The sequence below is a fragment of the Pseudomonas fragi genome, assembly GCF_002269505.1.
Classification (GTDB): domain Bacteria; phylum Pseudomonadota; class Gammaproteobacteria; order Pseudomonadales; family Pseudomonadaceae; genus Aquipseudomonas; species Aquipseudomonas fragi_D.
Genome location: NZ_NQKQ01000011.1, coordinates 57672 through 114750 on the forward strand (window position 1 = coordinate 57672; position 57079 = coordinate 114750).

Annotated in this window: 55 protein-coding genes (2 of these 55 only partly in view); 20 read left to right on the forward strand and 35 right to left on the reverse strand. The window is 56.4% G+C overall.

The features are described 5' to 3' along the window. Both ptsP and nagE read left to right on the forward strand, forming a co-directional pair. A protein-coding gene (gene ptsP / locus CJU81_RS11915; protein WP_095036774.1) for a phosphoenolpyruvate--protein phosphotransferase crosses the window boundary here: on the forward strand, positions 1–385 show its 3' portion. Its footprint begins 2126 nt before the window's first position; 385 of the gene's 2511 nt are visible here — the last part of the coding sequence; its start codon lies beyond the left edge, outside the window; the stop codon is at positions 383–385. A 28-nt stretch (positions 386–413) separates the two neighbouring features. Beyond that, a complete protein-coding gene (nagE, locus tag CJU81_RS11920) occupies positions 414–2117 on the forward strand; it encodes an N-acetylglucosamine-specific PTS transporter subunit IIBC (protein WP_095036775.1) in 1704 nt (567 codons plus the stop codon). A gap of 38 nt (positions 2118–2155) precedes the next feature. Here nagE and CJU81_RS11925 read toward each other — a convergent pair whose 3' ends face one another. Beyond that, positions 2156–2467 (reverse strand): Nif3-like dinuclear metal center hexameric protein, encoded by a 312-nt coding sequence (locus tag CJU81_RS11925; protein ID WP_095036776.1) that lies wholly within the window; start codon positions 2465–2467, stop codon positions 2156–2158. Between the two features lie 4 nt (positions 2468–2471). After that, a complete protein-coding gene (gene purL, locus CJU81_RS11930) occupies positions 2472–6368 on the reverse strand; it encodes a phosphoribosylformylglycinamidine synthase (protein ID WP_095036777.1) in 3897 nt (1298 codons plus the stop codon). 285 nt (positions 6369–6653) lie between these two features. Here purL and mltF point away from each other — a divergent pair, with 285 nt between their 5' ends. Continuing rightward, the gene (gene mltF, locus CJU81_RS11935; RefSeq protein ID WP_095001239.1) at positions 6654–8111 is read left to right on the forward strand and encodes a membrane-bound lytic murein transglycosylase MltF; all 1458 of its coding nucleotides are present in this window, start codon (positions 6654–6656) and stop codon (positions 8109–8111) included. 136 nt (positions 8112–8247) lie between these two features. Here mltF and pdxJ read toward each other — a convergent pair whose 3' ends face one another. The 8 genes from pdxJ to lptF all read right to left on the reverse strand — a co-directional run bounded on the left by pdxJ (position 8248) and on the right by lptF (position 16723). Further along, positions 8248–8991, reverse strand: coding sequence for a pyridoxine 5'-phosphate synthase (gene pdxJ, locus CJU81_RS11940; RefSeq protein WP_095028912.1), 744 nt, complete (start codon positions 8989–8991; stop codon positions 8248–8250). A 50-nt stretch (positions 8992–9041) separates the two neighbouring features. Further along, the gene (gene recO, locus CJU81_RS11945; protein ID WP_095036778.1) at positions 9042–9731 is read right to left on the reverse strand and encodes a DNA repair protein RecO; all 690 of its coding nucleotides are present in this window, start codon (positions 9729–9731) and stop codon (positions 9042–9044) included. A gap of 195 nt (positions 9732–9926) precedes the next feature. After that, on the reverse strand, positions 9927–10829 hold the full coding sequence (gene era, locus CJU81_RS11950) for a GTPase Era (RefSeq protein WP_019822047.1): 903 nt from the start codon (positions 10827–10829) through the stop codon (positions 9927–9929). Further along, entirely contained in the window at positions 10822–11511 is a 690-nt protein-coding gene (gene rnc / locus CJU81_RS11955) for a ribonuclease III (RefSeq protein ID WP_029611545.1), read from the reverse strand. The genes era and rnc overlap by 8 nt, the downstream gene beginning before the upstream one ends. Positions 11512–11729: 218 nt before the next feature. After that, positions 11730–12584 carry a signal peptidase I gene (gene lepB / locus CJU81_RS11960; protein ID WP_095001234.1) on the reverse strand — a complete coding sequence of 285 codons (855 nt, stop codon included), beginning with the start codon at positions 12582–12584 and terminating at the stop codon, positions 11730–11732. 5 nt (positions 12585–12589) lie between these two features. Continuing rightward, positions 12590–14389, reverse strand: a complete 1800-nt coding sequence (gene lepA, locus CJU81_RS11965) for a translation elongation factor 4 (RefSeq protein ID WP_095028914.1) — start codon at positions 14387–14389, stop codon at positions 12590–12592. Between the two features lie 161 nt (positions 14390–14550). Beyond that, a complete protein-coding gene (gene lptG / locus CJU81_RS11970) occupies positions 14551–15612 on the reverse strand; it encodes an LPS export ABC transporter permease LptG (protein ID WP_095028915.1) in 1062 nt (353 codons plus the stop codon). Further along, complete coding sequence (lptF, locus tag CJU81_RS11975) at positions 15605–16723, reverse strand: LPS export ABC transporter permease LptF (RefSeq protein WP_095036779.1); 1119 nt, start codon at positions 16721–16723, stop codon at positions 15605–15607. The genes lptG and lptF overlap by 8 nt, the downstream gene beginning before the upstream one ends. 309 nt (positions 16724–17032) lie before the next feature. On the opposite strand from lptF, the gene CJU81_RS11980 reads away from it, so the two are divergent. The 5 genes from CJU81_RS11980 (at position 17033) to rlmF (ending at position 23591) form a co-directional block, all read left to right on the forward strand. Beyond that, the gene (locus CJU81_RS11980) at positions 17033–18523 is read left to right on the forward strand and encodes a leucyl aminopeptidase (RefSeq protein WP_095036780.1); all 1491 of its coding nucleotides are present in this window, start codon (positions 17033–17035) and stop codon (positions 18521–18523) included. A gap of 59 nt (positions 18524–18582) precedes the next feature. Next, the gene (locus CJU81_RS11985; protein ID WP_095036781.1) at positions 18583–19035 is read left to right on the forward strand and encodes a DNA polymerase III subunit chi; all 453 of its coding nucleotides are present in this window, start codon (positions 18583–18585) and stop codon (positions 19033–19035) included. Positions 19036–19042: 7 nt separating this feature from the next. Continuing rightward, positions 19043–19426, forward strand: coding sequence for a DNA polymerase III subunit chi (locus CJU81_RS11990; RefSeq protein WP_095036782.1), 384 nt, complete (start codon positions 19043–19045; stop codon positions 19424–19426). A 202-nt stretch (positions 19427–19628) separates the two neighbouring features. Further along, entirely contained in the window at positions 19629–22475 is a 2847-nt protein-coding gene (locus CJU81_RS11995) for a valine--tRNA ligase (RefSeq protein ID WP_016781889.1), read from the forward strand. A 99-nt stretch (positions 22476–22574) separates the two neighbouring features. Beyond that, positions 22575–23591 carry a 23S rRNA (adenine(1618)-N(6))-methyltransferase RlmF gene (gene rlmF / locus CJU81_RS12000; protein ID WP_095036783.1) on the forward strand — a complete coding sequence of 339 codons (1017 nt, stop codon included), beginning with the start codon at positions 22575–22577 and terminating at the stop codon, positions 23589–23591. Positions 23592–23769: 178 nt separating this feature from the next. Here the strand turns inward: rlmF and CJU81_RS12005 are convergent, their stop codons facing one another. Beyond that, entirely contained in the window at positions 23770–24051 is a 282-nt protein-coding gene (locus CJU81_RS12005) for an HU family DNA-binding protein (protein ID WP_003440137.1), read from the reverse strand. Between the two features lie 386 nt (positions 24052–24437). Here CJU81_RS12005 and yejK point away from each other — a divergent pair, with 386 nt between their 5' ends. After that, the gene (gene yejK, locus CJU81_RS12010) at positions 24438–25442 is read left to right on the forward strand and encodes a nucleoid-associated protein YejK (RefSeq protein ID WP_095036784.1); all 1005 of its coding nucleotides are present in this window, start codon (positions 24438–24440) and stop codon (positions 25440–25442) included. After that, positions 25442–25792, forward strand: coding sequence for a glutaredoxin family protein (locus tag CJU81_RS12015; RefSeq protein ID WP_095028922.1), 351 nt, complete (start codon positions 25442–25444; stop codon positions 25790–25792). Before yejK ends, CJU81_RS12015 begins: the two co-directional genes overlap by 1 nt. Before the next feature lie 14 nt (positions 25793–25806). Here CJU81_RS12015 and CJU81_RS12020 read toward each other — a convergent pair whose 3' ends face one another. From CJU81_RS12020 to CJU81_RS12035, 4 genes are all read right to left on the reverse strand, one after another. Further along, complete coding sequence (locus CJU81_RS12020; protein WP_095036858.1) at positions 25807–26121, reverse strand: GIY-YIG nuclease family protein; 315 nt, start codon at positions 26119–26121, stop codon at positions 25807–25809. Then, complete coding sequence (locus tag CJU81_RS12025; RefSeq protein WP_095036785.1) at positions 26118–26588, reverse strand: nuclear transport factor 2 family protein; 471 nt, start codon at positions 26586–26588, stop codon at positions 26118–26120. Before CJU81_RS12025 ends, CJU81_RS12020 begins: the two co-directional genes overlap by 4 nt. Before the next feature lie 66 nt (positions 26589–26654). Beyond that, positions 26655–27974 (reverse strand): MFS transporter, encoded by a 1320-nt coding sequence (locus CJU81_RS12030; protein ID WP_095036786.1) that lies wholly within the window; start codon positions 27972–27974, stop codon positions 26655–26657. Next, positions 27964–28623: a FadR/GntR family transcriptional regulator gene (locus tag CJU81_RS12035; protein ID WP_095036787.1), complete on the reverse strand. Its 660-nt coding sequence runs from the start codon at positions 28621–28623 to the stop codon at positions 27964–27966. The genes CJU81_RS12030 and CJU81_RS12035 overlap by 11 nt, the downstream gene beginning before the upstream one ends. Before the next feature lie 165 nt (positions 28624–28788). Here CJU81_RS12035 and CJU81_RS12040 point away from each other — a divergent pair, with 165 nt between their 5' ends. Continuing rightward, the gene (locus CJU81_RS12040; protein ID WP_095036788.1) at positions 28789–29100 is read left to right on the forward strand and encodes a type II toxin-antitoxin system MqsR family toxin; all 312 of its coding nucleotides are present in this window, start codon (positions 28789–28791) and stop codon (positions 29098–29100) included. Beyond that, positions 29097–29567: a type II toxin-antitoxin system MqsA family antitoxin gene (locus CJU81_RS12045; RefSeq protein ID WP_095036789.1), complete on the forward strand. Its 471-nt coding sequence runs from the start codon at positions 29097–29099 to the stop codon at positions 29565–29567. Before CJU81_RS12040 ends, CJU81_RS12045 begins: the two co-directional genes overlap by 4 nt. Positions 29568–29609: 42 nt before the next feature. Here CJU81_RS12045 and CJU81_RS12050 read toward each other — a convergent pair whose 3' ends face one another. The 4 genes from CJU81_RS12050 to CJU81_RS12065 all read right to left on the reverse strand — a co-directional run bounded on the left by CJU81_RS12050 (position 29610) and on the right by CJU81_RS12065 (position 33774). Next, positions 29610–30374 carry an amino acid ABC transporter ATP-binding protein gene (locus tag CJU81_RS12050; protein ID WP_095036790.1) on the reverse strand — a complete coding sequence of 255 codons (765 nt, stop codon included), beginning with the start codon at positions 30372–30374 and terminating at the stop codon, positions 29610–29612. A 13-nt stretch (positions 30375–30387) separates the two neighbouring features. Then, complete coding sequence (locus tag CJU81_RS12055; RefSeq protein WP_095036791.1) at positions 30388–31485, reverse strand: amino acid ABC transporter permease; 1098 nt, start codon at positions 31483–31485, stop codon at positions 30388–30390. Between the two features lie 10 nt (positions 31486–31495). Then, positions 31496–32677, reverse strand: a complete 1182-nt coding sequence (locus tag CJU81_RS12060; protein WP_095028930.1) for an amino acid ABC transporter permease — start codon at positions 32675–32677, stop codon at positions 31496–31498. A gap of 65 nt (positions 32678–32742) precedes the next feature. Beyond that, positions 32743–33774, reverse strand: coding sequence for an amino acid ABC transporter substrate-binding protein (locus tag CJU81_RS12065; RefSeq protein ID WP_095036792.1), 1032 nt, complete (start codon positions 33772–33774; stop codon positions 32743–32745). 405 nt (positions 33775–34179) lie between these two features. On the opposite strand from CJU81_RS12065, the gene CJU81_RS12075 reads away from it, so the two are divergent. Together CJU81_RS12075 and rhlB are read left to right on the forward strand one after the other, a co-directional pair. Beyond that, positions 34180–34836, forward strand: coding sequence for an alpha/beta hydrolase (locus tag CJU81_RS12075; RefSeq protein ID WP_095036793.1), 657 nt, complete (start codon positions 34180–34182; stop codon positions 34834–34836). Between the two features lie 86 nt (positions 34837–34922). Next, entirely contained in the window at positions 34923–36419 is a 1497-nt protein-coding gene (gene rhlB, locus CJU81_RS12080; protein ID WP_095036794.1) for an ATP-dependent RNA helicase RhlB, read from the forward strand. 54 nt (positions 36420–36473) lie between these two features. Here the strand turns inward: rhlB and CJU81_RS12085 are convergent, their stop codons facing one another. The 12 genes from CJU81_RS12085 to moaC all read right to left on the reverse strand — a co-directional run bounded on the left by CJU81_RS12085 (position 36474) and on the right by moaC (position 47680). Beyond that, positions 36474–36968 (reverse strand): cag pathogenicity island Cag12 family protein, encoded by a 495-nt coding sequence (locus CJU81_RS12085; protein WP_095036795.1) that lies wholly within the window; start codon positions 36966–36968, stop codon positions 36474–36476. A gap of 89 nt (positions 36969–37057) precedes the next feature. Beyond that, positions 37058–38104 (reverse strand): P-type DNA transfer ATPase VirB11, encoded by a 1047-nt coding sequence (gene virB11 / locus CJU81_RS12090; RefSeq protein ID WP_095036796.1) that lies wholly within the window; start codon positions 38102–38104, stop codon positions 37058–37060. Beyond that, entirely contained in the window at positions 38101–39189 is a 1089-nt protein-coding gene (locus tag CJU81_RS12095; protein WP_095036797.1) for a TrbI/VirB10 family protein, read from the reverse strand. Before CJU81_RS12095 ends, virB11 begins: the two co-directional genes overlap by 4 nt. Then, positions 39182–40111 (reverse strand): P-type conjugative transfer protein VirB9, encoded by a 930-nt coding sequence (virB9, locus tag CJU81_RS12100; RefSeq protein ID WP_254924868.1) that lies wholly within the window; start codon positions 40109–40111, stop codon positions 39182–39184. Before virB9 ends, CJU81_RS12095 begins: the two co-directional genes overlap by 8 nt. Then, a complete protein-coding gene (locus CJU81_RS12105) occupies positions 40108–40794 on the reverse strand; it encodes a virB8 family protein (protein ID WP_095036798.1) in 687 nt (228 codons plus the stop codon). The genes virB9 and CJU81_RS12105 overlap by 4 nt, the downstream gene beginning before the upstream one ends. Positions 40795–40920: 126 nt before the next feature. Continuing rightward, positions 40921–41934 (reverse strand): type IV secretion system protein, encoded by a 1014-nt coding sequence (locus tag CJU81_RS12110; protein ID WP_095036799.1) that lies wholly within the window; start codon positions 41932–41934, stop codon positions 40921–40923. Positions 41935–42083: 149 nt separating this feature from the next. Next, positions 42084–42914 carry a type IV secretion system protein gene (locus CJU81_RS12115; protein WP_095036800.1) on the reverse strand — a complete coding sequence of 277 codons (831 nt, stop codon included), beginning with the start codon at positions 42912–42914 and terminating at the stop codon, positions 42084–42086. A 63-nt stretch (positions 42915–42977) separates the two neighbouring features. Further along, positions 42978–45728: a TraG/VirB4 family ATPase gene (locus CJU81_RS12120; RefSeq protein ID WP_095036801.1), complete on the reverse strand. Its 2751-nt coding sequence runs from the start codon at positions 45726–45728 to the stop codon at positions 42978–42980. Positions 45729–45748: 20 nt separating this feature from the next. Further along, positions 45749–46021, reverse strand: a complete 273-nt coding sequence (locus CJU81_RS12125; RefSeq protein ID WP_095036802.1) for a TrbC/VirB2 family protein — start codon at positions 46019–46021, stop codon at positions 45749–45751. 488 nt (positions 46022–46509) lie between these two features. After that, entirely contained in the window at positions 46510–46962 is a 453-nt protein-coding gene (gene moaE / locus CJU81_RS12130) for a molybdopterin synthase catalytic subunit MoaE (RefSeq protein WP_095036803.1), read from the reverse strand. Between the two features lie 2 nt (positions 46963–46964). Further along, positions 46965–47210, reverse strand: a complete 246-nt coding sequence (locus tag CJU81_RS12135; protein WP_095036804.1) for a MoaD/ThiS family protein — start codon at positions 47208–47210, stop codon at positions 46965–46967. After that, a complete protein-coding gene (gene moaC, locus CJU81_RS12140) occupies positions 47207–47680 on the reverse strand; it encodes a cyclic pyranopterin monophosphate synthase MoaC (RefSeq protein ID WP_095036805.1) in 474 nt (157 codons plus the stop codon). The genes CJU81_RS12135 and moaC overlap by 4 nt, the downstream gene beginning before the upstream one ends. A 146-nt stretch (positions 47681–47826) precedes the next feature. Between moaC and CJU81_RS12145 the strand changes: the two genes are divergently transcribed. Then, complete coding sequence (locus tag CJU81_RS12145) at positions 47827–48273, forward strand: DMT family transporter (protein ID WP_095036806.1); 447 nt, start codon at positions 47827–47829, stop codon at positions 48271–48273. Here the strand turns inward: CJU81_RS12145 and CJU81_RS12150 are convergent. The 3 genes from CJU81_RS12150 to CJU81_RS12160 all read right to left on the reverse strand — a co-directional run bounded on the left by CJU81_RS12150 (position 48262) and on the right by CJU81_RS12160 (position 52115). Further along, positions 48262–49173, reverse strand: coding sequence for a LysR substrate-binding domain-containing protein (locus tag CJU81_RS12150; protein WP_095036807.1), 912 nt, complete (start codon positions 49171–49173; stop codon positions 48262–48264). The two genes, CJU81_RS12145 and CJU81_RS12150, sit on opposite strands and share 12 nt — an antisense overlap. Before the next feature lie 168 nt (positions 49174–49341). Continuing rightward, entirely contained in the window at positions 49342–50736 is a 1395-nt protein-coding gene (locus CJU81_RS12155) for a PhoH family protein (protein ID WP_095001208.1), read from the reverse strand. A 269-nt stretch (positions 50737–51005) separates the two neighbouring features. Next, positions 51006–52115 carry a polysaccharide deacetylase family protein gene (locus CJU81_RS12160; RefSeq protein WP_095036808.1) on the reverse strand — a complete coding sequence of 370 codons (1110 nt, stop codon included), beginning with the start codon at positions 52113–52115 and terminating at the stop codon, positions 51006–51008. A 166-nt stretch (positions 52116–52281) separates the two neighbouring features. On the opposite strand from CJU81_RS12160, the gene yaaA reads away from it, so the two are divergent. From yaaA to CJU81_RS12175, 3 genes are read left to right on the forward strand one after another with little or no spacing between them, the layout of a single operon-like run. After that, positions 52282–53061, forward strand: a complete 780-nt coding sequence (yaaA, locus tag CJU81_RS12165) for a peroxide stress protein YaaA (RefSeq protein WP_095036809.1) — start codon at positions 52282–52284, stop codon at positions 53059–53061. Between the two features lie 57 nt (positions 53062–53118). Beyond that, positions 53119–53583 carry a multidrug transporter gene (locus CJU81_RS12170; RefSeq protein WP_095036810.1) on the forward strand — a complete coding sequence of 155 codons (465 nt, stop codon included), beginning with the start codon at positions 53119–53121 and terminating at the stop codon, positions 53581–53583. 10 nt (positions 53584–53593) lie between these two features. Continuing rightward, complete coding sequence (locus CJU81_RS12175; RefSeq protein ID WP_095036811.1) at positions 53594–54421, forward strand: SDR family oxidoreductase; 828 nt, start codon at positions 53594–53596, stop codon at positions 54419–54421. Positions 54422–54510: 89 nt separating this feature from the next. Here the strand turns inward: CJU81_RS12175 and CJU81_RS12180 are convergent, their stop codons facing one another. Then, a complete protein-coding gene (locus tag CJU81_RS12180; protein WP_095036812.1) occupies positions 54511–55416 on the reverse strand; it encodes a LysR family transcriptional regulator in 906 nt (301 codons plus the stop codon). Between the two features lie 109 nt (positions 55417–55525). Here CJU81_RS12180 and CJU81_RS12185 point away from each other — a divergent pair, with 109 nt between their 5' ends. Together CJU81_RS12185 and CJU81_RS12190 are read left to right on the forward strand one after the other, a co-directional pair. Beyond that, a complete protein-coding gene (locus CJU81_RS12185) occupies positions 55526–56749 on the forward strand; it encodes an MFS transporter (RefSeq protein WP_095036813.1) in 1224 nt (407 codons plus the stop codon). Positions 56750–56762: 13 nt separating this feature from the next. Continuing rightward, positions 56763–57079, forward strand: the 5' portion of a protein-coding gene (locus CJU81_RS12190; RefSeq protein ID WP_095036814.1) for a DUF4440 domain-containing protein. The gene runs 79 nt beyond the window's last position; only the first 317 of its 396 coding nucleotides appear in the window; it begins with the start codon at positions 56763–56765; its stop codon lies beyond the right edge, outside the window.

The following is a 57079-nucleotide window of genomic DNA, read 5'->3' on the forward strand; positions in this document are numbered from 1 at the left end:
GGATTTCCTGTCCATCGGCACCAACGATTTGTCGCAATACACCCTGGCGATGGACCGCGACCATGCCGGGCTTGCCGCACGGGTCGATGCCTTGCACCCGGCACTGCTGCGACTGATTGCCCATACCTGTGCCGGGGCGGCCCTGCATCAGTGTTGGGTCGGGGTGTGCGGCGCACTGGCCAGCGACCCCCTGGCCACCCCGGTACTCCTTGGCCTGGGGGTACGCGAGCTGTCGGTAAGCCCGCTGCAAATCGGCGAAATCAAGGACCGGGTACGGCAACTGGATGCAGGGATGTGCCAAACCATCAGCCAGACATTATTGAACCTGAGCAGTGCTGGCGCGGTGCGTGAAGCTTGCCGCCAACACTGGCCACTTTCCGACTGACAACAACAAAAACAACGGAGAACCTCTCATGTATCAACACTTCATTGAAGGTCTGCAACGGCTTGGCCGGGCGCTGATGCTGCCCATTGCGATCCTGCCGATTGCAGGTTTGTTAGTGCGCCTGGGCGACGCCGACTTGCTGAACATCGCCATCATCCACGATGCGGGCAACACGATTTTCGCCAATCTGGCGCTGATCTTCGCCATCGGCATAGCGGTGGGTTTTGCCCGGGACAATAACGGTACCGCGGGCCTGGCCGGGGCCATCGGTTACCTGGTGCTGGTCTCGACCCTCAAAGTGCTCGATGCCAGCATCAATATGGGCATGCTCGCCGGGATCGTCAGCGGCCTGATGGCCGGGGGGCTGTATAACCGCTTCAAGGACATCAAACTGCCGGAGTACCTGGCGTTTTTTGGTGGCAGGCGCTTTGTGCCGATTGTCACCGGGTTTACCGCTGTGGGCCTGGGCGTGGTGTTCGGCTTGATCTGGCCGCCGATCCAGAACGGCATCAACAGCCTGGGGGTATTGCTGCTCGAAAGCGGCAGCATCGGGGCCTTCATTTTTGGTGTATTGAATCGACTGCTGATCATCACCGGGCTGCACCACATCCTCAACAACATGGCGTGGTTCGTGTTCGGAAGCTTTACCAACGAAGCGGGGCAAGTAGTGACCGGCGACCTGACTCGTTACTTTGCAGGCGACCCCAAGGGCGGCCAGTTTATGACCGGCATGTTTCCGGTGATGATGTTTGGCCTGCCTGCTGCGTGCCTGGCGATGTACCGCAATGCCCTGCCGGAGCGGCGCAAACTGATGGGCGGGATATTCCTGTCACTGGCGCTGACGGCCTTTTTGACCGGCGTCACCGAGCCCATCGAATTTGCCTTCATGTTCCTCGCGCCCCTGCTCTACATGTTGCATGCGTTGCTGACCGGGCTGTCGATGGCCATCACCAACCTACTGAATATCCATTTGGGCTTCACCTTTTCTGGCGGTGCCATCGACATGCTGCTGGGCTGGGGCAAGTCCACCAATGGCTGGATGATCTTTCCCATCGGGCTGGCGTACTTCGCTGTTTACTACGTGGTGTTCGATTACTGCATCCGCCGCTTCAAACTTAAAACCCCGGGGCGTGAAGACAACCCGGTGGCAGAAACCGCCGACCTTACCGGGCAGCAGCGCGCCAACGCCTATATCCAGGCCCTGGGTGGCCCGGACAACCTGATCACGGTAGGTGCCTGCACCACCCGCCTGCGTCTGGAACTGGCAGACCGCAGTAAAGCGCAGGATGACGCGCTGAGAGCCCTTGGCGCCATGGGCGTGATGCGTCCCGGCCGTGCAGGCAGCTTGCAAGTAGTCGTAGGTCCGACTGCCGATAGCATGGCCGATGAGATACGTTCGGCCCTATCGCAGCTCAATCACCAGCCAGCCGTAGCCACGGCTCAGGCCGTAGAGGAAGAAAGGGTACACAAGATGGAACCCGGGCTCGCACAGCAATGGCTAACCGTATTGGGGGGGCGCGACAATGTATTGCACGTTGAATGCGTGGCGCTTACCCGCTTGCGGATCAAGCTGGCGAACGAGGATTTACTGTCAGAGGATTTGCTAGATGCATTGGGCAGCCGAGGCATTAGCCAGCACGCCGATGGCGTTTGGCATGTGGTCGTGGGGAAACAGGCGCAGGTATTGAGCGAGATACTGGGGCAGATGATCAGGCCGACAAGCCAGAGTTGACGAAAACCTGCGCCAGCAGTTGCAGGTTTGGTACGGGCTTAAAAATCCGCCAAACGCCACACTTCATAAGCGGGCGTTTCATACGGGTGGCTGTGCTTGAGCGCAGCCACCACAACTTGAATTAGATCATCAGCGACGACCAGCTCAACCTTCCATTCCCCCACATACTCGACCTGACCGGTTTGCCCGATGAACGGCTGGCTGCCGTCCAGCGCACGAAACTGGCCCTGGCCCATGGTTTGCCAGGCGCAGTGGTCATAGCTGCCGATCCGTCCGCCACCGGCGGCGAATACAGCATCCTTGACCACGTCCACATGGCTCGGCGGAACGAAAAAGCTGAGCTTGTACATTTTTTTAATCGACCCAGACCCGTGCGTTGCGGAACATGCGCAACCAAGGTGCATCTTCGTTCCACTCTTCCGGGCGCCATGAGTTCTGCACAGCACGGAATACCCGCTCAGGGTGCGGCATCATGATGGTCACACGGCCGTCACGGCTGGTCAGACCAGTAATCCCTCGCGGCGAGCCGTTAGGGTTGGCCGGGTAGTTTTCAGTAACCTTGCCGTGGTTGTCGACGAAACGCAGCGCCACCGAACCGGACAGGTCCGCTTGCAACATGGCTTCTTCGCTGGCGAACTCGGCATGGCCTTCACCGTGAGCGATGGCGATCGGCATGCGCGAACCGGCCATGCCCTGCAGGAAGATCGAGTTCGACTCCTGAACCTGAACCATCGCCACGCGGGCTTCGAACTGCTCGGAACGGTTACGTACAAAGTGTGGCCAGAGCTCGCTGCCAGGGATCAGTTCGCTCAGGTTGGACATCATCTGGCAACCGTTGCACACACCCAGGGAGAAGCTATCAGTGCGCTCGAAGAAGCTCTGGAACGCATCGCGGGCACGGGCGTTGAACAGAGCCGACTTGGCCCAGCCTTCACCGGCACCCAGCACGTCACCGTAGGAGAAACCACCGCAGGCAACCAGACCCTTGAACTCGTTCAGGTCGACACGGCCGGCCAGAATGTCGCTCATGTGTACGTCGATTGCATTGAAACCGGCACGGTCAAAGGCCGCGGCCATTTCGACCTGACCGTTGACGCCCTGCTCACGCAGGACTGCCACTTGCGGGCGAATGCCTTTCTTGATGTACGGCGCGCTGATATTGGCGTTCACGTCAAAGCTCAACTGAGCGGTCAGGCCCGGGTTGTCTTCTTCGAGCAGTACATCGAACTCTTGCTGTGCACAGTCCACGTTGTCACGCATGCGCTGGATCTGGAAGCTGGTTTCAGCCCACTGGCGCTGCAACTCGCCACGCTGACCGGCAAACACTTTCTCACCGTTGAAGGTGATGGTGACTTCGCTGTTGTTCAGCGGCTGACCGATAACGTCAACGCACTCACCCAGGCCTGCAGCGCTGAACTGTGCAAGCACATCAGCAGTCGCGTCCTGACGCACCTGAATCACGGCACCCAGTTCTTCGTTGAACAAGATGGCTGGGAGCTGGCTCGCGCTATCTGCGAGGCAATCCAGGGTCAGGTTCAGGCCGCAGTGACCGGCAAAAGCCATTTCCATCACGCTGGTGAGCAAACCACCGTCGGAACGGTCGTGGTAAGCCAGCAGGTGGCCATCAGCATTGAGGCCCTGAATCACGGCGAAAAAGGCCTTGAGGTCTTCAGCGTCGTCAACGTCAGGCGCCTGTTTGCCCAGCTTGCCGTAGGTCTGAGCCAGGATCGAGGCGCCCATGCGGTTCTGGCCACGGCCCAGGTCGATCAGGATCAGATCGGTCAGGCCTTTGTCCATGCGCAGTACCGGGGTCAGGGTCTGACGAATGTCGAGCACCGGTGCAAAACCGGTCACTACCAGCGACAGCGGCGAGGTCACGGTTTTGTCCGTGCCCTCTTCGCTCCAGCGGGTTTGCATCGACATCGAGTCCTTGCCCACCGGGATGGTGATGCCCAGCTCAGGGCACAGCTCCATGCCGACAGCTTTTACCGTGTCGTACAGACGGGCATCTTCACCCGGGTGGCCTGCAGCGGACATCCAGTTGGCGGACAGCTTGATGTCGCTGATCTTGCCAATGCGCGAAGCCGCGATGTTGGTCAGGGTCTCACCGATTGCCATGCGGCCCGATGCCGGAGCATCCAGCAGTGCCAGCGGCGTACGCTCGCCCATGGCCATGGCTTCACCGGTGTACACGTCGAAGCTGGTTGCAGTGACAGCAACGTCAGCTACAGGAACCTGCCACGGCCCGACCATCTGGTCGCGGGCAACTAGACCTGTGATGGTGCGGTCGCCGATGGTGATCAGGAAGCTTTTGCTGGCAACGGCCGGGTGATGCAGAACGCGCTCGACGCACTCGCCGATGCTCAGCGCAGCAGGGTCGAAGTCATCGCCCAGCTCTTCTTCGCGAACGGCCGAACGGTGCATGCGCGGGGCCTTGCCCAGCAACACTTCCAGTGGCATGTCCACCGGGTTGTTGCCGAAGTGGCTATCCGTGACCGTAAGCTGCGGCTCGGCAGTGGCTTCACCGACAACGGCAAACGGGCAACGCTCACGTTCGCAGATCGCCTGGAAGCGCTCGAAATCTTCGACGCCCACCGCCAGCACATAACGTTCCTGGGATTCGTTGCTCCAGATTTCGTGCGGGGCCATGCCCGGCTCGTCGTTTGGAATGTTGCGCAGTTCGAAACGGCCACCACGGTCGCCGTCGTTCACCAGTTCAGGGAATGCGTTGGACAGGCCACCTGCACCCACATCGTGGATAAAGCTGATCGGGTTCTTGTCACCCAACTGCCAGCAACGGTCGATCACTTCCTGGCAACGGCGTTCCATTTCCGGGTTTTCGCGCTGTACCGAAGCGAAGTCCAGGTCAGCCGAGCTTGCGCCGGTGGCCATCGAGGATGCTGCACCGCCACCCAGGCCAATCAGCATGGCCGGGCCGCCCAGCACGATAAGCTTGGAGCCCACGGTGATTTCGGCTTTCTGTACGTGTTCGGCGCGGATGTTGCCCATACCGCCGGCCAACATGATCGGCTTGTGGTAACCACGCACTTCTTCGCCACGGGGGGTGGTGATGGACTGCTCGAACGTACGGAAGTAGCCGGTCAGGGCCGGACGACCGAATTCGTTGTTGAATGCAGCACCACCCAACGGGCCTTCGATCATGATGTCCAGCGCGGTCACAATGCGCTCGGGCTTGCCGTATGGCACTTCCCACGGCTGTTCAAAGCCCGGGATCTGCAGGTTGGACACGGTGAAACCGGTCAGGCCGGCCTTTGGCTTGGCGCCACGCCCGGTTGCACCTTCGTCACGGATCTCACCACCGGAACCGGTCGCCGCACCCGGGAACGGGGCAATGGCGGTCGGGTGGTTATGGGTCTCAACCTTCATCAGGATGTGCACTGGCTCCTGCACCGCACCGTACTGGCGGGTTTCAGGGTCCGGGAAGAAGCGCCCGGCAACACTGCCGACGATAACCGACGCGTTGTCCTTATAAGCAGACAGAACGCCTTCGCTGTGCATCACGTAGGTGTTCTTGATCATGCCAAACAGGCTTTTGTCCTGGCTTTGGCCGTCAATGTCCCAGCTGGCGTTGAAGATCTTGTGGCGGCAATGCTCGGAGTTGGCCTGGGCAAACATCATCAGTTCGATGTCGTGCGGGTTGCGACCCAGACCGTTGAAAGCATTGACCAGATAATCGATTTCGTCTTCGGCCAGGGCCAGGCCCAGCTCGACGTTGGCTTTTTCCAGCGCGGCGCGACCGCCACCCAGCACGTCAATCGCTGTCAGCGGCTTGGGTTCGGCGTGGCTGAACAAGCCGGCAGCCTGTTCAAGAGTGCCCAGCACGATTTGCGTCATGCGGTCATGCAATGCAGCAGCGATCAGTTCGGCATCGGCATCGCTGAACTGGCCAGCCACGTAGAACGCAATGCCGCGTTCCAGGCGCTGGATTTTAGCCAGGCCACAGTTACGGGCAATGTCGCTTGCCTTGCTTGACCAGGGAGAAATGGTGCCAAACCGCGGCAACACCAGGAACAGTCGGCCACTCGGCTCTTGGACCGGCACACTTGGGCCGTACTTCAGGAGACGAGCCAGTACCTGCTGTTCATCGCTGGTCAACTCACCGGTGGTATCGGCAAAGTGGGCGAATTCAGCATACAAACCCGTGACAGACGGAACCTTGAGGCTCAGTTGTGCAAGGAGTTTGCTGTGGCGAAAGGCAGAAAGGGCAGGAGCGCCGCGCAGGATCAACATCTTCGGGACAGCCTCGGGAGGGGTATGCTTTGAGGCCCGGCATTCTAGCCTAAACCGTTCGCCACGGCACCCGAAACGGCACACTGGAAGCACACCAAACGTCGCGAATCGACCAAAGCCTTATTCTTTATGGCTATCAGCGGCTTGACGGATGCTCGATTATGATCTTTAAACAGGGCTCTACCCCCTGTTCCACAAGGGTTTTAGCGATTTTAGCGGTCAATATCAGAATGACTGGAAATTGTCGAGATATGGCACCCGCGCTGCTTTGCGTATACTGCGCGGATGTTTTCTCTAACTGATATCCGCCCGCGCTGCGCCAAATGGCTGCTCGCAACCGGACTCTTCCTGATGCTCAGTGCCTGCGTTGAAAAACCCAGCACCCTGGAGCGCGTAAAGGAGGATGGGGTACTGCGGGTGATTACCCGTAACAGCCCTGCGACCTACTTCGAGGATCGCAACGGTGAAACCGGCTTTGAATATGAGCTGGTGAAGCGTTTTGCCGACGATCTGGGGGTCGAACTCAAAATCGAGACAGCCGACAACCTGGACGAACTGTTCAATCAGCTGGGCCAGCCTGACGGCCCGGTTTTAGCTGCTGCCGGCCTGGTCAGCAGCGAGAAGCGCCTGCAACAAGCCCGGTTCTCCCACCCGTACCTCGAAGTCACGCCGCAGATCATCTATCGCAACGGCCAGTCGCGCCCCACCTCGGCGGCGGACTTGGCCGGCAAGCGCATTACTGTCCTTAAAGGCAGCTCCCACGCCGAGCAGTTGGCCGAACTGAAAAAACAGTACCCCGGAATCGAATACGACGAATCCGACGCGGTCGAAGTCGTCGACTTGCTGCGCATGGTCGACGAAGGCCAGATCGACCTCACGCTGGTCGATTCCAACGAAGTGGCGATGAACCAGGTGTATTTCCCCAACGTGCGCGTGGCCTTTGACCTCGGTGATGCGCGCAGCCAGCGCTGGGCGGTGGCGGCAGGTGAAGACAACAGCCTGCTCAACGAGATCAACGCCTACCTGGACAAGGTTGAAAAGAACGGCACCCTGCAACGCCTCAAAGACCGTTACTACGGGCATGTCGACGTCCTTGGCTACGTTGGCGCATACACCTTCGCCCAGCATCTGCAGCAGCGCTTGCCCAAGTACGAAAAATTCTTCAAGGAAGCGGCCAAAAAAGAACAGATCGACTGGCGCCTGCTGGCAGCCATGGGCTATCAGGAGTCCTTGTGGCAGCCTGCCGTGACTTCGAAAACAGGCGTGCGCGGCCTGATGATGCTGACCCAGAACACTGCACAGGCGATGGGCGTGTCCAACCGCCTGGATGCCAAGCAGAGCATCATGGGCGGCGCCAAATACCTTGCGCTGATCAAGAGTGAACTGGACGATGATATCCAGGAACCTGATCGCACCTGGTTTGCACTTGCTGCCTACAACGTTGGCGGCGGGCACCTTGAGGACGCGCGCAAGCTGGCCAAGAAAGAAGGCCTGAACCCGAACAAGTGGCTAGACGTAAAGAAAATGCTGCCTCGCCTTGCGCAGAAGCAGTGGTACAGCAAAACCCGCTATGGCTACGCCCGCGGCGGTGAGCCGGTGCACTTTGTGGCCAACATCCGTCGTTACTACGACATCCTGACCTGGGCAACACAGCCGCAACTTGAAGGCGACCAGGCGGCTGACAGCAAGCTGCACATCCCCGGCATCGACAAGACCAAGCCTAAAGAAGAGCCACAGCTGTAGAGCGATTCATGTTCCGTAGTCGCTGCCGGGGAACGAAGGCTGCGAGCTTTTTCGCGATGCTCGTAAAATCAAGAGCTCGCAGCCTTCGTTCCTCGGTAGCGACTACGGGTCAGTATCAGATCCGTGCCTGATCTACTTAAACCTTGGCCGCTGCCACAATCAGCGCTTTCATTTCAGCCACTGCCGACTTGAAGCCCACGAACAATGCATGCGCCACCAGCGCATGGCCAATGTTCAATTCGTTGATGCCCTTGATCGCGGCGACCGCTTCCACGTTATGGTAATGCAAACCGTGGCCGGCATTGACGATCAGGCCTTGAGCCAGGCCAAACGCTACGCCATCGGCGACACGCTGCAACTCTTCGGCGACTTCGGTCGGGGTCTGGGCATCGGCATAACGGCCCGTGTGCAGCTCGATCGCTGGCGCACCAACGCGTTTTGACGCTTCGATCTGACGTTCATCGGCGTCGATAAACAGCGACACTTCACAGCCAATCCTGCTCAGCCGCTCGACAGCCGCCTTGATCCGCGCTTCCTGTCCGGCAACGTCCAGGCCGCCTTCAGTGGTCAGTTCCTGACGGGTTTCAGGCACCAGGCAGATATGCGCCGGGCGAATGCGCTCGGCAAATACCATCATCTCTTCGGTAACGCCCATTTCGAAGTTCATGCGCGTTTGCAGCACGTCCTTGAGCAGCAATACATCGCGCTCCTGGATATGCCGGCGGTCTTCGCGCAGGTGCACGGTAATGCCATCGGCGCCCGCCTCTTCGGCATCCAGCGCGGCCTTGACCGGATCAGGGTAACGCGTGCCGCGAGCCTGACGCAGCGTGGCTACGTGGTCGATGTTTACGCCGAGAAGAATGCGATTGCTTTGGGTCACGGGGGCTCTCCTGAAGAGTTGACGATTCGGCGCACAGCATACCGGTCTATTCAGGGCTTGCGAAACAACTCACGACTGGCCAGCGGCTTGCCAGCCAAATGAACGGCCAACGCCTGACGCATCAGGCGCTTGGCTGCTGACAAGGCGCCCGGAACGGTCCAGTCAGCCTCGGCCATACCGTGCAACTCGGCACCATGAAACAGCCCGGGCTGCACCAGATAAATACGCTCAAGGCCGGCATCCACCTGCAGGCGATACATGCCATCAGCCGCTACCGGCTCGCCATGAATATCCTGCGTCAGTGAAAAGCCATAGCCCAGATCGTCCAGCAGGCGCCATTCGAATGCGCGCAACAGCGGCTCCAGGGGACGCCCTTGCGCCAGGGCCTCCAGGGTTGCCGCATAGTGATCAAAAACAGCCGGATGCGGGTCTTCGGCAGGCAGTAACCGAATCAGCAACTCATTGAGGTAGAGGCCGCTGAACAGCGCTTCGCCATTGAGCCAGTTGGCAATACCGGCACTCTCCATGCGCCCGACGTTTTTCAGCTCGCCCCGGCCGCGAAATTCGATTTCCAGCGGTACGAAAGGCCGGGCCAACGTCCCCGCCTTGCCCCGCGCACTGCGCAACACCGCCCGCAGGCGCCCTTGAGGCGTGATGAAGTCCACCAGCGCGCTGGTTTCACGATAGGGGCGACTGTGCAGGACGTAGGCGAGCTGGGCGACAGGAGGGTTGCTGGACATGACTGGAGGTATCTCTGGAATCTAAAAGCACCCTCACCCTGGCCCTCTCCCGAAGGGAGAAGGGACTGACCGAGTTGTTTTTAGAGATGCATCGACCTGAAATACCGGGTCGATTATGGATTCAAAAACAGTCTTCCCGGCCAACCCCCATCAGCCCCCTCTCCCTCCGGAAGAGGGTTGGGGTGAGGGCTTCTTTTACAAGTCGCCGTAGCCCAGCGAACGCAGGGCACGCTCGTCGTCGGACCAACCGCCTTTCACTTTGACCCACAGGTTAAGCATGACCTTGGAGTCGAACAACAGCTCCATATCCTTGCGCGCTTCGGTACCGATACGCTTGATACGCTCGCCCTTGTCGCCAATGATGATTTTTTTCTGACCGTCACGCTCAACCAGAATCAAAGCGTGGATATGCAGGGTTTTGCCCTGCTGCTTGAATTCTTCGATCTCGACGGTGATCTGGTACGGTAGCTCGGCACCCATCTGACGCATGATCTTTTCACGTACCAGCTCGGCGGCCAGGAAGCGGCTGCTGCGATCGGTGATCTGATCTTCGGGGAAGAAGTGATCGTTTTCCGGCAGGTGATCGGCAATCACGCGCTCAAGGGCTTCAAGGTTGTGCCCATGCTGAGCCGAGATCGGGATGATCTGGGCGTTCGGCAGTTGCTCCTGAAGCCAGCTCAGGTGCGGCATCAGCTCGGCCTTGTCTTCGATGCGATCGGTCTTGTTCAACGCCACGATCAGCGGGCCGGTTACGTACTGCACGCGCTCCAGAACCATCTGGTCTTCGTCGGTCCACTTGGTGCGGTCAACAACGAAGATCACCACGTCGACGTCTTTCAACGCCGCCGAAGCGGTTTTGTTCATGTAGCGGTTGAGGGCCTTTTCGCCGCCCTTGTGCATGCCCGGTGTATCCACGTAGACCGCTTGCACGTTGCCTTCGGTCTTGATGCCCAGCATGTTGTGGCGGGTGGTCTGCGGCTTGCGCGAGGTGATCGCCAGCTTTTGACCCAGGATATGGTTCAGCAGCGTGGATTTCCCCACGTTTGGACGACCAACAATGGCAACGTAGCCACAGCGAGTTGCGGTTGTATCAGTCATGGCCATTCTCCACGCCAAGGGCAATCAGTGCTGCGGCGGCCGCTACCTGTTCGGCAATGCGACGGCTCACGCCCTGTCCCCGGCTTTTTTCATTCAATAAGGCAATCTCGCACTCGACAAAGAAGGTGCGGCAATGCGGTTCGCCCTGGATATCCACCACTTCGTAACGTGGCAGGTCACAGGCACGCGACTGCAGGAACTCCTGCAGGCGGGTCTTTGGATCTTTGTTGGTATCGACCAGGGTCAGCGTCTCGAACTCGCTGGCCAGCCAGGCCAGTACGCGGTCGCGGGCGACTTCCATGCCGGCGTCCAGGTAAATGGCGCCGATCAGTGCTTCAAGGGCGTCAGCCAGGATCGATTCGCGGCGAAAACCACCACTTTTCAGCTCGCCCGAGCCCAGACGCAAGTACTCACCCAGCTCAAAGCCACGAGCCAGTACCGCCAGGGTTTCACCTTTGACCAGGCGGGCACGCAAGCGTGACAACTGGCCTTCACGGGCCAACGGGAAGCGGTCAAACAAGGCTTCGCCGGCAACAAAATTGAGAATGGCATCCCCCAGGAACTCAAGGCGCTCGTTATTGCGCCCCGCGAAACTGCGGTGTGTCAGGGCCAGAACCATCAGTTCCTGGTCTTTGAAGGTGTAGCCGAGCTGACGCTCTAAACGTTCTAAAGAAAAACTCACGATTTACCCACGCTGAGTTCGTGGCCGAATGTCACCACCGGACCGATATTAGGGATCAGTGATGCTCGTTTATCGCATAGCAAATGGACAGGGAACAGGCTGTTCGCCGCCGTCACACTTAACGCTTTGTTCAAATCCACATCCTGAATACTCAGGCGCGCGACATGTTTCGCACACCTGAAAAGCAATCGGCGCTGTTAAAAACAGCGCCGTTTTGGCTACTTGATCAGACCAACCCGCGAGAAGTTCGGCAGGTTGCTCGCCTTGGGTTCCGGCCAGCTCATCCAAACAGCGAAGGCCTTGCCGACAATGTTCTTGTCGGGAACCATGCCCAGCTCGTCCTTGGGAATGTTCGGATCATCCCAGTAACGGCTGTCGTTCGAATTGTCGCGGTTGTCGCCCATCATGAAGTAATGCCCGGCCGGAACCGTCCACTCCTTGTCAGGCGGCGCACGATAGCGGCTCATTTCCTTGCGGATCATGTGCTCGACTTCGCCCAGCTTCTCTTTGTACAACTCGGCACTGCCCAGGGTTCCAGGCTCGGCCTTGACCAGTTGCTCGGCAACCAGTTGGTCGTTGACATACAGATGCTTGTCGCTGGTGTAACGGATCTTGTCGCCCGGCAGGCCAACTACACGCTTGATGTAGTTGACTGTCGGATCGCTTGGGTAGCGAAACACCATCACATCGCCCCGCTTCGGATCACCCACTTCGATGATTTTCGTGTCGAGTACCGGCAAGCGGATCCCGTACGAAAATTTGTTCACCAAAATGAAGTCGCCCACATCCAGGGTCGGCTTCATCGAGCCGGACGGAATCTGGAACGGCTCAACCAGAAACGAACGCAACACCAGCACGATGAACAACACCGGAAAGAACGACTTGCCGTATTCAACCAGCAGCGGTTCCTTGTTGAGCTTTTCGACTACCTGCATATCAACCGGCGTAACGCTGGCTTGATAGTTGGCAATGGCCTTGCGCCGGCGCGGAGCCAGGAAGACCAAATCGAGCAGCGCCAGCAAACCGCACACGGCAACAGCAATGACCAGCAACAGCGGGAAATTTAGTGACATAGGACCTAGCTATCCAAACGGAGCACTGCAAGGAAGGCTTCTTGTGGAATTTCCACGTTGCCCACTTGCTTCATGCGTTTTTTACCGGCTTTCTGCTTTTCCAACAGCTTGCGCTTACGGCTAACGTCACCACCGTAGCATTTGGCCAGTACGTTCTTTCTGAGAGCCTTGACGGAGGTCCGTGCAATGATCTGCCCGCCAATGGCGGCCTGGATCGCGACGTCGAACATCTGGCGCGGAATCAGTTCTTTCATCTTCTCGGTCAACTGGCGACCTTTGTAGTGCGCGTTTTCCTTGTGCACGATCAGGGCCAGGGCATCTACCTTGTCACCGTTGATCAGCACATCGAGCTTGACCAGATTAGCTGACTGGTAACGATCGAAGTGGTAATCGAGCGAAGCATAGCCGCGACTGGTGGATTTGAGACGGTCGAAGAAGTCCAGAACCACTTCATTCATCGGCAAATCGTAGGTCACTTGTACCTGGCTGCCCAGGAACAACATGTCGTGCTGCACGCCACGTTTTTCAATGCACAGGGTAATGACGTTACCCAGGTGCTCCTGAGGCACAAGAATGTTGGCACGCACGATTGGCTCGCGCATGTCTTCAATCATTGAAAGATCTGGCAGCTTGGACGGGTTATCGACGTAAATCGTTTCGCCAGTCTTGAGCACCAACTCAAAAATTACGGTGGGTGCGGTGGTGATCAGGTCCAGGTCGTACTCACGCTCCAGGCGCTCCTGAATGATCTCCATGTGCAACATGCCGAGGAACCCGCAACGGAAGCCGAAGCCCAGTGCGTCAGAGCTTTCCGGAGTGTATTGCAGCGAAGAGTCGTTCAGCGTCAGCTTTTGCAGCGCGTCACGGAAGTCTTCGAAGTCATCCGAGCTGACCGGGAACAGGCCCGCGTACACCTGAGGCTGAATACGCTTGAAACCGGGCAGTACATCAACATCCGGCGTGGTGCTCAAGGTCAGGGTATCGCCCACTGGCGCACCGTGAATGTCCTTGATGCCGGCGATGATGAAACCTACTTCACCGGCTTTCAGGTCAGCAGTGGCGGTGTGTTTCGGGTTGAATACACCGACGCTGTCCACCAGGTGGATCTTGCCGGTGGACTTGACCAGAATCTTGTCGCCCTTTTTCACGCGGCCGTGGCGCACGCGAACCAGGGACACAACGCCCAGGTAGTTGTCGAACCAGGAATCGATGATCAACGCTTGCAGCGGGTCTTCGATATTGCCGGTCGGCGCAGGAATGGTATGCACCAGGCGCTCAAGCACCTCGTCCACGCCCAGGCCAGTCTTGGCACTGCAGGTCACGGCATCAGTGGCGTCGATGCCAATGATTTTTTCGATCTCTTCTTTAACGCGATCAGGATCGGCCTGTGGCAGGTCGATCTTGTTCAGAACCGGCATCACTTCCAGGCCCTGTTCGATCGCGGTGTAGCAGTTGGCTACGGACTGGGCTTCTACGCCCTGCCCCGCGTCGACCACCAGCAATGCACCTTCACAGGCCGCCAGGGAGCGACTGACTTCGTAGGTGAAGTCAACGTGGCCCGGGGTATCAATGAAGTTCAGCTGGTAGGTATTGCCGTCTTTGGCCGTGTAATACAAGGTGACGCTGTGGGCCTTGATGGTGATCCCGCGCTCACGCTCGAGGTCCATGGAGTCCAGTACCTGGGCTTCCATTTCGCGGGCAGTCAGGCCACCGCACATCTGGATAAAACGATCGGCCAGCGTCGACTTGCCATGGTCAATGTGGGCGATGATGGAGAAATTGCGGATATGACTCAAATCACTCACGGGTCAACACTCAAAAAAGTCGCAGGCAGACTGCCCGCCGAAAAATAGCCGGGAATTGTACCTGAACATCGCGCCAAGCGTCACGTTCACAGGCCAAAGCGCACCTACAAAAAAGCCCCTATCGCGAGATAGAGGCTCTTGATTGACTCAATAGCTGCTCATCAACCCGCCCGGCGCAACAACCAGATACCAGCCACGGCACAGATGGTGGCAGGTAACAACACCGCAAACAGTGGCGAGAAACCGAACACCAGGCTCAATGGCCCCAGCAAGTCTTGCGCGATCTTGAATGTAAAACCTACCAACACCCCGGTAAATACCCGCTGCCCCAGCGTAACAGAGCGCAACGGGCCGAAGATGAAAGATATGGCCATCAACACCAGCGCAGCGGTGACCAGTGGCTGCAACACCTTGACCCAAAAAGCCAGCCAGTAACGGCCATTGTTCAGGCCCTGATCCTTGAGATAGTGGATATAGCTCCACAGACCTGCGATCGACAGCGACTCGGGAGTCATGACTACAGTGTTGAGCAGTTGCGGGCTCAACGCCACGTCCCACTTTTCTTCAGACGCCTTGACCACTTCAGTCCTGTCACCATGGAACAGGGTGGTGCTTACGTCGCTAAGCTGCCAGTTGCCCTGATCGAACTGGGCCTTGCTGGCGAAACTCGCCGACTGCATCTGGTGGTCTTTATCAAAGCGGTAGCGCGTAACGCCATAGAGCAGCCCGTTGGGCTGAACGGCGTTGATATGAATGAACTCATCACCCTGACGGTGCCACAGGCCATGCTTGGAGCTTTGTGAGTCACCGCCACCCTGCGCCAGGGCGCGGTTGGCCTGGGCGATGTTTTCAGTGGCAGGCACCACGTACTCGCCAATCAGCACACCGGCGATCATCAGCACCAGCATCGGCTTCATCACGGCCCAGACAATGCGCCCCAGGGACACCCCTGCCGCACGCATGATGGTCAATTCACTGTTGCTGGCAAGGCCGCCCAGACCGATCAGACATCCGATCAGTGCTGCCATCGGCAGCATTTCATACAAGCGGCGCGGCGCAGTCAGCATGACAAAGCTGAAGACATCCATGATGGTGTAGCTGCTGCTGATACTGCGCATTTCATCGATCAACGCAAACAACAGTGCCAGCCCGAGGATAATCCCCAGAACGGCCAGAATCGCAAACAACACACTGCTACCTATGTAGCGGTCGAGCTTAACCACGGGCCATCTCCTCGGCACTACGGCGACTTGCCAGCTTCAAGCGCAGCGGCTCCCAATACATCAGCCCCAGGCCAATGACCAGAAACAGGCCATGCACCCACCACAAGCCCAGCGCCAACGGGATCTTGCCACCTTCAAGCAGACCACGACCCCAGGTCAGCATGCTCAGATAGCCCATATAAAGAAGAATGGCCGGCAGCAGCTTGAGGAAGCGCCCCTGGCGCGGGTTGACCCGCGACAACGGCACCGCGATCAGTGTCACGATAAATACCAGCAGCGGAAAGGCAATGCGCCATTGCAACTCGGCCACCGCGCGCGGCTCAGGGTTACCGATCAGGTCCCGTGTCGGGATCGCATCGCGATCCGTCACGTCATTGCTGATCTCCGGCTTGGGCAGCAGCACACCATAGGTGTCGTACTTGATGGCGCGATAGTCAGCCTGCCCCGGGTTGCCGTCATACCGATAGCCATTGTCCAGAATCAACCAGCGGCTACCGTCAGGACGGATCTCCTGGCGGCCCTTTTGCGCCAGCAGCACGGAAATGCTGCGGTCCTTGGCTTCCTCACCGAGCTTTTTCTGGGTGATGAACACACCGGACAAGAGCGAGCGGTCATTGCTCAGCTCCTCGGTGTAGGTTACCCGCGTACCGTCACTCAACGACTGAAAACGACCGGCTTCCAGGGTATCGAACTCGGTCAGGGCATCCTGTTTGTTGAGCAGCAGCTGGAATTCATTGGCGCCCTGAGGTGCCAGGCTCAGGCTCAGCCAGGCCACGACCAGAGCAACCAGTGCGGCAGGCGCCATGGTCATGGCCAGCAAACGCTGACGGCTCATGCCGGTGGCCGACAGCACGGTCATTTCGCTCTCAAGGTACAGACGGCCATAAGACAGCAGAATGCCCAGGAACAGCCCCAGCGGCAGGATCAGCTGCATGAAGCCCGGCAGGCGAAAGCCCATGATCAGGAACAATGAGCCCGGATCCAGGGCGCCTGAAGCGGCCTGGGCCAGATATTTGATGAAGCGACCGCTCATGATGATGACCAGCAGCACAGCACTGACAGCGCTCAATGTAAGCAGGACTTCGCGGGACAGATAACGGAAGACGATCAAACCAGACACTCCAGGGTCGTCAGGCTAAGGCGGCCAAACAAGCAGCAACACGAGTCGGCCCATACCTCAGCATAGTTGAGACGGGCCGTCTAAAAAGATGGCGCATTATCCTGTGAATGACCGCCCCTGTCACTGCGCAGTCTTGAAAGTACCCGGTTGAGCCAATACCGGGGTTGTCAGGCTCCTGCGACGGGGTTCAAACTGCCCGCCTTGACGCCCGCCTTGAACACAGGTGAAGCGCTTCTTCTATCTGGCAAACGAACAGAACTGTTTGTGCGCATGTTGACCATTTGATTCAGGGACCCCGACATGGAACTGGTTGTAAAAAGCGTTAGCCCGGAAACGTTGAAAACCGCCACCCTGGTGGTCGCTATCGGCGAAGGCCGCAAACTTGGCCCAACCGCCAAAGCCATTGACGAACTGACCGGCGGCGCCATCAGCGCAGTCCTCAAGCGCGGCGACCTGGCCGGCAAGACCGGCCAAAGCCTGCTGCTGCACAGCCTGCCCAACCTCAAGGCAGAGCGCGTGCTGCTGCTGGGCACCGGCAAAGATGAAGAGCTCGGCGATCGCCCGTTCCGTAAAATCATCAGCGGCGCACTGGGCGTGCTCAAGGGCCTGGGCGGCAGCGATGCGGTATTGGCGCTCGACGAGCTGGTGGTCAAGGGTCGCGACAGCTACAGCAAAACCCGTCTGCTGGCAGAAACCCTGATCGATGGCCAATACACCTTCGATCGTTTCAAAAGCCAGAAGGCCGAACCTCGCGCCCTGAAAAAAATCACCCTGCTGACCATCAAGGCCGCGCAGGCTGAAGTTCAACGCGCCGTGACCCATGCCCAGGCCATCGCCGCGGGCATGTCGTTCACCCGCGACCTGGGCAACCTGCCGCCGAACATCTGCCACCCGATCTTCCTGGCCGAACAGGCCAAGGAGCTGGGCAAAGAATTCAAAGGCCTGAAAGTCGAGATTCTTGACGAGAAAAAGATCAAGGATCTGGGCATGGGCGCGTTCTACGCCGTGGGCCAGGGCAGCGACCAGCCGCCTCGTCTGATCGTGATGAACTACGCCGGCGGCAAGAAATCCGAAAAACCTTACGTACTGGTCGGCAAAGGCATCACCTTCGACACCGGCGGCATCAGCCTCAAGCCGGGCGCCGGCATGGATGAAATGAAGTACGACATGGGCGGTGCGGCCAGCGTATTCGGCACCCTGCGCGCCGTGCTCGAACTCAAGCTGCCGATCAACCTGGTGTGCATCCTGGCATGCGCCGAGAACATGCCAAGCGGCGGCGCGGCACGTCCGGGCGACATCGTGACGACCATGAGCGGCCAGACTGTCGAAATCCTCAACACCGACGCCGAAGGCCGCCTGGTGCTGTGCGATGCACTGACCTACGCCGAGCGCTTCAAGCCGCAGGCGGTGATCGACATCGCCACCCTGACCGGCGCCTGCATGGTTGCCCTGGGTGCTCACACCTCGGGCCTGATGGGCAACAACGACGAGCTGATCAACCAGTTGCTGGAAGCCGGCAAGCAAGCCGACGACCGTGCATGGCAACTGCCGCTGTTTGACGAGTACCAGGAGCAACTGGACAGCCCGTTCGCAGACATGGCCAACATTGGCGGGCCTAAAGGCGGCGCCATCACTGCTGGCTGCTTCCTGTCGCGTTTCGCCAAGGCTTACAACTGGGCGCACCTGGACATCGCCGGCACCGCATGGGTAAGCGGCGGCAAGGACAAGGGTGCCAGTGGCCGCCCTGTGCCCCTGCTGACCCAGTACCTGCTCGATCGCGCCAACGCTTGAAACTGACAATCGAAGGCTGCGCCGTCTGACGGCGGCGCAGTCCCGATTCAGGAACCGCAATGACCCCAGCACCTGATACAGCGCTTACCAAGATCGACTTTTATATCCTGCCCAGCGCCGAACCTTCTGCGCGGCTGGATTTTGCCTGCAAACTCACCGAGAAGGCCTGGCGCCTGGGCCATCGTGTGTATCTGCACTGTTCTGACAGTGCCCAGCGCCAGGAACTGGATGAACGCCTGTGGCGCTTCAAGGGCGAAAGCTTCGTGCCCCACAGCAACACTGAAGACCAACCCGATGGCGTCGTCGTCATGGGCTGCACGGATGCACCCGCAAGCCATCAGGACTTGCTGATCAACCTGGACCTCAAAGTCCCCGAATTTTTCAAACGCTTCGCCCGTGTGGCCGAAGTCGTGGTCGAAGACCCTGCCGTGCGGCTGGCCGCGCGGGAGAGTTTCCGCTTCTACCGCGAACAGGGCTATCCTCTGCAAGACCACAAGCTGCAACGACTCTGAGCCCACGATGGACACTTCCAATTCGCCGCAAAAAGCTGCACACCTGCTTGATGACCTTGAGTCCATTCGCAAGCTGCTTGGCGATGAGGGCCTGCAACCGCCGCTGCTGACGGAGATGGTAGGCGGCGAAAACACGCAGATACCGCTGCTGTCCGAAGTCATCAGCGAAGAACCCGAGCCTGCGCAAATACCGCTGGTCGGCATCGCCCCCGCACCCGCGGCAGAAAAAACTCCCGACGCCCTGCTGGTGCACCTGGACAGAGAGCTGCGCACCGCGGCCCAGGCCATCATGCAGGACGTGATCAACGACTTCGCCCCGCATATCGAAACCGAGATCAAGCGCCGCCTCGATGCCCATATGGAGCGGTTGCTCGCCCAACATCAAAGCTGATCGGGCTGCCCCTGAAAGCCCTCCCGTGGGAGCGAGCCTGCTCGCGAATGAGCTTCGCGAGCAGGCTCGCTCCCACAGTTGAGGTATCTCTATGGCCGCCGCGCCAGCGGCTACATAAAGCTGCACGCACCTCGCCCTCCGCCTCCCACCCCGCTATACTTGTCGGCTTTCCTGAATTAATGCCAATAGGGTCCCGCCGCGCATGGATAAGACCTACCAGCCGCACGCCATTGAAACTTCCTGGTACAAAACCTGGGAAGAAGAGAATTATTTTGCCCCGCAAGGCGCGGGCGACCCGTACACCATCATGATCCCGCCGCCGAACGTCACCGGCAGCCTGCACATGGGTCACGGTTTCAACAACGCGATCATGGACGCCCTGATCCGTTTCCGCCGCATGCAGGGTCGCAACACCCTGTGGCAGCCGGGCACCGACCACGCGGGCATCGCCACCCAGATGCTGGTCGAGCGTCAGATCGAAGCACAAGGTCTGAACCGCCACGACCTGGGTCGCGAAAAATTCCTCGATAAAATCTGGGAATGGAAAGACCAGTCCGGCGGCAATATCAGCCGTCAGATCCGTCGCCTTGGCTCGTCCGTAGACTGGAGCCGCGAGCGTTTCACCATGGACGACGGCCTGTCCGAAGCCGTGAAGGAAGCCTTTGTGCGCCTGCACGAAGACGGCCTGATCTACCGTGGCAAGCGTCTGGTCAACTGGGACACCAAGCTGCACACCGCAATTTCCGACCTTGAAGTGGAAAACCACGACGAGAAAGGCTTCCTGTGGAACCTGCGCTACCCATTGGCAGACGGCGCCAAGACCGCCGAAGGCCTGGACTACCTGGTGGTTGCTACCACCCGTCCGGAAACCATGCTGGGCGACGCCGCCGTTGCCGTTAACCCGGAAGACGAGCGCTACAAGGCCCTGATTGGCAAGTTCGTCGAGCTGCCACTGGTTGGCCGCCGTATCCCGATCATCGCGGACGATTACTGCGACCCTGAATTCGGCACCGGCTGCGTGAAAATCACCCCGGCCCACGACTTCAACGACTACGAAGTCGGCAAGCGCCACAACCTGCCGCTGCTGAACATCTTCGACAAGAACGCCGCCGTGCTGCCTGCAGCCCAGGTGTTCAACCTCGACGGCACGCTGAACGAGTCCATCGACGGTACCCTGCCGGCCAAGTACGCAGGCCTGGACCGCTTCGAGGCGCGCAAGCAAATCGTTGCTGATTTCGACGAAGCCGGCCTGCTGGTCAGCGTTGACGATCACGCCCTGAAAGTGCCGAAAGGCGACCGTTCCGGCACCGTGATCGAGCCGTGGCTGACCGACCAGTGGTACGTATCGACCAAGCCTCTGGCAGAACCTGCCATTGCTGCCGTGGAAGACGGCCGTATTGCGTTCGTGCCTAAACAGTACGAAAACATGTACTTCTCGTGGATGCGCGACATCCAGGACTGGTGCATCAGCCGTCAACTGTGGTGGGGCCACCGCATTCCGGCCTGGTACGACGAGTCGGGCAAGGTCTATGTAGGCCGCGACGAAGCCGAAGTACGCGCCAAACACAACCTGGGTCCGGACGTTGCGCTGCAACAGGACAACGACGTGCTCGACACCTGGTTCAGTTCGGGTCTGTGGACGTTCTCCACCCTGGGCTGGCCGGAAAAAACCGAAGCACTGAAAACCTTCCACTCCACTGACGTGCTGGTTACCGGTTTCGACATCATTTTCTTCTGGGTCGCCCGGATGATCATGCTCACCATGCACCTGGTGAAAAACGAAGACGGCACCCCGCAAGTTCCGTTCAAGACCGTGTATGTACACGGCCTGGTACGTGACGGTCAGGGCCAGAAGATGTCCAAGTCCAAAGGCAACGTCCTGGACCCGCTGGACATCATCGACGGCATCGAACTCGAAGACCTGGTGGCCAAACGCACCACCGGCCTGATGCAGCCAAAACTGCTGAAGAAAATCGAGAAACAGACCCGCGACGAATTCGCCGACGGCATCGCCAGCTACGGCACCGACGCCCTGCGCTTCACGTTCTGCTCGCTGGCGTCCACCGGTCGTGACATCAAGTTCGACATGGGCCGCGTCGAAGGCTATCGCAACTTCTGCAACAAGATCTGGAACGCCGCACGCTACGTGCTGGACAAGGGCGAAGACTGCGGCCAGAACGGCGAAGCCTACGAACTGTCGCTGGCTGACCGCTGGATCATCTCGCAGCTGCAGCGCACCGAAGCCGAAGTGACCCGTCACCTCGACCAGTTCCGCTTCGACCTCGCGGCGCAAGCGCTGTACGAGTTCATCTGGAACCAGTACTGCGACTGGTACCTGGAGCTGTCCAAACCTGTGCTGTGGGACGAAAACGCCCCGGTAGAGCGTCAGCGCGGCACCCGCCGTACGCTGGTTCGCGTGCTGGAAGTGGCCCTGCGCCTGGCGCATCCGTTCATGCCGTTCATCACCGAAGAAATCTGGCAGCGCATCGCGCCGCTGGCCGGCGTTGAAGGCAAGACCATCATGCTGCAGCCATGGCCGGTACCGAACGAGGCGCGCATCGACCAGGCCGCCGAAGACGATATCGAATGGCTCAAGGGCCTGATGCTCGGCACGCGCAACATCCGTGGCGAAATGAACATCGGCCCGGGCAAACCGTTGCAGCTTTACTTGAAAAACGTCAGCAGCGAAGACCAGCGCCGTTTGACCGAGAACGATGCCTTGCTCAAAAAGCTGGCTAAACTCGAATCGATCACCGTGCTGCAAGACGGTGCCGAAGCCCCTCTGTCTGCCACCGCTCTGGTTGGCGAGATGGAAGTGCTGGTGCCAATGGCCGGCCTGATCGACAAAGATGCAGAGCTGGCGCGTCTGGACAAGGAAATCCAGCGCCTGAACGGCGAAGTGGCGCGAGTAGGCGGCAAATTGTCGAATGCCGCGTTCGTTGACAAGGCTCCGGCCGAAGTCATCGAGAAAGAACGTGCCAAGTTGGCCGAGGCCGAACAGGCCTTGAGCAAACTGGCAGACCAGCACGCGCGGATTTCCAGCCTGTAAAAACGCTGCGCACCTGATCGCGGGCAAGGCCGCTCCCGCAGGGTTTGAACTCTGCAGGAGCGGGCTTGCCCGCGATTGCTTTTGTGGAATGAATTGAACATGACTACCCCCCGCACTTCCAAAGCCACACGCCACAAGCCCAAGGCTGCCAGCGATGCCAAACCGGTCGAGCCGCGCGTCAAGCCCAGCCTGCACCCGCGCAACCGCCACCAGGGCCGCTACGACTTCCCGCAGCTGATTTCGGTGTGCCCGGAGCTGGCCGAGTTTGTGATCATCAACCCGTACGGCAAAGAGAGCATCGACTTCGCCAACCCGGATGCCGTGCGCGTGTTCAACCGCGCCCTGCTCAAAGCGTTCTACGGTATTGCCCACTGGGACATTCCGGCTGACTACCTGTGCCCGCCTGTGCCAGGTCGCGCTGACTACGTGCACTTTCTGGCCGACCTGCTGGCAACCATGAACGATGGTGTCATCCCGCGTGGCCCGAGCGTGCGCGTGCTGGACATCGGCATGGGTGCAAACTGTGTTTACCCTCTGATTGGTCACAGCGAATACCGCTGGCAGTTCCTGGGCACCGAAGTTGACCCTACTGCCGTTAAAGCGGCCAAGGCGATCGTGCAGTCCAACGGCTTGAACAAAGCCATCAGCCTGCGCCTGCAACCCGATCCGAAGAAGATCTTGCTGGACGTGCTGGACAGCACCGAGCGTTTTGACCTGAGCATGTGCAACCCGCCCTTTCATGCCTCCATCGATGAAGCAACGCGTGGCAGCGAGCGTAAATGGCGTGCACTGGGCAAGGCTGATCCCAAGCGCAAACTGCCTGTACTGAACTTTGGCGGTCAAGCTGCTGAATTGTGGTGCGAAGGTGGCGAGCAGCGCTTTGTGACCCAACTGATTCGTGAAAGCGTGCAGGTGGGCCGTCAGGTGCTGTGGTTCAGCGTGCTGGTGTCCAAAGCGTCCAACTTGCCGGCGATCCAGACGGCACTGAAAAAAGCCGGCGTGCGCGAAAGCCAGGTGGTCGACATGTCCCAGGGCAACAAGCAAAGCCGCTTTGTCGCCTGGACATTCCATGACAAAGAGCAGCAACAGCTGTGGCGCGAAAAGAACTGGAAGTAAGCCCCGCGCAATCCTGTAGTCGCTGCCGAAGGCTGCGATAAGAGCTGAGGGGCCCTGAGAAAGCGGGGCCGCTTCGCAGCCCATCGCAGCCTCGTACCTCGACAGCGACTACACGTTTTTCGGGCATAAAAAAGCCGCGCTTCGGAGTGATCCGAAGCGCGGCTTTTTTACAGCAGTCTTACTTGTTAACAGCGTCAGTCAGGCCTTTGGCCACAACGAGCTTGATAACTTTTTTGGCTGCGATTTCGATGGCTGCGCCAGTCGAAGGGTTACGGCCAGTACGGGCAGGACGCTCGGTCACTTTCAGTTTGCCAATACCTGGCAGAGTGATTTCGCCGCCATTTTCCAATTGATCAGCAACGATCTGGGCCAGTTGGTCCAGAGCGTTACGCGCGGTAGTTTTCGGCGCGTCGATAGCTTCAGCGATATCAGCGATCAGTTGGTCTTTAGTAATAGCCATTGAGATGTTCCTTCCCTATCAAATTCATTTGGTTTGCAGAGTGCAATGTCAGCCATCGAGCCAGATCTCAAGGGTCTGGCACACCCGCCAGCTTTCACGACGAATCGCGGATGTAGATAGCTAAAACGGGGTTTGGTTCGACCTGACACATGCTGAATGCACGCTTTACGCCGTTTCCGAGCGCAAGACCGGGCAAAACTAGCACAGAGACGGTTAAATATCCGCCTCTACCTGGGCTTTTGGTCAGCTTTATGGCCTTAAAACGGTAAAAAAACCGTCCAGGGCGCCCTCAAGCCCCCCAAACCCCGACCCGAGGCTCAGGTGCGGTACACTTGGCGCCTTTGCGGGGTGTGCACCCTGCCCTCTCATTACACACCGAGAAGCCCATGCCGATCCGTCATTGCATCGTCCACTTGATTGACAAAAAACCCGACGGTACGCCCGCAGTTCTCCACGCACGTGACTCTGAACTGGCCGGGTCTCAAGCCATCGAGAACATGCTCGCTGACCTCAACGAAAGCTATAACGCCAAGCAAGGCAAAGCCTGGGGATTTTTCCATGCCGAGTCCGGCGCGCATCCGTTCAGCGGCTGGCTCAAGGAATACCTCGATGGCGGTAAAGACTTCACGGCGTTCAGCCGCGTAGCCGTCGAGCATCTGCAAAAACTGATGGAAGAGTCCAACCTCTCCGTTGGTGGCCACGTGCTGTTCGCCCATTACCAGCAAGGCATGACCGACTACCTGGCCATCGCCCTGCTGCACCACAGCGACGGCGTTGCCGTGACCCAGGAACTGGACGTGACGCCTTCGCGCCATCTGGACCTTGGCCAACTGCACCTGGCCGCACGGATCAACATTTCCGAGTGGCAGAACAACAAGCAGTCCAAGCAATATATTTCGTTTATCAAAGGCAAAAACGGCAAGAAGGTCTCGGAGTACTTCCGCGACTTTATCGGTTGCCAGGAAGGGGTCGATGGCCCGGGCGAAACCCGCACCCTGCTCAAGGCCTTCAGTGACTTCGTAGAAAGCGAAGACCTGCCGGAAGAGTCCGCCCGCGAAAAAACCAAGACCCTGGTCGATTACGCCAGCAGCCAGGCCAAAATCGGCGAACCGATGGGTCTGGTCGAATTGTCCGAGCTGATCGACGAAGAACGCCCCAAAGCCTTCTACGACCATATCCGCAACAAGGACTACGGCCTGTCCCCCGAAATTCCTGCCGACAAACGTACCCTGAACCAGTTCCGTCGCTTCACAGGACGCGCTGAGGGGCTGTCTATCAGCTTTGAGGCGCACCTGCTGGGCTCCAAGGTCGAGTTTGACGAAGAAGCCGGCACGCTGGTGATCAAGGGCCTGCCGACCCAATTGCTCGACCAGCTCAAGCGCAGCAAGTAATGCTCAACGGGATCTTGAAGAAAGTCCTGTTTGTTCTGGTGGTGGTGGTCATCTTTCAGAACTGGGGCAAGATCGAGCGTGTGCTCAACCCCTCGGATGCCGTGCCCGAGCAAACCCGGGCCAGCGCCCGGGTGGTGCTGTACTCCACCGAATGGTGCGGCTACTGCAAGGCCACCCGGCGGTTTCTGGACCAGAAAGGCATTCCGTTCAAGGAATTCGATATCGAGAAGGACCCTGCCGCCCGGCAGGCCTATGAAGCGCTGGGCGGTCGCGGGATTCCGATACTGGACGTCAACGGCACGCTGCTTCGCGACTTCAAGCCCGACGCGATATTGGCGGCGTTGAAGTAGAGCTCAAGAGCCCCTCACCCTAGCCCTCTCCCAAAGGGAGAGGGTTGGGCTGAGGGCAAAAAATCTCCAGCCTGGCTCTGCACCAGGCATTCCTTGGCGCTCTTCCTGAGCTTCTTGATCAGCCGCTCCTGGCGCAGGGCTTCACCCTTGTCCGGCCAGGACTCGACATACACCAGCGCCACTGCCGGGCTTGAAGCAAAAAAACGCGCGCCCCTGCCCGTTTGATGCTTGGCAAAACGGCGCACCGGGTCATCGCTGATACCGCAATACAAAGAACCATTGGCGGCCCGCACAAGGTACACAAACCAGGGTTTTTCACTCACTTTCAGCGGCTGCCCTGAAAGGCCTTGAGCCCTTTTTTGGCCTGCGCCCGAATGGCGTTTTGCACCAGCGGCGTCCACCCCAGCAATAAACCCTTGATGCCCAATGCCTGACGCGACCAGCGCCACAGATCGAAGTGATCGTGATGCTCGCAAATTTTGCCGTCACGAAACACAAAGCGCGCCTGGATATCATTGACCACCGTGGCGCCGGTCTGCCCAAACACATAGGTCGCCACCCAGTGCGCGCTGCCGCGCTGGCTGTCGGCCTGAACCTGATCGAAAGTGAGGCTGAAATCCTTGGCCCGCGAGGTCAGCATGCGCCACATGTCTGCAGCGTTGTGGCCCCGCAGTTCACCAAACACCGGGTCGCTGAACACCACATCGGCGGTGTAGCAGTCAGCCATGGCCTGGGCATCAAGCCGCTGGAAGGCCTGGTAGAAACGAGTGATCAATGCGTGGTGGTCTTGGCTCATGGCAGGGTCCGTGCGGGTGTGGAATCAGAGCACGATAATCTGCCACGAACAGAAACACTATGGGCCTCAGACTTTCTCGCTCTGTACATTCACATACAGTGAACGGCCCGCGCCAAGCCCGGCGACGATGGCGCCCAGGCCGATAACGGCAAAAATCCAGCCCACTGCATTCCAGCCACCCGTCACTTCATGCACCACGCCCACAGCCAGAGGCCCCATCGATGCCACGGTGTAACCAATGCCTTGGGCCATGCCCGACAGGTTGGCGGCCACATGAGCATCGCGAGAGCGCAGCACGATCATGGTCAAGGCCAGGCTGAATGTACCGCCCTGTCCCAGACCCAGCACGATCGCCCAGCCCCACAAGCCGTCGATGGGTGCATAAAGACAGCCAAACAGCCCGGCCAGGGTCATGCCCATGACCAGCACGATTGCCAGCCGCTGGTCTTTACCTCGCGTGGCCAGCCACGGTGCTGTCAGCGCGGTGATCAATTGCACGATCACCGAGCCCGACATCACCAGCCCCGCCTGAGTCGGCGTCAGGCCACGACCAATCAGGATTGAAGGCAACCAGCCAAAGACGATGTAGGACAACGATGACTGCAGCCCCATATAGAGCGTCACTTGCCAGGCCAGCGGGTCACGCAACAAGCCACGCACGCGGTAAGCAACGTTGTGCGCGCCCTGGCGCTTGCCCACTTGTGGCAGCCAGAAAACCACCGCTAGCAGTGCAGGCAAGGCCCAAAAGCCCAGCCCCATTGCCCAGCTCTGCCCCAGTGACTCGCTAAGTGGCACCGTGGCCCCCGCTGCCAGCGCCGCTCCCAGGCACAAGGCCATGGTGTACACCCCGGTCATGGTTCCTGCATGCCCGGCGAAGTCACGTTTGATGATGCCCGGCAACAACACACCGATAACGCCAATACTGGCCCCCGCCAGAATGCTCCCGGCGAACAGCCCCACCTCCCCCAGGCAACTGCGCAGAACAATACCGCCGCCCAGCGTCAGCAAAATCCCCAGCACCACCCGCTCTGTACCAAAACGCCGCGCAAGGATTGGTGCCAGCGGTGCGAACAACCCCAGGCACAGCACCGGCAAAGTGGTCAGCAGCCCGGCCTGCGCTGCCGACAGGCCCAGCCGGTCCGAGACCTCACCCAGCAACGGCGCCATGCTCGACAATGCAGGCCGCAAGTTCAACGCCACCAGCACCAGCCCCAACAGCAGCAGCCACGGGCGCAACACCACGGGTGGTGTGTGCTGCACGTGCTCGTCATCTGCTTGGGCGTCGATCAGCAACTCTTCCAGCTCATCGAGATGATGCACAGGCTCGACGCTGGCATTGGCAATTGACGAGGGGTGGCTCATGGCGCGCTCCGGCTCAAGGTTCATTGATCAACGTCCGGCACAGCGCCATGGCCCGTTGCGGGTTTTGTTGTTCTACGGCTTCCAGTAACTCGACGTGCAGGTCAAACACCACTTGACGACGCGGGTGGACGTCCATGGTCTTGCGCAAATGATTGGTCACAACGCTGGCGGTGTAGCGGTACAGCTCGCTCAAGGCCGGGTTGTGGGCGGCATCGATCAGCCGCTGGTGAAACACCAGGTCGCAGCAAATATAGGTATCGAGTTCACCGTGATAATGCTCGCCACTGGCATCGAGCGCCTGATGCAGCAAGCGCAAGTCTTCGGCCGTGCGGCGCAAGGCGGCCAGGCCAACGGCTTCGACCTCAATGATGTGGCGCATCTCCCGCCCCTGCTCCAGAGAACAGGATGACAACGCTCGCAGCGTGTCCATCGGGTCGACACGACCCCGCAGGTAACTGCCATCGCCCTGGCGAATTTCGATCAGCCCGGCAAATGCCAGCACGCGCATGGCTTCACGCACAGTGTTGCGGCTGATGTTCAGTTGCGTAGCCAGCTCGGGCTCGGTTGGTAAACGCTGCCCGACCTCCCAGGTACCGTTGTTTATTCGCGCACGCAGCTGCTCAAGGGCCTGGTCGACCAACGAACGTTTGATGATGGGAGAAGCATCTGTCATTGAATTCACCATTTCATCCAATCATAGGATGAATTTTCCGACATGTTATCCAGACCCATCCATGCAGGCAATCAACTACAGATTTAAAGCCCCCAAAAAACACTTATTAATCATTGAACAAAAAACCCTTTGAGGGTAGTTTAAATCATATCGAGGCGACCTCTTATGGAAAAGAAAACACCTCACTACAACCTCCAGTGCATTCAAGCCGATGTACAGCGGCTTGGCGCGGTAGCGTTCACCAAAAGCGCACTGGATGGCGGACGGACAATGGGCCTGACCCTGGCGCAAATGCAGCGTGTCATTGCCTCGCTGGAACGCAGGGAGCTGTACAAATCGATGTCGACCCACGCTGACCACAAGGTCTGGCAGGACGTATATCACGCACAGGCCTACGGTTTGGCCATCTATATCAAGGTGACCTATCGCCCCAGCGGAGGGCCGCCGGTCATAGCTTTCAAGGAGAAAGACTTATGAGCAAAAATGACTGTTACAGCTGCGGGGCCGCCAATGCAATGCAAGCGTTCAGGGGCCGCAGCTTCAATGTGAGTTTCAAACAATTGAACCGTATGGTGCCTGACCTGGCCGGGCGGGAATGTACCGAATGCGCAGAGATCGAATTCGATGCCCCCAGCGCAGAGCGTTATGCCCGGGCCGGTGACGAACTGATCGAAGATGCCAAGCGGGTGATGGCAGACGAGATGAAACGGATTCGCCGCAAACTTCACTTCACCCAAAAAAGTGCCGTGCAGTTGTTATCGGGGGGCGGCCACAATGCTTTCAGCCGTTATGAGCGGGCCGAGGTAGAGCCACCAAAACCCTTGTTTGTGTTGATGCGTTTGCTTGACCGTCACCCCGAACTGGTGCGCGAGTTACAGGCCATCAACGAGTGTGCAGACATCAATGCGCTGCTGGTGCAAAAGCAACAGCAGCGCGAAAACTGACCTCTATTCGCAGCCTTCGGCAGCTCTACAGGCTTTGCTGAATCAATGCAAAATCTGATTCAGGAACAGTTTGGTGCGGTCATTTTGCGGGTTGTCAAAGAAGTCATTCGGCGCGGCCTCTTCGACGATTTCACCCTTGTCCATAAAGATCACCCGGTTGGCCACAGTGCGTGCAAAACCCATTTCGTGGGTTACGCAGAGCATGGTCATGCCGTCTTCAGCCAGACCGATCATGGTGTCCAAAACCTCTTTGACCATCTCCGGGTCAAGTGCTGAAGTCGGTTCATCGAACAGCATGATTTTCGGCTTCATGCACAACGCCCGGGCAATCGCTACACGCTGCTGCTGGCCACCCGACAACTGCCCCGGAAACTTGTGCGCCTGCTCCGGAATCCGTACACGCTCCAGATAATGCATGGCAATTTCTTCGGCCTGACGCCGGGGCATCTTGCGCACCCACATCGGCGCCAGCGTGCAGTTCTGCAGGATGGTCAGGTGCGGAAACAAGTTGAAGTGCTGGAACACCATGCCCACTTCACGCCGCACCGTCTCGATCTGCTTGATATCGTTGGTCAGCTCTACACCGTCAACCACGATGCGCCCCTGCTGGTGCTCTTCGAGGCGATTGAGGCAGCGGATGGTCGTCGATTTGCCCGAGCCCGAAGGCCCGCACAAAACAATGCGTTCGCCCGGCTGGACGTTAAGGTTGATGTCCTTGAGCACGTGAAACTGGCCGTACCACTTGTTGACGCCCTGCATCTGAATAATGCCTTCAGGGCTTGCAGGTTGTTTGATTGCTTCACTCATGTCGCACTCCTACCTAACGCTTGTGGCCAGTGTCCAGCTTGTGCTCCAGATGCATGGAGTAGCGGGACATACCAAAACAGAAAATCCAGAACACCAACGCTGCAAACACATAGCCTTCAGTGGCCATGCCCAGCCATTTCGGGTCGGCGGCCGCTTGCTTGACGCTGTTGAGCAGGTCGAACAGACCGATGATGATCACCAGGCTGGTGTCCTTGAACAGTGCAATAAAGGTGTTGACGATGCCGGGGATAACCAGCTTCAGGGCTTGCGGCAAAATCACCAGGCCCATGCTGCGCCAGTAGCCCAGGCCCATCGCGGCAGCCGCCTCGTACTGCCCCTTGGGAATGGCTTGCAGACCGCCGCGCACCACTTCAGCTACATACGCCGACTGGAACAGAATCACGCCGATCAAGGCCCGCAGTAATTTGTCGAAGTTCATGCCCTCGGGCAAAAACAGCGGCAGCATTACCGAGGACATGAACAGCACGGTAATCAGCGGAACACCGCGCCAGAACTCGATAAAGGTCACGCACACCACGCGAATGGCCGGCATATCCGAGCGTCGTCCCAGCGCCAGCATGATCCCCAATGGCAAAGCACCGGCAATGCCCACCGTGGCAATGACCAGGGTCAGCATCAAGCCGCCCCACTGGCTCGTGGCCACGTTGCTCAGGCCCCAGTAGCCGCCATGCAACAAGGTGAATGCCAGAATCGGGTAGACCACCAAAAAGCCCAGTCCCCAGATTGCCTTGTGCTTGAAGCGCGAGATAAACAACGGCGCGGCGCCCAACACGGCGAGCCACACTGTCAGGTCAACACGCCAGCGCAGTCCGGTCGGGTAATAGCCATACATGAACTGGCCAAAACGCTGCTGGATAAACACCCAGCAGGCGCCCTCTTTGGTGCAATCAGCCTGTGTGCTCCCCACCCAGTTGGCATCGAAAATCGTCCAGCTCAGCAGCGGCGGCACGATCAGCCAGACCAGGTAAAAGGCAAACAGGGTTAGCAGAGTGTTGAGCCAGCTGGAAAACAGGTTGGCCCGCGCCCAGGCGACAATACCGATGCGGTTGCCCGGCGGCGGCATGTCGGGTTTGAAAACATGAGTCGTCATAGTCCCGTCCTCATCGTTCGATCAGCGCAATACGCGTGTTGTACCAATTCATCAGCAGCGAAATGCTGATGCTGATGGCCAGGTACACGCTCATGGTGATGGCAATGACTTCAATCGCTTGCCCGGTCTGGTTGAGTACGGTGCCGGCAAACAGTGAAACCATTTCCGGATAACCGATGCCCGCCGCCAGCGACGAGTTTTTCACCAGGTTCAGGTATTGGCTGGTCAAAGGCGGAATGATCACCCGCAGCGCTTGCGGGATGATCACCTTGCGCAACGTCGGCCCGGGACGCAGGCCCAGCGAACGGGCGGCTTCTGTCTGGCCGTGGCTGACCGACTTGATCCCCGACCGTACGATCTCGGCAATAAAGGCCGCGGTGTACACCGTCAACGCAATGGTCAGCGCCAGCAGTTCCGGGATCAGCACCCAGCCACCGACAAAGTTGAAGCCCTTGAGCTGCGGCATTTCCCAGTGCACCGGGGTACCGAACAGCAACACGCACAGGCCCGGAATCGCCAGCAGCAGGAACAGCCCGACCCAGAACTTGTGAAATGGCTCGCCGGTGTCTTCAAAGCGCTTGTTGGCCCGACGGACCATCAGCACCACCGCCACTATCGCCAATACCACACTGGCCACAAACGGCCAGAAAGCATCGGTGCCTACTGCGGCCGGCATGTTCAAGCCACGGCTGCTCATATAGAAAGTGTTGGCAAAGTTATGGCTGTTGCGTGGCCCCGGCATTGTCAGGAAGACCGCGAAGTACCAGAACAGGATTTGCAGCAATGGCGGAATATTGCGAAAGATCTCGACATACACCGTTGCCAGCTTGCTGATCATCCAGTTCGAAGACAGGCGCGCCACGCCAACGATAAAGCCCAGAATTGTTGCCAGAACGATGCCGATCACGGACACCAGCAAGGTATTGAGCAACCCGATCACAAAGACCCGGGCATAACTGTCGGACTCGGTGTAATCAATCAAATGCTGCGCAATGCCAAACCCGGCACTGCGCTCCAGAAAGTCAAAACCCGAAGTGATACCGCGATGTTGCAGGTTGGTCTGGGTATTGTTGAACAGATACCAGCCCATGAAGACCACCAGCGCGACGGTGACGAGCTGAAATAACCACGCACGCACACGTGGATCGCCGAGGCTGAGCCTGGGCTTGGGTGCGCCGACTTTAATTTGCATGAAGTGCCCCTAACAATGGATCAGACAACATCACCCGGCAGTTGGCCTGCCGGGTGAAAGGGCTATCAGCGCACAGGGGGTGCGTATTGAATGCCGCCGTTATTCCACAGAGCGTTCAGCCCGCGGTCGATGGCCAGAGGCGTGCTTTTACCGAGGTTTTTCTCGAAGACTTCACCGTAGTTACCCACCTGGCTGACAATCTGCACCACCCAGTCTTTTGGCAGTTTCAGGTCTTTGCCGTATTCGCCGTCAGCACCCAGCAAGCGGGCTACATCCGGGTTTTTGGTTGATTTGGCTTCAGCCAGCACGTTTTTCGAGGTGATGCCTGCTTCTTCAGCATTGAGCATGGCAAACAGGGTCCACTTCACAATGCTGAACCAGTCTTCGTCACCCTTGCGCACCACCGGGCCCAGGGGCTCCTTGGAAATGGTCTCAGGCAATACGACGTATTCGCTCGGGTTGGCCAGCTTGCTGCGCTGTGCGTACAACTGCGACTTGTCGGAGGTCAACACATCGCAGCGGCCGCTTTCCAGCGATTTGGCGCTTTCGTCGGAAGTATCGAAGGTGATCGGGGTGTACTTCAGATTATTGCCGCGGAAGTAATCCGATACGTTCAACTCAGTGGTCGTACCGGCCTGGATGCAGATGGTTGCACCATCCAGCTCTTTGGCACTTTTTACGCCCAGCTTGTTGTTGACCAGAAAGCCAATGCCGTCGTAATAGGTCACGCCCGCAAACACCATGCCCATGCCCGCATCACGGGAGCTGGTCCAGGTGGTATTGCGCGACAGCACATCGACTTCGCCAGATTGCAGCGCGGTGAAACGCTCCTTGGCGTTCAACTGGCTGAACTTGACCTTGGTGGCATCGCCAAATACGGCGGCGGCCACTGCACGGCAAATGTCTGCATCAATACCCTGAATCTTGCCAGTGGCATCTGGCACCGAAAAACCCGGCAAACCGTCACTCACGCCACATTGCACAAAGCCTTTCTTTTTAACGCCGTCCAGAGTCGCGCCTGCGTGGGCAAAACCACTGGCACTGAGTAACACGATGGCTGCTGTGGCCAAAGCCAGGGTGGATTTCAACTGCTTCATTCAAACCTCCAGTGCTGCTTATTGTGTTTGAACAAGGCCCGCCGCCCCCTTGTGAGGCACTGTTGACCCATGTTGGCTTTTTATTGGGTCAAGCGGCATAAGCCTTGAGCGATGGGTACATCGCACGAACCGTCAAACTGAAGCGCTCACTTGAGCTGTTGAATTCCTTGTCTAACTTCAACCTCGGGATTTTTGCAGCCCCCCCTGTTAGTGTTACCGCCCAAGGGGGGCGCATTCACGTCCCTGTCCACATAGCAAAGCGCGTACCACTCCTGCGGCTTAAGTAAGTTCAGTAGGAAATGCAGGAAAAAACGTTCAAGCACGCGACATAATCTGTAACTTTTAGTCGATCAAGCACACTTGTAGCGCACCCGCTTTGCGCACATGCACAACGATGGAGCAGCCATGACCCAACCTCTGATCATCCAGCCGCAAAAAACCGCAGACGCCTGTGTTATCTGGCTCCACGGTCTGGGTGCCGACCGTTATGACTTCATGCCGGTGGCCGAGATCCTGCAACAGTCGTTACTGACCACCCGCTTTGTATTGCCGCAGGCTCCGACCCGCGCCGTGACCATCAATGGCGGTTATGCCATGCCCAGCTGGTATGACATCAAAGCCATGAGCCCGGCCCGCTCGATCAGCGAAGAAGAGCTCGAAGAGTCGGCCGACATGGTCATTGGTTTGATCGAAGCTCAGCGCCAGAGCGGTATCGACGCCAACCGGATTTTTCTGGCCGGGTTTTCGCAAGGCGGCGCCGTGGTTTTCCACAGCGCTTATTTGAAATGGCAGGGACCACTGGGTGGCGTTATTGCCCTTTCGACCTATGCACCAACATTCAACGAATCCTTGCCATTGTCGGCCAGCCAGCAGCGAATCCCGGCCTTGTGTCTGCATGGGCAGTACGATGATGTAGTTCAAAACGCTATGGGTCGTACGGCTTATGAACGCTTGAAGGCCGCAGGTGTGTCGGTTACATGGCAGGAATACCCGATGGGCCATGAAGTGTTACCAGAGGAAATTCGCGATATCGCTCTCTGGTTAGCGAAACGTCTGAGTTAAAACGGCAACATCCTGTCGTTCACTACACGCCGAGCACTCGACTTGCATTACACTGCCCGGCGTACACTCCTTAACCAACTGATGAGATGACCGTGCTCAAAGCACTCAAAAAAATATTCGGTAAAAGCGAGGCTGAGCCGCTCGCGCCAGCTTCCAAGACACCTTCAAGCAACACCAGGGCGCGAACCGACGCGCAACAGCCTGGCCGTTCTGCTCCTGTTCCAGCCCCTGCGCCAGTGAACATTCCTGACGCACACCCTGCGGCTGAACAACCTCCTGTCGAAAAACCCAAAATTGCCAAACCACGGCGTGAGGCGGCCCCCAAGCCACCGGTCATTCCCTGGAAACTCGAAGACTTCGCCGTCGAGCCACAAGAAGGCAAGGTCCGCTTTCACGATTTCAAGCTCGCTCCCGAGCTGATGCACGCCATCCAGGATCTCGGTTTCCCGTACTGCACGCCGATCCAGGCTGGCGTGCTGGGCTATACCCTGAGCGGGCGTGACGCCATTGGCCGTGCCCAGACCGGTACGGGCAAGACTGCCGCATTCCTGATCTCGATCATCAGCCAGTTGACCCAGACCCCGCCGCCCAAGGAACGCTACATGGGCGAGCCGCGCGCACTGATCATCGCCCCGACCCGTGAGCTGGTGGTGCAGATCGCCAAGGACGCGGCCGACCTGACCAAGTACACCGACCTCAACGTCATGACGTTCGTGGGCGGCATGGACTTCGACAAGCAGCTCAAGCAGCTTGAAGCCCGTCATTGCGACATTCTGGTGGCCACGCCGGGCCGTCTGCTGGACTTCAACCAGCGCGGAGAAGTGCACCTGGACATGGTCGAAGTGATGGTGCTCGACGAAGCCGACCGCATGCTGGATATGGGTTTTATCCCCCAAGTGCGTCAGATCATTCGTCAAACACCGCCCAAGGCCGAACGCCAGACGCTGCTGTTCTCCGCGACCTTTACCGAGGACGTGATGAACCTGGCCAAGCAATGGACTACCGACCCTGCCATCGTCGAGATCGAAGCGGTCAACGTCGCCAGTGACATGGTTGAGCAGCACGTCTATGCCGTTGCCGGTGCCGACAAGTACAAGTTGTTGTTCAACCTGGTGAACGACAATGGCTGGGAGCGGGTTATCGTTTTCGCCAACCGCAAGGACGAAGTGCGCCGTATTGAAGAACGCCTGGTACGTGACGGTATCAACGCTGCCCAATTGTCTGGCGACGTGCCGCAACATAAACGCATCAAGACCCTCGAAGGCTTTCGCGAAGGCAAGATTCGCGTGCTGGTGGCCACCGACGTGGCAGGTCGCGGGATTCACATCGACGGCATCAGCCACGTGATCAACTTCACCCTGCCCGAAGTGCCGGATGACTACGTACACCGCATTGGCCGTACTGGCCGTGCAGGCGCCAGCGGCGTTTCCATCAGCTTTGCCGGTGAAGACGACTCGTATCAACTGCCGTCGATCGAAGCCCTGCTGGGGCACAAGATCAGCTGCGAAACACCGCCAGCTGAGTTGCTGCGCCCCGTGATCCGTGCAGTGCGCAAACCATTTGATGCCGCTGAAACAGTTTGAAGACTCTCGTAATAACCGATGCCGACTGAATAGTCGGCATCGGTTTAAAACCGCTCAAGTTTTCAGCTCACCGTAGTTGTATAAAGTAATTGAAATGCTCTCGTCCTCGGACGGCCGAGAGAATGCTCGGGCACTGCATCCCCAACTTGGGACATCTTGCACACAGAGTTGGGGCAAGATTATTGCCTGCTCTGGCTTTAGCTCTATAGCCGCAGTGGCACCATGGCGCAATAGCCATTGCCGGGCCATCTCTCTGTTTCTCGGGTTTGATCCCACTAACTCGATCCGCTCTGCATGCGCCACTGCGTAATAAAAGGCAGTGTCGTACGCCACATTATCACCCTTAAAATCATGGACTGTCAGACTCCACGGCGCTTCTGACCGGGACGATTTGAATGTCTTATTGCTGAAGACAAGATTAGGCAAATCGGGATTGACGGGCACGGGTACATGATTGAAATCGACAGGCACAGGCTTCGGCGGCGAAGAACATCCTGGCAAAATAACAATCAACATTATGACCAATGCTACCGGTGACAAGTAATTCATGACGGCCAACCTTTATGGCTACGGGAACAACTTAAGCACAAAGCCTCAAGCAACAACCGGGCGCTGCCCTGCCCACCACTACCCAGTGTTCATAGCTTCATGTAATTGTCACGATCTACGGGCTGGAAATACATCTCCCCAATCTGACGAGTGCCTCCGTCCGTAGTAATATGACAAATAATATCTGTACTGCTCAGGATTTTTCGACGCAGAACAGCATAAGGCAAGTTATAACACTCCTCATTTTGATAACAACGCTCAATCAAGCCATCAATGGCCTCCTCAACGGATCCGGCATGAAGTGATGTCATGCTTCCGCCATGCCCCGAGCCTGTAACTTTGTAAAAGTCCCAGGTCTCACCGCCGCGCACTTCGGCCAGCAATATACGCGTGGGATTCATACGGAAGCAGGAACGTAACAGGCTGGCGGCAGTAACAATGGCCCCTGGCGTATTACTGGCCTCTGAAGGATAGTAAAGGTGCACATAATTTTTATGCTGAAAAAACTTTATTTCGGCCGTATCTTCAATCGTGATCAGCCGGGTATCCAGAGGAATATAATCTATCAAGGTTTTCATATAGGTGGTTTTTCCAGAGCCGGTTGCCCCAGCCAAAACAATACTTTTCCCCAACTTAACCGCCAATTCCATAAAATCGGGAAACAGTTTCTGCTTGTATAAACCTATCAATATTTGCTCATTCGTTAATTGTGAAGCCTCTTGCTCCAGCGAATCGTAAAAGCCAGAATTTATATACTCTGCATGGGGAACTTGCCGCTCAGCAGGAACCCTGATCGTAATGGAATATGTACCGCGCTCACAGGCGGGATAGCATACGGCTTGTACTCGCTCACCAGATTCAAGGGTGGCAGAAAGCAAAGGTTTGATATCACTGATATGATCTCCATTATAGGTAGCGAGTGTCTGGCAAAAGCGCTCACAACGAATAAAAGTTATCTCCGGATTAACGACAGCATTCCAGACACCATTAACCTCCAACCATATTTCGCCAGGCCGGTTAACCGCTATCTCCGTCAGGCCGGGCAAATTCAGATACTTACCGAACATCCCGCTCTTGTAAAAGTCCAGAGAGCGGTTGGTCACGAGGAGCTCACCGCTTGGGGCAAGACTATTCATCTTTTCAGCCTCAGCGAGTAGATGCCGGAAAAATCGATATCTTCCCCCACCAAAATCCCCAGTACATCGCCTTGATTCTTATAAAGCGTCGGCGGAATATTAATGGAATTTTCAAGTGCCGTATTGGCCATCTTGGCGAGGCTGTCTCGAGAGTTGGCCGTGTAGTCACTTCTTCGATCTGTTTCGACCGTCGTTTTGGCCGCCGCTGCCACAACGTCCTGGACAATACTGAGCATTAACGCATTGCCAAATCGCTCCAGAAAATGCGTATCAATCCAGCCCTCAATACCTGCTTCGCCCAGTTGCCCAACTACCTGAGTATTAACCAGAGATATCTTTTTAAAATCTGGAGTTCGTAACTGCGTCCAGATCACGAACATACGTCCCTGACCGTGTTTCAGCGTACCTGTGCGATAGGAACCAAAGGCCTTGGTACCTTTCTCGATAAGTTTCGTGTGACTGTTGGCGCTGTATACGTCCCGGGAAATGACGCATGTGATAATCCCTGCTATATCGGACACAAAGCGGGTTTGCAGGGTGCACGGTATATAAGTATTCGCCTCAATAAACAGGTTAGGGTCCATGGTAATGGCTTCAACCTTGATCTCCGGAGCCCCCCCCCCCTCAACTGTAGCGGGTGGGGCGAGGGTTGCATCACCCTCAGATCTGCCTGCGCCAGCAGCGCCTGACGTCAGACTTTTGTTTTGCACAGGAATTGAAAGGTATTTTTTGAAATAAAGTTTGCGCACAGGCAACGTTGGAGGAGGTAACTCAACAACCGTTACGGCATCCGAAGGAGGGGGCGGAACGGGATCAACATGGGGTATAAACTGCCCCAGGTCCCGACGTTGTTTGGTACTGGCGCTTGCGCGTCCAGGCGAACGGTTCTCTGTGCTTTCAATGCCCTTAATTTCTTTATAGAATCCTTGCACCTTGAAGAACACTAACCCAAGCAGGATAAAAAATACACCACCGGCTAAAAGCTTGAGTATCAACGGTATTTTTTTGAATGACTTATACCTGTTTATCTCGGGTTCAGCAGAAGTGGCAATATTTTCGTCTCTCCGGTCGACCGAATTAATCATTTAACACCTCGACACGCTCAACCTCCCTGGAACTGGTGTTTTTATAGGGAGTTGCGGACTGCGCATAAGACAAATTGATGATACCCACAACCTGATCACCATGACGAAGTACAAAAGAATTGCTGAGATCATGAATAACCATTATCTTATAGTTACCTTTTTGCCGCACTGACATATTTACAACCTGCTCCTTTTCATTAATATATAAAAAGGCACTGGGAAATACCTTGTGCGGTGCAAACCCCAGATAGGTCTTGTCCCCATCGTCATAAGCAAAGTCAGGAGTAATTGACTGGCTGTCTTTACCGACGCGCATATGGTAATTCCAGTTGCGTGGTGCCTCCCCTGCTTCCAGTTTTTGCGCAATCAGCTTCTTCTCATTTGCGGCTTTCAACTGACTGTTTTCAAGCGCACGTTTTTCATCAGGGTACAGATAGTTAAGAACAAAAACAGAGGGAGTGGATCTGTTGGCAGGACTGACCAGTTTGAGTTCCAGGCTGTAATCCCTTTTATTCGACGTGACAAACAAATTGGTATTCCACTCAGTAGCACTAGGTTCGAAGACCTTGGTAATGCGCTCTCTATCTCCCGAATCATTAATGATTTCCTGCTCTTGTACGGCCGGGCGTGGACTGATAAAAACCTTGTTTCCTTCCGTTGCAATATCCCAGCCACCTTCAAAACCGGACTTTGCAGCCAATACTGTTTCGTCATTATCAAATACAACAGTTGTCAAAAACCCCAACCTGACATTCACCACCGTTGTATTAAACGCATTATAATTAACGTTTTGCATTCGACTGTCATAGGGACTGAATTGAGGTAAAGAGGCCCCCCAGGCAGAAAAAGACATGAGCCAGACAGATATAAAAAAAACGGCTGAAGCACAAAAAAATGACAACGACTTTAAAATTGACATCATGGTAGCGGCCTCATTTCTTTTTCCAATAGATACTCAACCACGGTAAAACCCAAGGGATTGTTGAGGCGAATCTCGGTCGAAGTATTTTGCGGGGTAATCATTCGAAAAGTAACACGCGCTACAAAATACTCAACAACAGCACTATTGTTGTTAACATTTCTTACATGCTTGGCAAACCTGACTGTAGCAACTTTATCAGGCGGACTGGACTCGGAGATAATATTGGAAATAATATCAACGGTCACCACATGATTGGGGCCTTGATAAATTTTGTCGGGTGCACTATCACCGGCCCACAAATCAACATAGTCATTACTCACGGGCTCAGCACTATAAATGGGCACCGTATCATAATCCACTTGCGACGAATAATAATTGTATCTTTCCCGCAACTTTACATACAACGACGTAAAGTACTTTTCCAGAGCTACCTGCTGCGGGATATTTTCGTGGGTTGCCGAGTTTAACAATTCCGTGCGACCGGTAATATTATCTACACGAACAACAGCGATCTCAGTTTTCTTTAAAGGCAAGACGATCCATAAAGCCCCCACACTCAAGAAAGACAGTGTAATTGCAATGCTTGCCACTCGCCAGGCCACACGGACCGATTGCTCATTTTTCAGTGAGATCAACACTTCGAATGACTTAGCAGTATCCTCAAGCACTTTTTTACGATCCATAGTTTATGACCTGACTCTTATTAATTGGCACAAGATCACCTGAAATATCAGGCGGCAGCAAGATGCCCGTTTTCTGAAAACAACTCGTCAAGGCAATAACAATCAGTACAATGCAGGCAAACCTCACTATAAATACCTCGCTTTCATATTCATCACTGCCTGCTGTGACAGTTTCACACTGTCGAGATAATCAGAGGCAGGTGATATATAACGTGTTGAACTTTCTTCTGTGGCAAGCACGTGCATTTGATGGTGGGAAGCCTGTATTTGGTGATTGCCAGGTGACGACTTGCCAGCGAACACAATCAAACCACTGCGAGAAAAACCCTGCACTGCTCCCGTCACGCCAAGGCTAGAAACATAAGTTGCGCAAAACCTCGCCAATAACACTACCCCCCCCGTAAGAACACCTGCCATCAATACCGTAGCCCCCATGCTCGTCAAATTTCCAAGTTCGGCCTGCTGATTGATCTGAGTAACAATGCTGTTCATAAACTCAATGCTCACGCTGCTCACCATTGATGCAAACATCAATGTCAATACACTGGAAAAGACAAGCTGCAACCAGTTATTAAACATACTGCTGAGGAACCCGAACATTAGACAAAACAAAAATATGGGTGCGGTCACAAGCAGCAAAATCAGGGTAGCCTCTGCAATAAACATAACCAGAGAAACGGTCAACATTAGAACCATGGCTCCGGCCCAGACCAACCCTTTCGCCGTCCAGCCAGAAAGAGGCGTTTTTTCTGGATCCAGACCGTAAAGTTTTTCAGCAAGCGCCTGAGACTGAACCTGCAACACGTCCAGATCTCCCCAGACACTCTGAACTGACTGAACGGCCAAGCCGGCCTTCAAGTCATTTAGCGCATCAATAGCAACATCCATATAGCCGTCAGCATTATGGATAAAAGCGAGCAATATTCCGAACTTGACCAGATCCCATAAAAGATCGGGAAGAGGTGTTTGATTTTTTCCTGCCAGAGTTTGATAGCCCACCCAAACCACGTAGATAGTTATTGCAAGGGATATCAACGTAGTAACAAGAGACAGGTAGATATTGCCGTTGGCAGTCGCGACCGATTGCAAGTCGACCAGCATGTCCCGGTTAAATTTCTCAAAAAAACCACCGCCTGCCATTACCCAGCACCTCCATAACTTTTATAAACATGAGCACTTAAAGCCAGTCAATATCAAATACAGTTTATACATCTGCATAAACATGGCTTTTAGTGGCCCTTGTGGCGTGCTTTTTGGCACGCCACAAATGCCCATCTGTATTTCCTAAATTAATTGAAGGTCAGCGCTGGAGCAATGGATTGTCTCTGCAAGAATGCAGCTCTTCCTTTTTTTTCCAGCAACTGATCCCGCACCTGCTCTTGTTCAATATTGACACTCAACTGTGTCTGCAAGGCAGCCATTTCAATTTTTTTAATGCCAATCGCATTACTTAAATCCTGAGACTCTTTGGGATCCTTGGACTCTTCAACACGCCGAGCCAAATCCGTGGCACTTGTTAGCATTTTCTCAAGTTCACGCGAAACTTTTTCTGCGCCATCCAGGCCAGAAGCTTTATTAGCCACTTCCTTTTCACAATCTAATTTAGCAATCGCAGTTAATGCTGCACATATCATAAACAATGAAAACTTGTTAGCCGAATCAGAGGCTTGCCCACTGCCGCTGTTTGAAGACCCCAGCATTTCATTAAGATTAAGGTTTTTGATGAGTTCCTCTTGAAAAGACTTCTCTGCAAATCTACGTATATCGGCAATTACATCGCCAATAGATCTGGTTCCGGTAATTTTCTCAAAATGTTCTTTCCAATAAATACCTGACTGAGCATAATAATCAATTGCACGTACCAAACTGTCTGCATCTTGCACGAAGCTTTTTAAGGTATCTGCTTTCGTATCTGCACGTCCGGCCGCTGCTTCGAGGGAGGCCTGTTTGATATCCATAGATACCTGACCGACTGCCGCCGTATTCGGGGGATCATTTACAACTGTAGGTTCGGCAAAAACATAACCTGCTAAAAGCATCAAACACAACACCGCCATGATTCTCACAATACCACCTCCGCCTTTCATATTTGCCGGAAGAGTTATTCTTCGCGGCGTCATTACCCGCTCACGACTTTATACACCTACCCAGTTCATAAATACGCACAACGTCTCCCCAGCGACTCAAACAGAAAGTTCCAAATAACTGCCAAGCCACTCATCAGGTAACATCCTGTCTTTGAACAAACTATCAAACACCTCAAGATTATCAGCACTGGAACTCAACACTTTCGTGTACTTCCCCAAGCCTGTGAGATCCAATGTAACCAAGGAATAAAATGATTTCTCATCGCCTTTTTTAAAACTGCTCTTTTTGATTACAAATTGCCTGGATGCCGGATCAAGACTTTTGATAATTGCAAAAGCTTGAGGAGTTATCTTGAAACCGTGCACATAGTCATCATAGTCAGCCTGTGGGTTTGCCATAAATATTTGCGTCCCACAAACTTCAACTACCGCACGTGAAATATCACTTTTCAAAATTTCGTCAGGTGACTGAGTGGCCGGTATTACCAACCCATTCAATTTACGAATTGTCTTGAGCTTGTTATATACGAAGTCCTTGAATGCCACATCACCGAGCCACTTCCAGAACTCGTCGAGAAAAATCACCATGCGCCGACCGTCCAGCAATTGTGTAATGCGGAACAACAAATAAAAAGCGATAGGGGTACAGGTATCCCGATCATCAAGAAATTCTGTACCATCAACTCCAAATATCGAGCTTTGCGTTATATCAAAAGAGTCTTCTGCATTGTCAAACACCCAACCAAACTGGCCGCCTTGAGCCCAATGAGCCAGTCTCACAACCAGGCCATTCTTTCTTTCCAGCTCCGTGGTCGCCTCACTCATGTGCTCGAGCATGCGTGTGATGCCGTGTTGGCGGTTATCAAGAGGCTCCATATCCAGCACAGCATCAACACTTTTACTGATCAATGTCTCCTCACGGCTGCTGATGGACTCTCCGTTACGTGTCACCAGCAACTTGATCAGCGACTTTATAAAAGCACTGTTACGCCGGCTTTTAGGCAAATAGAACGGATTCCAACCGGTGGACTCGCCGCTCTTGACGCTGAAATACTCCCCCCCCAAGGCTCTGATATTAAGCTCTGCCCCTCGATCCTTATCCAGAAATACCAAGGTCATTTTTTTGGATTGGGCGCTCTCGGAGAAACTGTCTACCCGATTGTACTTCTGCAACATGATTGCGAGAAAACTCAGGAGCATGGTTTTACCTGCCCCGGCGGTGCCGATCACAGAGGTATTGGCCAGGCTCTTTTCGCCAAAATCACTTTTGTAAAAATCAACATTGTGCAAGTTCAAGTAATACGCTTGCTTGCCCGGCGTTTTCAGAATGGAGATCGCTTCACCCCAACAGGTATTGTCGCGCTTGCCAGTGTAAAAGTTATGGAACGATGCCAATTCGGAAAAGTTTGCGCTACTGATGGCCGCCAGGCGAGGACGCAAGTGATAAACCCCAGGCAATTGAGCACAGAAGGCGGGAGCAAGGGAAAGTGTAGACAAGGTGACTATAAGGCCCAGGTCGGTGAAGCTCGCAGCCAGTGCATTGGTATCCTTGACCAGGGCCTCGTATTTATCGGCATAGACAAATAGTGTAAAATGATACTTACCAAATGATATCTCACCTGACGTCAGTTCATCTTTGGCCCGTTCAAGATCTTCTCGTTGCGACACCGCATCGTCTTCAATGCTTTTGAGTTGCTTCTCCAGGGACTTGATATGCTTTAGTGCTTCGCTTTTTGACATCAAGGTAAATGACTGGGTCATGACATATTCAATGTCTGCATAGAGTAATATATCCAGGATACCCGCGTTGATTTCACGACTGGAAAACTCCTTGATTTCAAGCGATCTAAAAAAACGGTTCCCCCCCCGTACAGTGATTTGTCCCGTGTCACGTCCGAAATAAACATCTCCGCCACCGATCAACTCATACAAAGGCGATGTCCCGACTCTGACGGGTTGACGCACACCACTGACCAAAAAATTATAAAAAGACACTTGATTTGAATACACAACACCCTTGCTTTCGAAACGACCCAGTGGCCGTGCAGAGTATTTATATAAGGCGGCAAAGAGTCGACCTCTGATTTCTTCCATCTCGGCAATTGAACTCAACAGCTGCTGTTTTTTCTGCTCAAGGCTCAACCCCCTGTTTTCTGACTTGTCCAGCAAGTTGAAGGGCCGATAAGCCACCGAAAAATAAAGGATATTCGACTTGAACGTATGATATTTAATACCTTGGTAATACAATTCACTGACCCTGTCTGCAAACGCATTGCCCGAGGCACTGTCAAAACAGTCATAGAAGTTCTCACGTACGCTATGCACATAAAACGTCAGCGGATATCCAGAAAAACCTTTAAGCAGCGTATTGATGCTGTTGGCACTATTTGCCAAGGACTCAACGGAGTCAAATTCAAAGGTATCGCCCAATAATTGCCAAGTTGAAATCAGATCACCATCACGGGTCTTAACAATATCGTCCGTCAAAATAGTTGAGTAGGGTATTATTTTCTCAAAGGGGGTCCGGTCATTCAGTTTCATTTGATTGACAAACTCCTGCACATCAACAGGGTCGTAATGACACGCCTGAATGGAAGGGGATTTAAAATACCGGGAAGATCTAATATTTAATGCCGTGCGCAGCTTTATGTAAAGCAAACTGTAATAGTGCTCGTCTTTTCTGGTTGGAACCCCGAGACCATAGACAACTAAAGGGATCAACAACCAAACACCTTTATCCAGATAAATACCCAACAAAAACAAAAAGAATGCAACCACTACAACCAGGGTCACAGGCGCACCAAACAGCATTGCGGGCCGGCATAATGCCTTATAGAGTTTGCTCACATTGCTTATCCACCCTTGATTTAAACTACAAGAATTTTTGCAATTTCAGAGGCTGAGGCTATCAAAATAGCGCCTACTATAATCGGTGCGCACTCTCGGAGTGTTCGACCACCGAACAACACTTTGTAACCAACCCATAATGTAGCAAGTGTCACGGTTATCAGTGAGATGCCCGTCAGCGCACTCACTATACTCTCCAGCAGAGTTTTGGCCTTGTCGAAACCTGCGGAGGAGCTCTGCATGGAGTAAAAGCTGAGAATACTTGCCAGGACAATATGGCGGCAGCGAATCATTTAAATACCTCGATAGCTAGATTGAACGATTCAATATTGAAATCGGCGTACTCTCAAAACACATGCGTCGGACATCGCATATGGGAGCCATTTCAACCGCTCCTTCTGTTCCCTGACCTGAAGTACAACAGCCCCTTTTATTACCACCGACAGCGCACATTTCCATTCAACCGCCTCATGCCATTTTATTTTAAGCATCCTGAATGCACAGCGTTTTCATACAGCAGCCACAATAAAAACTCCACCTACCACCCAAAACAAAATAATTAACCTCGCAGCTTCAACCCGCTCTCTAAAAAACCTTATAACAAGCAGATACAACCACAAAACATATATGTATATTTATAGTCACAACCTTGTCGCACACAATAGAATTAAGCGTTACATAGCGTAAGATTTTTCGACAATAAGTGTAGGAATTAAAAATAACCAAAACAGACTTATTACACCCGGCAACCCACCCCCTCTCTATTTCTCTAAGAAATCAATCACTTCGCCCAACGACCCGCCGCTGCTTCATCGCTTGCCCTCCCTTCCACCCAGCACGAACCAACAGCGGTCTGTTCTTTTTTCCAGAACGGAGCCCGGGTTTTCAGGTAATCCATTACAAACTCGCAAGCATCAAAAGCTGCCTGGCGATGGCCGCTAGCCACACCCACAAACACTATCGGCTCCCCCGGTTCCAGGGCACCGATACGGTGCAAAACTTCAAGCTTGAGCAACGGCCAACGCTCCCCGGCCTCAACCGCGATCTTGGCCAGAGCTTTTTCGGTCATGCCCGGATAATGCTCCAGAAACATCCCCGCCACTTCACGACCGTCATTGAAATCGCGCACATAGCCGACAAAGCTCACCACCGCGCCTACCCCCAGATTCGCGGCGTGAAGTGCGTTAACTTCAGCGCCAGGGTCAAAGGCCGCCGTTTGTACCCGAATCGCCATGTTCAGCCTCCAGTCACGGGCGGGAAAAACGCCACTTCATCGCCGTCTGCAAGCGGTTCGGCGAGCTTGCACAGTTCTTCATTGCGCGCACACATCAGATTGGATTCGGCCAGCACCTGCCAGGCGCCACCGCGTTGCATCAGGTGCGCGCGCAACTGCTCAATGGAGACAAACTCGCCCTCCACTGCTTCGCCATCCAGCCCCAGAACCTCACGATAGCGGGCAAAGAAAACCACTTTGAGCTTCATGACATATCCGCCTGAAAGTGCCCGCTCTTGCCGCCGAGCTTTTCTAGCACGCGCACGTTTTCGATGGTCATACCGCGATCGACCGCCTTGCACATGTCATAAATCGTCAGGGCCGCCACGCTCGCGGCGGTCAGGGCCTCCATCTCGACGCCGGTCTGCCCGGACAGCTTGCAGCGCGCCACGATCAGCACCGCGTCGCTGCCTTGGGCGGAGAGTTCAACCTTGACGCTGGTGAGCATCAGCGGGTGGCACAGCGGGATCAGGTCCCAGGTTTTTTTTGCCGCCTGGATCCCGGCAATCCGCGCCACGGCAAACACATCCCCCTTGGGGTGGCCGCCATTGACGATCATGTCCAGGGTTTCAGGGCGCATGCGCACCACTGCTTGTGCCACAGCCTCACGGGAAGTCACCGCTTTATCGGTAACATCGACCATGTTGGCGCGGCCTTGGGAATCTAAATGAGTCAGCACAGGAAGGTTCTCCAGACAGGAGCAGCGATTGTAAACCCGCGGCTCGACCCAAGGCCATCGACCCCGCGAATAGCGGGCATCAGCACATGGAATTGGCCGCCCGCCAGCGATCGCCGTACAAAGGTCGAAACTCTGGAGATCTGCATTTGCCTTTTTTTATTGCCATTGCCCTTAGCCTGCTGGCAGGCGCCGCAGTGCCCCTGCAGGCGGGAAGTAACGCCCGACTCGGCGCAGTGTTGGGCCACCCCTTTTGGGCCACAGTGGTCTCACTGCTGATCAGCAGTCTGGCGATTGCGCTGGTGATGCTGATTGTCAAAGTGCCCCGCCCCAACCTCGCTGCTCTGCTCACCGGGCCTTGGTGGATCTGGCTCGGCGGGCTGGCCGGGGTGTTTTACATCACCGTGGCGCTGATCAGCGTGCCACGCCTGGGCGCACTGAATTTCATCATGGCGGTGGTGGTGGGCCAGTTGATTATCTCGCTGCTGATCGATTATTTCGGCATGCTGGGCTTGCCGAAAAGTATGCCTAGCCTGCAAAAACTGCTCGGTGTCAGCGTGGTGCTGGCGGGTTTTGTCATCGCTTCACGGGGCTGAGGGCGCGCTGACCTGCCGGAGCAGGTCACGCAACCAACGATGAGCCGGATCTTCGTCAAAGCGCTGGTGCCATACCTGTACATAGTTGAACGGTGCCACCGTCATGGGCGGTGGCAGCGCCAGCAGCATGCCACCCGATGGCAAGGTGGCCAGGGTACGGGTGGCCACGGTGAGGATCAGGTCAGTATCGGCAATCATCCCCGGGGCCGCGCCCCAGTGCGGGATATTGACCGCAATCCGGCGCTGCAAACCCCGGGCGCGCAGCACATTATCGACTTCCCCCAGGGTGTTGCCATCCGTCGACACCAGCAAGTGCGGGCGAGCCAGATAGCTGTCCAGGTCAAGCTCACCATTGTCAGGGAGCGAATGACGATTGAGCAGGCAGGTAAAGGTTTCTTCAAACAGCACATCGCTGCACATATCCGCAGGCAGCGTGGGAAAAACCCCAACAGCCAGATCGATCTTGCCCTGTTCGACCTGCTCCAGCATGCCCAGGCGGCTGTCCTGGGTGACCACCAGAGAAGTGCCCGGAGCCAGCTCCCGCAGTTGCACCAACAATTTGGGCAGCACAATGGCCGCGCCGTAATCGGACATGGCCAGGCGAAAGGTGCGCTGTGAATCTGCCGGTACAAAGTCGATGGACTGGCCGAACAGCGTTTCGATCTGCCCCAGGATAGCCTTGAGTGGCGCCTGGAGATTTTGCGCCAGGGAGCTGAGCACCACCTCGTTACCCTGGCGAATCAGCAGCGGATCCTCCAGCAACACCCTGAGTTTGTTCAGCGAGTGGCTGATGGCCGGCTGGCTCAAATGCAAGCGAACACCGGTGCGGGTGACGTGTTTTTCCGAGAGCAGCGCATCGAGCACCACCAGCAGATTCAAATCGATATTACGCAGTAACACCTGACGCTCCTGTCATTGCCAGCTCCAATGGGAACGCTGCACTTACTGGCAGCGCACGCACCATCCGCAAGATTACCTCAGCTTCAACTGTATGCAGGCAAACCACGGCAATTAGGACAAACGAAACCGGGCGGCTCATGGCCGCCCGGGACAGATCAGATCAATGGGTTACAAATGCGATTCAGCGTATTCGGCCAGAATCGAGCGAGGTACTCCTTGCAGCGCGATATGCACACCGTTGGGGAAGTCTTTGAAACGCTCCGTGAGGTAGGTCAGCCCCGAACTGGTGGCCGACAGGTAAGGCGTATCGATCTGTGCGAGGTTACCCAGGCACACCACTTTGGAACCGGCACCGGCACGGGTGATGATGGTTTTCATCTGGTGCGGCGTCAGGTTCTGACACTCGTCAATCAGGATCAGGCTCTGCTGGAAGCTGCGACCGCGGATGTAGTTCAGGGATTTGAACTGTAACGGCACCTTGCTCAGAATGTAGTCGACGCTGCCGTGGGTGTTTTCGTCATCCATGTGCAGGGCTTCCAGGTTGTCAGTAATGGCCCCCAGCCAAGGCTCCATTTTTTCGGCTTCGGTGCCCGGCAAGAAGCCGATTTCCTGGTCCAGGCCCTGCACGCTGCGGGTACAGATAATCCGCCGGTAGCGCTTGCTGACCATGGTTTGTTCAATCGCCGCCGCAAGCGCGAGGATGGTCTTGCCCGAACCTGCCGCCCCCGACAGGTTGACCAGGTGAATATCCGGGTCGAGCAGCGCAAACAGCGCCAGGCCCTGGTAAATATCCCGCGGTTTGAGCCCCCAGGCTTCCTGATGCAGGAGCGGCTCCTGGTGCATGTCGAGGATCAGCAACTGATCCTTGCGCACCTCTTTGATCCAGCCGACAAATCCCTGCTCGTCAATGATGAACTCATTGATATGCACCGCCGGCAGGTTTTCGTTCATTTGCACCTGGTGCCAGGTACGCCCGTGACCCTGACGGGTTTCAACCTTGTTGACGCGATCCCAGAACGAACCGGTCATGGTGTGATAGCCGCGCGACAGCATCGACACGTCATCTACCAGCTGGTCGGTGCTGTAATCCTCGGACTCGATCCCGCAAGCCCGGGCCTTGAGGCGCATGTTGATGTCTTTGGTCACCAGCACCACGCGCAATTGCGGCTCGCGGGCGTGCAAGTCGATCAACTGGTTGATGATGATGTTGTCGTTGAGGTTTTCGGGCAATAGCGCGTTGGGCTCGCGGCGCTTGCTCATCATGATCGACAAAAAGCCCTTGGGTGCGCCTTTGCCGCGCTGGATCGGCACCCCCTTTTCGACGTCATCGGGGGTGGCAACCCCCAGCAACTGGTCGATCAGGCGAATGGCCTGACGGCACTCGGCTGCCACCAGTAATTTTCCGGTTTTGAGCTTGTCGAGTTCTTCGAGCACCGTCATGGGGATCGCGACGTGGTGTTCCTCGAAGTTAAGCATTGCATTTGGATCGTGAATCAGAACATTGGTATCGAGTACATAAAGGATTGGCTGGTTGGAAGAAGGAGTGCGTCCGTGATCATCCATACTCGGTCACCTTTGTGGGAGCCAGTCGACGCAATACCGCAACAGTGCTGCGCCTCGAAGTGACTGCCGTATGACCTGCCCGATGGCGTCCTGGAAGACGCCACCTGTGTCGCAGGTTTCGGCCGTCTATCTTCGTAATACTCCTAAACGTGTGACAAAAAAAAGCTTTTTTAGCGATTAATGACTTTATTTTTCTGAATGACGAATAGCCTTGGCGAATGCCATAAGCGGTACTAAAGTTAGGTATTAACTGCCTGTTTCTACAGCACTTAGCAGTCTTCCCAACCGAGCCCGCTTTGTGCCGTGGCCTTGAGCAGCCAGGGCAGCGCGGTGCGCACCTTGTCCTGGGTATCGTGAAACTTGATCACCCCGTGGCGCCACAGCAGCATCAGGCTCAATACCCGCTGGGCCGACTCTTCGGCACCCAGGTTGGCCGCCATGTCCTGGGCATCAATGTCCCACAGTGACACCTGAATGCCCTGCTCCTGAAAAAACGCCCCGCTGTCTTCCCGCCGTTGCCCATAGGGCGGGCGAAACTGTGCCAGATAATTGTGCGGCAAAACCTGCCTGACCAGAGCCGCGCTGCGCAGGATCGAATCCTGCCAGGCTTGCCAGTGGCTATGGGAGCGGTACTCCCAGCCCTGCACGCCTACACACTGGCCCTTGTACAGTGCTTGCACGGCCTGGCCGCCGCTCTTGTCCAGACGCATCTGCAGGCTGTTGCCCAGCACAAAAAAGCTCGCACGGATCGATTGCTTGCGCAGGTAATCTGCCAGCCAGTCGGTGGTGCCCGGTGACTGGGTGGGGCCACTGTCGAAGGTCAGCAGGAACAATCGGTCATTCATCGTATCGCCGTTGTTTTCCTGATCGCCAAACAGGGCTATTTCGCTGCTGATTTGCGGAAACAGAGCGGCCTTGCGCAGTTGTTCATCCAGATAGCGCTGGTGAAATTCACGGCTCGGCTCAGCCCAGGCGACATAAAAGGAATCGTCGGCGATGGCGAACTTGCCAGCCTGCTCGCGCAAGCTGTCCATGCCGTCCACGTAATAGCAAAACGACGCATCCTGATCGCAGCTTTGCTGGGCAAAATTGTAGTTGCTCAACAAGCGCTGCCACATTCGCTTGCGTAGATTATCGATGGCATCGACGTTGATGGCTTTGAGGCCCAGGCGTTGTTTGAGTGCGTTTTCATCCAGCGCCTCGCTGATCAGCAAGGCATGGGCGAAGGCCAGGATTTCGGCCCGCGAGGCGACATCGAACAGCGCCGGACTGGTCAATTGCTCGGGCCAGGTGCTGCGATCCAGGGTTGCCGGGGCATTGGGCGCAGCGACTGCGCCCAGACACAGCAGCCAGACCGAGAAAAAAAGAGCAATGCGCACGGGTCAATCTCCCTGTGAAAACTGGCAGTACTATAACGCGCCAGACAGAGGCCCTGTGCCGCGTCAGTCGTTACGGGATTGTGGATTTGCTCTCTATTGGCGTCATAGGTGGAGTCAAACCGCCCAACCCCCTAGAATCCCCCCGACGCTAAAAGGAGACGACCTCATGCTGATGGTGATTTCACCCGCCAAGACCCTCGATTACGAAACGCCGCCCGCCACAGCACGTTTCACCCAGCCGCAGTACCTGGACCACTCCCAGGAACTGATCGAGCAATTGCGCGAACTGAGCCCGCAACAGATTGGCGAGCTGATGCACTTGTCCGACAAGCTTTCGGGCCTTAACGCAGCGCGTTTTGGCAGCTGGACGCCTGCGTTCACCCCTGAAAATGCCAAGCAGGCACTGCTGGCATTCAAAGGCGATGTGTACACCGGCCTCAACGCCGTGGACTTCAGCGAAGCCGACTTCAACTATGCGCAAACCCATCTGCGCATGCTTTCGGGGCTCTACGGCCTGCTGCGCCCGCTGGATTTGATGATGCCGTATCGCCTGGAAATGGGCACCAAGCTGGCCAACGCACGGGGCAAGGACCTGTATGCGTTCTGGGGCACACACATCAGCGAATGGCTCAATCAGGCACTGGCCGAACAAGGCGATGACGTTTTGCTCAACCTGGCGTCCAACGAGTACTTCTCGGCGGTCAAAAAGTCGGCATTGAACGCGCGCATCATCAATACCGAGTTCAAGGACCTGAAAAACGGCCAGCATAAAATCATCAGCTTCTATGCGAAAAAGGCCCGCGGCATGATGAGCCGATTCGTGATCAAGGAACGCATCAACAACCCGGAGCACCTCAAGCAGTTCGATGAGCAGGGTTATCGCTTCAGCGCCGAACAGTCGAAACCGGATTCGCTGGTGTTTTTGCGCGACCACGCCCCGCAGTGACAGCGCTGCATGCCTCATGCTGGTAAGTTATAGGTATTCCCTGCTAGAGGCGCAGCCATGTTCATCGGCGTATTACTGATCATCACCTGGCTTGTCCTGTTGCTGCGCTACCCGGCCAAGGCATTGCCGGTTTCGCTGGCCGCCGTACTGGGGCTGGCGATAGTTGCCGCGTCGGTGGCGTGGCTGGACAGTCGCGAAGCAGCGCAGCTGGCACGTCTGGAGCTGCGTATCGTCTATGACCCGGCACAATGCCCGGCAGACCGGCCGCTGCAACTGACCCTGAAAAACAGCAATGACGTGCCACTGGTCGAGCTTGGCTGGCGCATCGCCGCCTATGCACCGGGGGACACCGTCAACCTGGCCGACAACCTCTACACCGCCCCGCGCTACCGCGGCCCCGGCGAGCTGCAAGCCGGAGCAAGCTGGCAGGACTGCTTGCCGATGCCGCCACTGCGCGCCGGTTATCGCCCGCAAACCCTCGAATTTCGGGCAGAACGCCTGCAAGGCAGTTTTTCCAATTAAGGATGTTCCCATGCTCCGTGTTTTGATCACCGGTTGTTCCAGCGGTATTGGCCGCGCCATGGCCGATGCCTTCAAGGCGGCGGGCCATGACGTCTGGGCCAGTGCCCGCAAACCTGAGGATGTGGCGCAGTTGACGGCAGCAGGGTTGCACGCCGTGCAGCTGGACGTGAACGATCCGCAGGCGTTGACGCACCTGGCCGAACAACTGGAGCACGCAGGCGGCGGACTGGATGTGCTGATCAATAACGCCGGCTACGGCGCGATAGGGCCGTTGCTCGATGGCGGCGTCGAAGGTCTGCAACAGCAGTTTGAAACCAATGTATTTTCCATCGTGGGCGTTACCCGCGCGCTGTTCCCGGCGCTGCGCCGCAACAAGGGGCTGGTGGTCAATATCGGCAGTGTTTCCGGCGTACTGGTCACCCCGTTTGCCGGCGCCTACTGTGCCTCTAAAGCTGCAGTGCATGCCTTGAGCGATGCCCTGCGCATGGAGCTGGCGCCTTTCGCCATTCGCGTGCTGGAAGTACAGCCCGGGGCCATTGATACCCGCTTCGCGAAAACTGCCAGCGCCCGGGCTGAGCAACTGATCGGCGAGGACTCGCCATGGTGGCCCATGCGCGACGGTATTCGCGCCAGGGCCAGGGCCTCACAGGACAATCCCACAGCGGCCACAGCCTTTGCCGACGCGGTGCTCAAGGCCGTCATGAAACCCAAGCCGCCAATGTTGTTGCGCTACGGAAATGGCAGCTTCGCCCTGCCACTGCTGGCGGCGCTGGTGCCCGCTGCCCTGCTGGAAAAAATCCTGATGAAGCGGTTTGGCCTCAGCCGACACGACTTGTAGTCGCTGCCGCAGGCTGCGATGGATTGCGCAGCGATCCTGTTTTTCAAAGGCGAAGGTCCTGCGGACCTTATCGCAGCCTGCGGCAGCGACTACAGGGTTTTGCTCAGCCCGACACTCATGCCCTTCATAAAATCGATAAACACCCGCACCTTCAGTGGCAAATGCCGTGTATCGGGATACAACGCGTACACCCCCTGGCGCGTCAGTTGCCACTCGGGCAGCAGACGCACCAGTCGCCCGGCCTTCAAGTCATCCTCGATCAACCAGTCCGGCAAGATGGCCACACCCTGCCCCGTCAGCGCAAAAGCCTGCAACACCGATGAATTGTCCGCCTTGATCCGCGCCAGCGCAGGGTTAGGCTGATAGGGCCTGACCACGCCCGTGCGCAACTCGGTAATGCTCAATTCACCGACCCGCCCATGTTCCAGCCACGGCGTTTGCTCCAGAGCGTGCACACTGTCTATCGGCGCCGCGCTGGCAACGAATGCCGGTGAGGCCACCGGCAGAATCTCGAAGGTACTCAACTGCACGGCACGATGGCTGGAGTCGAGCACGCGGCCCAGACGCAGCGCCACGTCAAATCGCTCGGAGATCAAATCGGCGTGGGTCGAAGAGGTCGACAGCTGGACACTCAGGTCAGGGTGCAAGGCGCGAAACAGCTCCAGCGCCGGCACCACTTTGGCCAGCGCATATTCCACCGTGGTAGTGATGCGCAATGTGCCCTTGAGTTCGGTGTGCTCGCTGCGCGCTTCGTCAATCGCCAGCCGGGCCGCTTCCAGCATGCTCAAGCAATGCACATAAAAACGCTCCCCCGCTTCAGTCAGCGCCAGCCGCCGGGTGTTGCGCGTGAGCAGGGTCACGCCCAGCTCAGCCTCGAGGCGCTTGATATTGAAGCTGACCACGGCACGGGTTTGCCCCAGTAAATCAGCCGCTGCGGTAAGGGATCCGGCTTCGACCACGGCCTTGAAGGTGTCGAACCGATCGAGGCTAACCATGTAATAACCCGCTAATTGTCAAAATATTTTTGACAATCTAGCAGCGGGCGGACGGTTCCTCCACCCGTTAAAGCTGCTTATTGTGCGCTCTGCTGACAAGGAGCCAACCATGGCCTACCGCAACAAGATCGCATTGGTGTATTTGCTGGGCTTTGCCCTGGATCTGGTGAACATGTTCGCCGCTGCCATTGCTTACCCGCAAATCAGCCAGGAACTACAGGCTTCGATTACGCAGCTGGCCTGGGTCGGCAATGCCTATATGCTCGGCCTGACACTGATCATTTTACCCAGCGTGTGGCTGGCAGCCGTGTTCGGTGAAAAACGCCTGATCATGGCCTCGCTGCTGATGTTCAGCGTGGCGTCATGGTGCGTGGCGCAGTCGGGTTCAATTGAAGCCCTGATTGGCTGGCGTCTGCTGCAGGGGCTGGCGGGTGGTTTGTTGATTCCGGTGGGGCAAGCCATGGTCTATCGCCACTTTCCCGTGCGGGAGCGGGCACGCCTGACTTCGGTGATCTTGCTGGTCGCGCTGCTGGTACCCGCCTTGTCGCCGGCAGTGGGCGGCTGGGTGGTCGAGGCCTGGTCGTGGCGCTGGGTGTTTTACGCCAACCTGCCACTGGCGCTGCTTGCCCTGTTACTGGCCGCTTGCTGGCTTGCCTCGGAGCCCCGCCCTGCTTCGCGCCCTGCGCTGAGTTATCAAAGCGTAACGGCGGGTGCCCTCGATATGGCGCGTTTGCTCAAAAGCCCGCTGCTGCGCGTCGCCATGCTGACCTATATGTTTATTCCCGGAATTTTTATCGGCACTCAACTGGTGAGCATTCTGTACCTGCATCAACTGGGCTTGAGTCCTGCACAAACTGGCGCGCTAATGCTGCCTTGGGCGCTGGCATCGGCACTGGGCATCAGTTTGAGCCGTTACCAATTCAACCGTCTGGGGCCAAAACCGCTGCTTGTACTGGGCATGACAGCTCAAGCCCTTGGCATCGGTCTACTGACCCGGATTGATGCTCAAGGCACCTGGCTGCCAATCGCCCTGTATGGCCTGATGGGCTTTGGTGGCAGCCTGTGCAGCAGCACTGCACAAAACACCGCCTTTATCGATATCACACCCGAGCACATGGGTCATGCCAGCGCACTATGGAACATCAACCGGCAATTGAGCTTTCTGCTCGGCCCGGCCCTGATGATGGCCCTGTTTGGTGCATTGACCGTAATCACCTCGACGCCCCACGCCTTTGCCCTATGCTTTGCCATCGGTTGTGCGTTGACGCTGGTGCCGCTGGTTCCCGTTCTACGCCTTGATACATCCCGCGTGCTGGCCTTGCTCGCACCCTGATCTGGAGATTGTGATGAGTGATTATAAGAGCTACTTCGACCTGGTAAGCGAAACCCACGTCGAGATTGAAGGCTGGTTTTCTGGCCTGGAGCCCGGCGTGCTGCCAGTTTTACTGGGACGTTTTTCGCCGCAGTTTTCGATGATTGCGCCCAGCGGGGCGGTGCTGGATATCGATGGCGTAGAAACACTGTTTGAACAACTGCGCGGTGCACGCCCGGGGCTGAACATCACCCTCAGCGAGTTCAAGGGCATTGCCCTGCATGCAGGCGGTGCCGTGGTCAGCTACCGCGAGCTGCAGGAGGAGCATAACGGCAACCGCACTGATCGGCG

What these genes read in the sequence shown, in the direction of transcription:
- CJU81_RS11990 (WP_095036782.1), top strand. Translation starts at nt 19,043, where the DNA reads ATGGACACTTCCAATTCGCCGCAAAAAGCTGCACACCTGCTTGATGAC.
- CJU81_RS12040 (WP_095036788.1), top strand. Translation starts at nt 28,789, where the DNA reads ATGGAAAAGAAAACACCTCACTACAACCTCCAGTGCATTCAAGCCGAT.
- CJU81_RS12060 (WP_095028930.1), bottom strand. Translation starts at nt 32,677, where the DNA reads ATGCAAATTAAAGTCGGCGCACCCAAGCCCAGGCTCAGCCTCGGCGAT.
- rhlB (WP_095036794.1), top strand. Translation starts at nt 34,923, where the DNA reads ATGACCGTGCTCAAAGCACTCAAAAAAATATTCGGTAAAAGCGAGGCT.
- CJU81_RS12045 (WP_095036789.1), top strand. Translation starts at nt 29,097, where the DNA reads ATGAGCAAAAATGACTGTTACAGCTGCGGGGCCGCCAATGCAATGCAA.
- yaaA (WP_095036809.1), top strand. Translation starts at nt 52,282, where the DNA reads ATGCTGATGGTGATTTCACCCGCCAAGACCCTCGATTACGAAACGCCG.
- CJU81_RS12005 (WP_003440137.1), bottom strand. Translation starts at nt 24,051, where the DNA reads ATGGCTATTACTAAAGACCAACTGATCGCTGATATCGCTGAAGCTATC.
- CJU81_RS12030 (WP_095036786.1), bottom strand. Translation starts at nt 27,974, where the DNA reads ATGAACCTTGAGCCGGAGCGCGCCATGAGCCACCCCTCGTCAATTGCC.
- CJU81_RS12085 (WP_095036795.1), bottom strand. Translation starts at nt 36,968, where the DNA reads ATGAATTACTTGTCACCGGTAGCATTGGTCATAATGTTGATTGTTATT.
- CJU81_RS12105 (WP_095036798.1), bottom strand. Translation starts at nt 40,794, where the DNA reads ATGGATCGTAAAAAAGTGCTTGAGGATACTGCTAAGTCATTCGAAGTG.
- CJU81_RS12115 (WP_095036800.1), bottom strand. Translation starts at nt 42,914, where the DNA reads ATGACGCCGCGAAGAATAACTCTTCCGGCAAATATGAAAGGCGGAGGT.
- virB11 (WP_095036796.1), bottom strand. Translation starts at nt 38,104, where the DNA reads ATGAATAGTCTTGCCCCAAGCGGTGAGCTCCTCGTGACCAACCGCTCT.
- CJU81_RS12125 (WP_095036802.1), bottom strand. Translation starts at nt 46,021, where the DNA reads ATGATTCGCTGCCGCCATATTGTCCTGGCAAGTATTCTCAGCTTTTAC.
- CJU81_RS12035 (WP_095036787.1), bottom strand. Translation starts at nt 28,623, where the DNA reads ATGACAGATGCTTCTCCCATCATCAAACGTTCGTTGGTCGACCAGGCC.
- CJU81_RS12050 (WP_095036790.1), bottom strand. Translation starts at nt 30,374, where the DNA reads ATGAGTGAAGCAATCAAACAACCTGCAAGCCCTGAAGGCATTATTCAG.
- era (WP_019822047.1), bottom strand. Translation starts at nt 10,829, where the DNA reads ATGACTGATACAACCGCAACTCGCTGTGGCTACGTTGCCATTGTTGGT.
- CJU81_RS12155 (WP_095001208.1), bottom strand. Translation starts at nt 50,736, where the DNA reads ATGGATGATCACGGACGCACTCCTTCTTCCAACCAGCCAATCCTTTAT.
- recO (WP_095036778.1), bottom strand. Translation starts at nt 9,731, where the DNA reads ATGTCCAGCAACCCTCCTGTCGCCCAGCTCGCCTACGTCCTGCACAGT.
- CJU81_RS12135 (WP_095036804.1), bottom strand. Translation starts at nt 47,210, where the DNA reads ATGAAGCTCAAAGTGGTTTTCTTTGCCCGCTATCGTGAGGTTCTGGGG.
- mltF (WP_095001239.1), top strand. Translation starts at nt 6,654, where the DNA reads ATGTTTTCTCTAACTGATATCCGCCCGCGCTGCGCCAAATGGCTGCTC.
- virB9 (WP_254924868.1), bottom strand. Translation starts at nt 40,111, where the DNA reads ATGATGTCAATTTTAAAGTCGTTGTCATTTTTTTGTGCTTCAGCCGTT.
- CJU81_RS12075 (WP_095036793.1), top strand. Translation starts at nt 34,180, where the DNA reads ATGACCCAACCTCTGATCATCCAGCCGCAAAAAACCGCAGACGCCTGT.
- CJU81_RS12055 (WP_095036791.1), bottom strand. Translation starts at nt 31,485, where the DNA reads ATGACGACTCATGTTTTCAAACCCGACATGCCGCCGCCGGGCAACCGC.
- CJU81_RS12185 (WP_095036813.1), top strand. Translation starts at nt 55,526, where the DNA reads ATGGCCTACCGCAACAAGATCGCATTGGTGTATTTGCTGGGCTTTGCC.
- CJU81_RS12170 (WP_095036810.1), top strand. Translation starts at nt 53,119, where the DNA reads ATGTTCATCGGCGTATTACTGATCATCACCTGGCTTGTCCTGTTGCTG.
- CJU81_RS11980 (WP_095036780.1), top strand. Translation starts at nt 17,033, where the DNA reads ATGGAACTGGTTGTAAAAAGCGTTAGCCCGGAAACGTTGAAAACCGCC.
- CJU81_RS12110 (WP_095036799.1), bottom strand. Translation starts at nt 41,934, where the DNA reads ATGGCAGGCGGTGGTTTTTTTGAGAAATTTAACCGGGACATGCTGGTC.
- yejK (WP_095036784.1), top strand. Translation starts at nt 24,438, where the DNA reads ATGCCGATCCGTCATTGCATCGTCCACTTGATTGACAAAAAACCCGAC.
- CJU81_RS11985 (WP_095036781.1), top strand. Translation starts at nt 18,583, where the DNA reads ATGACCCCAGCACCTGATACAGCGCTTACCAAGATCGACTTTTATATC.
- moaE (WP_095036803.1), bottom strand. Translation starts at nt 46,962, where the DNA reads ATGGCGATTCGGGTACAAACGGCGGCCTTTGACCCTGGCGCTGAAGTT.
- CJU81_RS12065 (WP_095036792.1), bottom strand. Translation starts at nt 33,774, where the DNA reads ATGAAGCAGTTGAAATCCACCCTGGCTTTGGCCACAGCAGCCATCGTG.
- rlmF (WP_095036783.1), top strand. Translation starts at nt 22,575, where the DNA reads ATGACTACCCCCCGCACTTCCAAAGCCACACGCCACAAGCCCAAGGCT.
- nagE (WP_095036775.1), top strand. Translation starts at nt 414, where the DNA reads ATGTATCAACACTTCATTGAAGGTCTGCAACGGCTTGGCCGGGCGCTG.
- lepB (WP_095001234.1), bottom strand. Translation starts at nt 12,584, where the DNA reads ATGTCACTAAATTTCCCGCTGTTGCTGGTCATTGCTGTTGCCGTGTGC.
- CJU81_RS11995 (WP_016781889.1), top strand. Translation starts at nt 19,629, where the DNA reads ATGGATAAGACCTACCAGCCGCACGCCATTGAAACTTCCTGGTACAAA.
- CJU81_RS12180 (WP_095036812.1), bottom strand. Translation starts at nt 55,416, where the DNA reads ATGGTTAGCCTCGATCGGTTCGACACCTTCAAGGCCGTGGTCGAAGCC.
- CJU81_RS11925 (WP_095036776.1), bottom strand. Translation starts at nt 2,467, where the DNA reads ATGTACAAGCTCAGCTTTTTCGTTCCGCCGAGCCATGTGGACGTGGTC.
- CJU81_RS12025 (WP_095036785.1), bottom strand. Translation starts at nt 26,588, where the DNA reads ATGAGCCAAGACCACCACGCATTGATCACTCGTTTCTACCAGGCCTTC.
- CJU81_RS12175 (WP_095036811.1), top strand. Translation starts at nt 53,594, where the DNA reads ATGCTCCGTGTTTTGATCACCGGTTGTTCCAGCGGTATTGGCCGCGCC.
- CJU81_RS12095 (WP_095036797.1), bottom strand. Translation starts at nt 39,189, where the DNA reads ATGATTAATTCGGTCGACCGGAGAGACGAAAATATTGCCACTTCTGCT.
- purL (WP_095036777.1), bottom strand. Translation starts at nt 6,368, where the DNA reads ATGTTGATCCTGCGCGGCGCTCCTGCCCTTTCTGCCTTTCGCCACAGC.
- CJU81_RS12015 (WP_095028922.1), top strand. Translation starts at nt 25,442, where the DNA reads ATGCTCAACGGGATCTTGAAGAAAGTCCTGTTTGTTCTGGTGGTGGTG.